General features: G+C 59.2%; 56 protein-coding genes (1 of these 56 only partly in view). 39 read left to right on the plus strand and 17 right to left on the minus strand.

Annotated features, from left to right (window positions below; genetic code table 11):
• Positions 1–407 precede the first annotated feature (407 nt).
• A complete protein-coding gene (locus GIW79_RS18820; protein WP_054922167.1) occupies positions 408–1781 on the plus strand; it encodes an MFS transporter in 1374 nt (457 codons plus the stop codon).
• Positions 1782–1841: 60 nt separating this feature from the next.
• Here the strand turns inward: GIW79_RS18820 and GIW79_RS18825 are convergent, their stop codons facing one another.
• The 4 genes from GIW79_RS18825 to flgA form a co-directional block, all read right to left on the minus strand.
• Complete coding sequence (locus GIW79_RS18825; RefSeq protein ID WP_054922165.1) at positions 1842–2591, minus strand: flagellar brake protein; 750 nt, start codon at positions 2589–2591, stop codon at positions 1842–1844.
• Positions 2592–2687: 96 nt separating this feature from the next.
• Positions 2688–3158 (minus strand): flagella synthesis protein FlgN, encoded by a 471-nt coding sequence (locus tag GIW79_RS18830; protein ID WP_236456247.1) that lies wholly within the window; start codon positions 3156–3158, stop codon positions 2688–2690.
• Positions 3159–3206: 48 nt separating this feature from the next.
• Positions 3207–3530, minus strand: a complete 324-nt coding sequence (gene flgM, locus GIW79_RS18835; protein WP_054922163.1) for a flagellar biosynthesis anti-sigma factor FlgM — start codon at positions 3528–3530, stop codon at positions 3207–3209.
• Positions 3531–3671: 141 nt separating this feature from the next.
• Positions 3672–4436 carry a flagellar basal body P-ring formation chaperone FlgA gene (gene flgA, locus GIW79_RS18840; protein ID WP_054922160.1) on the minus strand — a complete coding sequence of 255 codons (765 nt, stop codon included), beginning with the start codon at positions 4434–4436 and terminating at the stop codon, positions 3672–3674.
• A gap of 74 nt (positions 4437–4510) precedes the next feature.
• Here flgA and GIW79_RS18845 point away from each other — a divergent pair, with 74 nt between their 5' ends.
• The 7 genes from GIW79_RS18845 to GIW79_RS18875 all read left to right on the plus strand — a co-directional run bounded on the left by GIW79_RS18845 (position 4511) and on the right by GIW79_RS18875 (position 10476).
• Complete coding sequence (locus GIW79_RS18845; protein WP_034128456.1) at positions 4511–5443, plus strand: chemotaxis protein CheV; 933 nt, start codon at positions 4511–4513, stop codon at positions 5441–5443.
• A 42-nt stretch (positions 5444–5485) separates the two neighbouring features.
• Complete coding sequence (cheR, locus tag GIW79_RS18850; RefSeq protein WP_014719581.1) at positions 5486–6313, plus strand: protein-glutamate O-methyltransferase CheR; 828 nt, start codon at positions 5486–5488, stop codon at positions 6311–6313.
• Positions 6314–6628: 315 nt separating this feature from the next.
• Positions 6629–7036, plus strand: coding sequence for a flagellar basal body rod protein FlgB (gene flgB / locus GIW79_RS18855; protein WP_034120825.1), 408 nt, complete (start codon positions 6629–6631; stop codon positions 7034–7036).
• Positions 7037–7039: 3 nt separating this feature from the next.
• The gene (gene flgC / locus GIW79_RS18860) at positions 7040–7483 is read left to right on the plus strand and encodes a flagellar basal body rod protein FlgC (RefSeq protein WP_032895649.1); all 444 of its coding nucleotides are present in this window, start codon (positions 7040–7042) and stop codon (positions 7481–7483) included.
• A 16-nt stretch (positions 7484–7499) separates the two neighbouring features.
• Complete coding sequence (gene flgD / locus GIW79_RS18865) at positions 7500–8219, plus strand: flagellar hook assembly protein FlgD (protein WP_034128455.1); 720 nt, start codon at positions 7500–7502, stop codon at positions 8217–8219.
• Between the two features lie 30 nt (positions 8220–8249).
• Positions 8250–9566 carry a flagellar hook protein FlgE gene (gene flgE, locus GIW79_RS18870; protein WP_054922158.1) on the plus strand — a complete coding sequence of 439 codons (1317 nt, stop codon included), beginning with the start codon at positions 8250–8252 and terminating at the stop codon, positions 9564–9566.
• A 583-nt stretch (positions 9567–10149) separates the two neighbouring features.
• On the plus strand, positions 10150–10476 hold the full coding sequence (locus GIW79_RS18875; protein WP_131672227.1) for a hypothetical protein: 327 nt from the start codon (positions 10150–10152) through the stop codon (positions 10474–10476).
• A gap of 22 nt (positions 10477–10498) precedes the next feature.
• Here GIW79_RS18875 and GIW79_RS18880 read toward each other — a convergent pair whose 3' ends face one another.
• The 5 genes from GIW79_RS18880 to GIW79_RS18900 form a co-directional block, all read right to left on the minus strand.
• Positions 10499–10915: a hypothetical protein gene (locus tag GIW79_RS18880; protein ID WP_131672226.1), complete on the minus strand. Its 417-nt coding sequence runs from the start codon at positions 10913–10915 to the stop codon at positions 10499–10501.
• A complete protein-coding gene (locus GIW79_RS18885) occupies positions 10916–13051 on the minus strand; it encodes a hypothetical protein (protein ID WP_131672225.1) in 2136 nt (711 codons plus the stop codon).
• A complete protein-coding gene (locus GIW79_RS18890) occupies positions 13052–14512 on the minus strand; it encodes a site-specific integrase (protein WP_131672224.1) in 1461 nt (486 codons plus the stop codon).
• Complete coding sequence (locus GIW79_RS18895) at positions 14509–15705, minus strand: tyrosine-type recombinase/integrase (protein WP_236454051.1); 1197 nt, start codon at positions 15703–15705, stop codon at positions 14509–14511. The genes GIW79_RS18890 and GIW79_RS18895 overlap by 4 nt, the downstream gene beginning before the upstream one ends.
• A 191-nt stretch (positions 15706–15896) precedes the next feature.
• Positions 15897–18791, minus strand: a complete 2895-nt coding sequence (locus GIW79_RS18900) for a ribonucleoside-diphosphate reductase subunit alpha (RefSeq protein ID WP_032879843.1) — start codon at positions 18789–18791, stop codon at positions 15897–15899.
• An 813-nt stretch (positions 18792–19604) separates the two neighbouring features.
• Here GIW79_RS18900 and GIW79_RS18905 point away from each other — a divergent pair.
• Complete coding sequence (locus GIW79_RS18905) at positions 19605–20330, plus strand: response regulator (protein ID WP_034128451.1); 726 nt, start codon at positions 19605–19607, stop codon at positions 20328–20330.
• A complete protein-coding gene (locus GIW79_RS18910) occupies positions 20327–21937 on the plus strand; it encodes an ATP-binding protein (RefSeq protein ID WP_054922153.1) in 1611 nt (536 codons plus the stop codon). The genes GIW79_RS18905 and GIW79_RS18910 overlap by 4 nt, the downstream gene beginning before the upstream one ends.
• A gap of 104 nt (positions 21938–22041) precedes the next feature.
• Here GIW79_RS18910 and GIW79_RS18915 read toward each other — a convergent pair whose 3' ends face one another.
• Entirely contained in the window at positions 22042–22758 is a 717-nt protein-coding gene (locus GIW79_RS18915) for a 4'-phosphopantetheinyl transferase family protein (RefSeq protein WP_072448791.1), read from the minus strand.
• A gap of 138 nt (positions 22759–22896) precedes the next feature.
• Here GIW79_RS18915 and GIW79_RS18920 point away from each other — a divergent pair, with 138 nt between their 5' ends.
• From GIW79_RS18920 to GIW79_RS18930, 3 genes are read left to right on the plus strand one after another with little or no spacing between them, the layout of a single operon-like run.
• A complete protein-coding gene (locus GIW79_RS18920) occupies positions 22897–23205 on the plus strand; it encodes a hypothetical protein (RefSeq protein WP_003193560.1) in 309 nt (102 codons plus the stop codon).
• An 18-nt stretch (positions 23206–23223) separates the two neighbouring features.
• A complete protein-coding gene (locus GIW79_RS18925; protein ID WP_003193559.1) occupies positions 23224–23901 on the plus strand; it encodes a response regulator in 678 nt (225 codons plus the stop codon).
• Entirely contained in the window at positions 23898–25244 is a 1347-nt protein-coding gene (locus GIW79_RS18930; RefSeq protein WP_019817208.1) for an ATP-binding protein, read from the plus strand. The genes GIW79_RS18925 and GIW79_RS18930 overlap by 4 nt, the downstream gene beginning before the upstream one ends.
• 128 nt (positions 25245–25372) lie before the next feature.
• On the opposite strand, the gene GIW79_RS18935 is transcribed toward GIW79_RS18930, so the two are convergent.
• Positions 25373–26371: an AraC family transcriptional regulator gene (locus tag GIW79_RS18935; RefSeq protein ID WP_054897925.1), complete on the minus strand. Its 999-nt coding sequence runs from the start codon at positions 26369–26371 to the stop codon at positions 25373–25375.
• A 338-nt stretch (positions 26372–26709) separates the two neighbouring features.
• Between GIW79_RS18935 and GIW79_RS18940 the strand changes: the two genes are divergently transcribed.
• The 3 genes from GIW79_RS18940 (at position 26710) to GIW79_RS18950 (ending at position 29742) form a co-directional block, all read left to right on the plus strand.
• Complete coding sequence (locus GIW79_RS18940) at positions 26710–28041, plus strand: dicarboxylate/amino acid:cation symporter (protein WP_003189258.1); 1332 nt, start codon at positions 26710–26712, stop codon at positions 28039–28041.
• A gap of 133 nt (positions 28042–28174) precedes the next feature.
• Positions 28175–29161 (plus strand): XdhC family protein, encoded by a 987-nt coding sequence (locus tag GIW79_RS18945; RefSeq protein WP_072448789.1) that lies wholly within the window; start codon positions 28175–28177, stop codon positions 29159–29161.
• A complete protein-coding gene (locus GIW79_RS18950; protein ID WP_072448787.1) occupies positions 29158–29742 on the plus strand; it encodes a nucleotidyltransferase family protein in 585 nt (194 codons plus the stop codon). Before GIW79_RS18945 ends, GIW79_RS18950 begins: the two co-directional genes overlap by 4 nt.
• A gap of 551 nt (positions 29743–30293) precedes the next feature.
• On the opposite strand, the gene rne is transcribed toward GIW79_RS18950, so the two are convergent.
• Positions 30294–33452: a ribonuclease E gene (gene rne, locus GIW79_RS18955; protein WP_236454048.1), complete on the minus strand. Its 3159-nt coding sequence runs from the start codon at positions 33450–33452 to the stop codon at positions 30294–30296.
• 757 nt (positions 33453–34209) lie between these two features.
• On the opposite strand from rne, the gene rluC reads away from it, so the two are divergent.
• Genes rluC through GIW79_RS18970 form a run of 3 tightly spaced genes read left to right on the plus strand, consistent with a single transcriptional unit; the run spans position 34210 to position 36823 of the window.
• A complete protein-coding gene (gene rluC / locus GIW79_RS18960) occupies positions 34210–35169 on the plus strand; it encodes a 23S rRNA pseudouridine(955/2504/2580) synthase RluC (RefSeq protein ID WP_003189264.1) in 960 nt (319 codons plus the stop codon).
• Positions 35156–35818, plus strand: a complete 663-nt coding sequence (locus tag GIW79_RS18965) for an HAD-IA family hydrolase (RefSeq protein ID WP_034128443.1) — start codon at positions 35156–35158, stop codon at positions 35816–35818. Before rluC ends, GIW79_RS18965 begins: the two co-directional genes overlap by 14 nt.
• Positions 35819–35839: 21 nt before the next feature.
• Positions 35840–36823, plus strand: a complete 984-nt coding sequence (locus GIW79_RS18970) for a S49 family peptidase (protein WP_236454045.1) — start codon at positions 35840–35842, stop codon at positions 36821–36823.
• A gap of 131 nt (positions 36824–36954) precedes the next feature.
• Here GIW79_RS18970 and GIW79_RS18975 read toward each other — a convergent pair whose 3' ends face one another.
• Positions 36955–37533, minus strand: coding sequence for a Maf family protein (locus GIW79_RS18975; protein ID WP_198791664.1), 579 nt, complete (start codon positions 37531–37533; stop codon positions 36955–36957).
• A 105-nt stretch (positions 37534–37638) separates the two neighbouring features.
• Between GIW79_RS18975 and GIW79_RS18980 the strand changes: the two genes are divergently transcribed.
• From GIW79_RS18980 to GIW79_RS19075, 20 genes are all read left to right on the plus strand, one after another.
• A complete protein-coding gene (locus GIW79_RS18980; protein ID WP_003175611.1) occupies positions 37639–38169 on the plus strand; it encodes a YceD family protein in 531 nt (176 codons plus the stop codon).
• Between the two features lie 13 nt (positions 38170–38182).
• A complete protein-coding gene (gene rpmF / locus GIW79_RS18985) occupies positions 38183–38365 on the plus strand; it encodes a 50S ribosomal protein L32 (RefSeq protein WP_003179396.1) in 183 nt (60 codons plus the stop codon).
• A gap of 4 nt (positions 38366–38369) precedes the next feature.
• Complete coding sequence (plsX, locus tag GIW79_RS18990; RefSeq protein ID WP_236454042.1) at positions 38370–39380, plus strand: phosphate acyltransferase PlsX; 1011 nt, start codon at positions 38370–38372, stop codon at positions 39378–39380.
• Positions 39381–39506: 126 nt separating this feature from the next.
• A complete protein-coding gene (gene fabD / locus GIW79_RS18995; protein ID WP_014719563.1) occupies positions 39507–40445 on the plus strand; it encodes an ACP S-malonyltransferase in 939 nt (312 codons plus the stop codon).
• A gap of 24 nt (positions 40446–40469) precedes the next feature.
• On the plus strand, positions 40470–41213 hold the full coding sequence (gene fabG, locus GIW79_RS19000; protein WP_003189275.1) for a 3-oxoacyl-ACP reductase FabG: 744 nt from the start codon (positions 40470–40472) through the stop codon (positions 41211–41213).
• A gap of 191 nt (positions 41214–41404) precedes the next feature.
• The gene (gene acpP, locus GIW79_RS19005; RefSeq protein ID WP_003175607.1) at positions 41405–41641 is read left to right on the plus strand and encodes an acyl carrier protein; all 237 of its coding nucleotides are present in this window, start codon (positions 41405–41407) and stop codon (positions 41639–41641) included.
• A 110-nt stretch (positions 41642–41751) separates the two neighbouring features.
• A complete protein-coding gene (fabF, locus tag GIW79_RS19010; RefSeq protein WP_034128438.1) occupies positions 41752–42996 on the plus strand; it encodes a beta-ketoacyl-ACP synthase II in 1245 nt (414 codons plus the stop codon).
• Positions 42996–43811 (plus strand): aminodeoxychorismate lyase, encoded by an 816-nt coding sequence (gene pabC / locus GIW79_RS19015; RefSeq protein WP_072448776.1) that lies wholly within the window; start codon positions 42996–42998, stop codon positions 43809–43811. Before fabF ends, pabC begins: the two co-directional genes overlap by 1 nt.
• A 1-nt stretch (position 43812) precedes the next feature.
• On the plus strand, positions 43813–44949 hold the full coding sequence (mltG, locus tag GIW79_RS19020) for an endolytic transglycosylase MltG (protein ID WP_054922136.1): 1137 nt from the start codon (positions 43813–43815) through the stop codon (positions 44947–44949).
• 19 nt (positions 44950–44968) lie between these two features.
• The gene (gene tmk, locus GIW79_RS19025; RefSeq protein WP_054897935.1) at positions 44969–45601 is read left to right on the plus strand and encodes a dTMP kinase; all 633 of its coding nucleotides are present in this window, start codon (positions 44969–44971) and stop codon (positions 45599–45601) included.
• Positions 45594–46583: a DNA polymerase III subunit delta' gene (locus tag GIW79_RS19030; RefSeq protein WP_034128434.1), complete on the plus strand. Its 990-nt coding sequence runs from the start codon at positions 45594–45596 to the stop codon at positions 46581–46583. The genes tmk and GIW79_RS19030 overlap by 8 nt, the downstream gene beginning before the upstream one ends.
• Before the next feature lie 62 nt (positions 46584–46645).
• Entirely contained in the window at positions 46646–47431 is a 786-nt protein-coding gene (locus tag GIW79_RS19035) for a TatD family hydrolase (RefSeq protein WP_034128433.1), read from the plus strand.
• Between the two features lie 445 nt (positions 47432–47876).
• Positions 47877–48542 carry a TetR/AcrR family transcriptional regulator gene (locus GIW79_RS19040; protein WP_034128432.1) on the plus strand — a complete coding sequence of 222 codons (666 nt, stop codon included), beginning with the start codon at positions 47877–47879 and terminating at the stop codon, positions 48540–48542.
• A gap of 139 nt (positions 48543–48681) precedes the next feature.
• The gene (locus GIW79_RS19045) at positions 48682–49650 is read left to right on the plus strand and encodes a GTP 3',8-cyclase MoaA (RefSeq protein ID WP_019817203.1); all 969 of its coding nucleotides are present in this window, start codon (positions 48682–48684) and stop codon (positions 49648–49650) included.
• A gap of 111 nt (positions 49651–49761) precedes the next feature.
• On the plus strand, positions 49762–50367 hold the full coding sequence (locus GIW79_RS19050; protein WP_034128431.1) for a DUF4823 domain-containing protein: 606 nt from the start codon (positions 49762–49764) through the stop codon (positions 50365–50367).
• Between the two features lie 16 nt (positions 50368–50383).
• A complete protein-coding gene (locus tag GIW79_RS19055) occupies positions 50384–50944 on the plus strand; it encodes a DUF1285 domain-containing protein (RefSeq protein WP_034128430.1) in 561 nt (186 codons plus the stop codon).
• A gap of 70 nt (positions 50945–51014) precedes the next feature.
• Positions 51015–51728, plus strand: a complete 714-nt coding sequence (locus tag GIW79_RS19060) for a GntR family transcriptional regulator (RefSeq protein ID WP_057976379.1) — start codon at positions 51015–51017, stop codon at positions 51726–51728.
• Positions 51725–52726, plus strand: coding sequence for an ADP-ribosylglycohydrolase family protein (locus GIW79_RS19065; protein ID WP_034128428.1), 1002 nt, complete (start codon positions 51725–51727; stop codon positions 52724–52726). The genes GIW79_RS19060 and GIW79_RS19065 overlap by 4 nt, the downstream gene beginning before the upstream one ends.
• Before the next feature lie 130 nt (positions 52727–52856).
• A complete protein-coding gene (locus tag GIW79_RS19070; RefSeq protein ID WP_034128427.1) occupies positions 52857–54323 on the plus strand; it encodes a purine-cytosine permease family protein in 1467 nt (488 codons plus the stop codon).
• On the plus strand, positions 54316–55227 hold the full coding sequence (locus GIW79_RS19075; RefSeq protein ID WP_034128426.1) for a PfkB family carbohydrate kinase: 912 nt from the start codon (positions 54316–54318) through the stop codon (positions 55225–55227). The genes GIW79_RS19070 and GIW79_RS19075 overlap by 8 nt, the downstream gene beginning before the upstream one ends.
• A 116-nt stretch (positions 55228–55343) precedes the next feature.
• Here the strand turns inward: GIW79_RS19075 and GIW79_RS19080 are convergent, their stop codons facing one another.
• The 4 genes from GIW79_RS19080 to GIW79_RS19095 all read right to left on the minus strand — a co-directional run.
• The gene (locus GIW79_RS19080; protein WP_054897938.1) at positions 55344–55724 is read right to left on the minus strand and encodes a hypothetical protein; all 381 of its coding nucleotides are present in this window, start codon (positions 55722–55724) and stop codon (positions 55344–55346) included.
• Positions 55725–55772: 48 nt separating this feature from the next.
• A complete protein-coding gene (locus tag GIW79_RS19085) occupies positions 55773–56039 on the minus strand; it encodes a hypothetical protein (RefSeq protein WP_032895690.1) in 267 nt (88 codons plus the stop codon).
• Positions 56040–56090: 51 nt separating this feature from the next.
• Positions 56091–56429 carry a hypothetical protein gene (locus GIW79_RS19090; protein WP_034128424.1) on the minus strand — a complete coding sequence of 113 codons (339 nt, stop codon included), beginning with the start codon at positions 56427–56429 and terminating at the stop codon, positions 56091–56093.
• Positions 56430–56514: 85 nt separating this feature from the next.
• Positions 56515–56616, minus strand: the 3' portion of a protein-coding gene (locus tag GIW79_RS19095; RefSeq protein WP_034128423.1) for an MFS transporter. It continues 1095 nt past the right edge of the window; the window shows 102 of its 1197 coding nt (coding positions 1096–1197); the start codon falls outside the window, past its right edge; it ends in the stop codon at positions 56515–56517.

Genomic DNA, 56616 nt, shown 5'->3' on the forward strand with positions numbered 1-56616 from the left:
ACTCAGCAGTGAAACGATGCATCGCCGATGGTAGTGTGGGGTTTCCCCATGTGAGAGTAGGTCATCGTCAAGATTAAATTCCGAAACCCCAATTGCGAAAGCAGTTGGGGTTTTGTTTTGGGCGCTCTAAAAGCACGCCAACTTCCAAAGCCTGCATAGCGTTCCATTGAAACCTTTTGTACAGATACCCGAATACCAGTCGAACCTTGCGTGTTATCAAGGTTCACAGGTGGTGCGCCATGTATTTATCTCCACGGTTATGTACCTCGCAGACACCCACGTAGCGTCTGAGCTGTGAAACAAAATAATCGCCGGGAACAGGCCCTGCTGCCTGTCCGGATCCAACCGCCCCGGACTATCATGCTGATAGCCCTACCCCTCACCGCAAGGAGCCGCTCGGAACGCCGATGCGCCAGATCTGGAAATCTTTTCGAGCCCTTTATTTCGCCTCTTTGATGATGCTGATCGGCTCCGGCCTACTTAGTACTTATCTGGCTTTGCGTCTGGCAGCAGACAATGTCGACAGCCTGTGGGTCGGTGCGCTGATGGCCGCCAACTATTTTGGCTTGGTGCTGGGCGGCAAGCTCGGACACCGCCTCATCGCCCGGGTCGGGCATATTCGCGCCTACGCCACCTGCGCGGGCATCGTCGGTGCAGCGGTGCTGGGGCACGGTTTGATTGATTGGCTGCCAGCCTGGATCGTGCTGCGGATGATCGTGGGCCTGGGGATGATGTGCCAGTACATGGTCATCGAGAGTTGGCTCAACGAGCAGGCGGATGCCAAGCAGCGCGGTGTAGTGTTCAGCGGCTACATGATTGCGTCCTACCTTGGGTTGGTGCTGGGCCAACTGATCCTGGTCATGCATCCCCATCTTGGGCTTGAGCTGTTGATGCTCGTGGCGTTGTGCTTTGCGCTGTGCCTGGTCCCGGTGGCAATGACTCGACGCATTCACCCGGCCCCACTGCACCCGGCCCCGATGGAGCCGCGCTTCTTTATCAAGCGCGTGCCGCAGTCGCTCAGCACCGTGTTGGGCGCTGGGTTGATCGTCGGTTCGTTCTACGGCTTGGCACCGCTGTACGCCTCTCAGCAGGGCCTGACGACCGAGCAAGTCGGCCTGTTCATGGGGAGCTGCATTTTTGCTGGATTGGTCGTGCAGTGGCCACTGGGCTGGTTGTCGGACCGCTATGACCGCGCGCTGCTGATTCGCTGCTTCGCCTTGTGCCTGGCGGTGACGGCCTTGCCGTTGGCAATCATGACGCAGGTTCCGCTGGAAGTGTTGTTCGTGGCGGGCTTCTTCTGTTCGCTGGTGCAGTTCTGCCTTTACCCTTTGGCAGTGGCCTTTTCCAACGACCATGTGGAAGGCGATCGTCGGGTATCGCTGACGGCCATGTTGCTGGTGACCTACGGGATCGGCGCCAGCGTGGGGCCGCTGTTGGCCGGTGTGGTAATGAAGCTATTCGGCAGCCAGATGCTCTATGCGTTTTTCAGCCTGTGTGCATTGATCCTGGTGTGGCGCATTCGCCCCAAGGCGGTGACCAACCTGCATCAGGTCGATGACGCGCCGCTGCATCACGTGGCGATGCCCGACAGCATGTCCAGTTCGCCTTTGGTGGCTGCCCTTGACCCGCGGGTGGATGAGCAGGTGGTACAGGATCAGATGCAAGTCACTGTGCCCGATCCAGAGCCTGCCCCTGAAACCGATGAGCCGACGAGCGAAGAGCCGCACGAGCCACCAGACCCGGACGAACATCCCCATGACTTAAGCAGGGCACGCCCCTGAACGAAAAAACGGGCAGATCCCATCAGGATCTGCCCGTTTTTTTATCTCAGCGTCTAACGCTTAGAGATCGTCGTCTTTATCGAAGCGCCGAGCTTCACGCTGTAATTGGTAGACAAAGCGTTCCACTTGTCGCTGCACCAAGCCACTCATGTTATGAAAGCGCACGCCGGCAAAGGTGGTGTTGATCTTGTCTTCGAAGTGCAGATAGCGCAGTTCCACAGAGGTGGTCATGCTGCCGAAGGGCAGGGCAGCGATAAAGCGATCATAGACCTGGCCTAACTGCAGACGCTCGGAGATGTCGCCTTCAAAGCGCAATTTGCAGCCGGTTGCCGAGATGTCCAACAGCTTACCGCTGACAGGCACCTTGAGCTTCTCGCCACCTAACTGAATATCCACCAATTGCGCGAGTTTCAGTGCGGCGCGGAAGGCATTGCGTCTTTGGTGGTAAACCACTTCGCCGGGCAGGCTGCCGCTGTAGATGCGGTGGCCGCCTTTCTCGCTGATGGTCAAGGTGCCGTTGCTTTCCCAGGCAACCCGCACGCCCTCATGGAAGCCTTCGATACGGAAGGCTTCGCCATTCTCAAGATAGCGTTCACCGTCGCGGGGAATCATTTCGTCCAGTACCAGCGTCTTGCTGTCCCGGTCGATGTCCACTAGGTAGCTCTGGAAGCGCTGGCTACGTTCGTGGAAAGTGATGATCAGCGGGTCATGGCTTTCTTGCAGCATCCGCAACGTGCTGGCGATTTCCAGAGGCGTGGTGAGCACCTTGGGTGGCTGCGGTGCATCTTCCGCATTAAGGGCGTTGAACACGGTTCTTCCATCTCCAGGCAAAATACGACTACACGCAAGAACCGGCATTTTGCCAGTATGTAGCGCGCCTTGAATAGGTCGCGCTGTAAACCGGCGTCAGGCTTGGCTGCGGGTGCTTGGTTTGATCAGGCGTGAGGTGGAGCCTTGGGCGTTATACAGGGCCGGAGGTTCTCCGCCGTGCAGTATGCGCAACTGATTGGTGGTGGTGGCTTGCTGAAGCTGGATCGACTGACCGTTGAGCAGGTTGGCTTCCTGGCACTGGGCGAGCAAATGATTGAGTTCTTTGCTTTGTGCCAGCAGTTGATCGCCGACTGAGGAGTGGCTGGCCAGTTGTGCCAGGCCATCATGATCGGCGGGCAGGCCCAGGCTGATCAGAATCTCGCTGCGTTTCTTGCCGTGCTGTTCGAGCAAGACAATCAGCGACTGTTTGCGCGCCAGGATTTCTTCCAGCAAGGGCATATCCCGGCCGTACAAGGCCAGTGATTCTTCCTTGAGCAGCTCGAGCAATTGTTGCGTCGGCGCCAGATCATCAATGATCAGTTGGAGCAAATGTTCGTCGTGGTGCATGGCTGGCCTTGGGTTTTAAGCGTCCAAAAGCCCTGCGCAGGCTTTTGCCTAGCGCTCGGCTTCGAAGTTGAGCAGCTTGCTGGCTACACGGTTGCTGTCGACTTTATAGCTGCCATCGGCGATAGCCTGTTTCAACTCGGCCACGCGGGCTTTATTGACGACGGGTTGATCGCGCAGCGAGTCAGTAACCTTCTGCAACTGTTGAGCCTCATTGCTCAGGTGTACCGATTCCCCACTCTGGCTGGCGGCGGCCTGTTCTGCTTTGGCAGGCAAGGGCTGCTGCTTGGCCTCTACGCTGTCCTTGGTACCGCCGGTGCGCGTATTGCCGGGCAAAGCCGGGGCGTTATTCAAACGACTGAAATCAATGACCATGTTGAAAAACCTCTGGGTATTTGGACGCTTGCCATGTTTTCGGCCATACCCGGGCAAACTTTAGGCTCGATTGACAATAAACCTGTACGGCTCAATATCCAGCACACAGTGTAGGAAAAGCTGGCATTTGATTCCAGTCATCTATAGCGCCACCTCGACCTGGCCTGGTGCCGTGACCCGCGCCTTGATCACGCGATTGGAGTTGAGGTTCTTGACGCGGATCTGTTCGCTCATGCCGCCATTTGACAGCGCCTCGCCCGGCATCCTGACGTTCAGGCCGCCGCTGCTGGCGGAAATTACCACCTGGTCACCCTTGCGAATCACCTCGGCCTGTTCCAGATGAACCAGCGTGAGGACTTGGTCGGTGACCACTGGCCGCGTGAGTTTCTGCCCGACGGCCTGGTCCAGCGACGTCAGGTAGCCCTGGTTGATCAAGCTGATATCCCGCTCGCGCAACGCCACGTCGTCGTAGCCGATGATGCCCGTGCGCTTCAACGGTCGCGCCACTACCACCACATCGCGATACAGCTTGACCTGAGCTGGTACGAAAACCGTCCAGGGCGAGGCGCCCTCACAGCGTACCTTTACGGTCACACGACCGATGGGCTGGGCGGGGCTTTCCAGAGTGGCTGTCAATTCCTTGTCGCACATTGGCATGCGCAAGCGAGGGTCCAACTGGTTGACCTGAATTTCATAACGCCCCGGCGTCTGGGTAGTCGCCAGATAATCTTCTACAGTGAACTCAAGAAAGCCTTGGGTGACGCCGATAAGTAGATCAGGCAGGGTGACGTTGTCGGCACGGGCCGTGACGCCCAGGCCCGAGACAAGCAGTGCCATCGCGGCGCAGAGCAGTCTACGGTAGCGTGAGCGGCCAGGGTGTCGGGAAACTGTCGTTTTAATATCCATACTCAGTAAATAGCAAAGCTCGTGCCGTTTAGTGTTGGGTACGCGTCGTACCCCTAGGATTTAGGAGTCTGGGCATGGCAGGTGTAATGGATTCAGTAAACCAGCGCACACAGCTGGTAGGGCAGAATCGCCTGGAGTTGTTGCTTTTCCGCCTGGATGGCAAACAGTTGTATGGCATCAACGTGTTTAAAGTGCGTGAAGTGCTGCAATGTCCCAAGTTGACGATCATGCCCAAGTCCAGTCCAGTGGTGTGCGGCGTGGCCAACATCCGTGGCGCGACCATTCCGATTCTTGACCTGGCCATGGCCACGGGGGCCGCGGGTTTGCAAGACCGCCAGAACCCCTTCGTGATCATCACCGAATACAACACCAAGACCCAGGGTTTCCTGGTGCGATCGGTGGAGCGCATCGTCAATATGAACTGGGAAGAAATCCATCCGCCGCCCAAGGGCACGGGGCGCGATCACTACCTGACGGCGGTGACGCGGGTCGATAACCAGTTGGTGGAAATCATCGACGTGGAGAAGATCCTCGCCGAAGTGGCCCCCACCTCGGAAACCATTTCCGTCGGGGTGGTGGATGCCGAAACGGCACACAAGGCGGTTTCGCTGCGTGTGTTGACCGTGGATGACTCTTCTGTAGCGCGCAAGCAGGTCACGCGTTGCCTGCAAACGGTCGGGGTTGAGGTGGTAGCGCTCAATGATGGCCGCCAGGCCTTGGATTACCTGCGCAAGCTGGCAGACGAAGGCAAGAGGCCTGAAGAAGAATTCTTGATGATGATCTCTGACATCGAGATGCCGGAAATGGATGGCTACACGCTCACGGCCGAAATACGTAACGATCCACGCATGCAAAAGTTGCATATCATCCTGCATACTTCGTTGTCGGGGGTATTCAATCAGGCAATGGTCAAGAAGGTCGGTGCGGATGACTTTCTGGCCAAGTTCCGTCCTGATGACCTCGCATCCCGGGTAGTCGACCGGATCAAGGCAGCAGATCACGGCTAGGGGATTTCCCCTGGCGGTCACACGATTTAAGAGGCGGCATCATTGTCTACGGGTAATTTGGATTTCGAACAGTTCCGGGTCTTCCTGGAAAAAGCCTGTGGCATATTGCTCGGTGAAAACAAGCAGTACCTGGTATCCAGCCGTCTCAACAAGCTGATGGAACAGCAGGGCATCAAGTCCCTGGGTGAGTTGGTCCAGCGGATCCAGGGGCAGCCGCGCAGTGGGCTCAAGGAAATGGTGGTCGATGCCATGACTACCAACGAAACCTTGTGGTTTCGCGATACCTATCCCTTTGAAGTGCTCAAGAACAAAGTCTTGCCGGAAGCCATCAAGGCCAGCCCGGGCCAGCGCCTGCGTATCTGGTCGGCGGCCTGTTCCTCGGGGCAGGAGCCGTACTCGATCTCGATGTCCATCGACGAGTTCGAGCGGACCAACATGGGCCAGTTGAAAGCCGGCGCGCAAATTGTGGCCACGGACTTGTCCGGCACTATGCTCACCAACTGCAAGACCGGTGAGTACGACAGCCTGGCGTTGGGCCGAGGCTTGTCCCAGGAGCGCCTTCAACGTTACTTCGATCCCAAAGGGGCGGGGCGTTGGGCGATCAAGGCGCCGATCAAGAATCGCGTCGAATTCCGCTCGTTCAATCTGCTCGACAGCTACGCCAGCCTGGGCAAGTTCGACATGGTGTTCTGCCGCAATGTGCTGATCTATTTCTCCGCTGAAGTGAAGAAAGACATCCTGCTGCGTATCCATGGCACGCTCAAGCGCGGAGGTTATCTGTTCCTCGGTGCTTCCGAGGCGCTCAATGGGCTGCCGGATCACTTCCAAATGGTGCAATGCAGCCCGGGGATCATCTACCAGGCCAAGTAGCCTGGGTGTATGCAATAAAACTGTGGGAGCCGGGCTTGCCCGCGATAGCGTTTTGTCAGTCGACGAATAGGTCGGCAGGCACTCCGCCATCGCAGGCAAGCCAGCTCCCACATTTGTTTTCTCGGCAAGCTGGCGTAAAGCGGCAACTGCCCATTGCCGCTTTACTGGCACTACGCGGAAATCGCTTGCCGCTTTTCTGGCATAGTCGCCGGCAACTCCCTTCGAAACCCTTGATATACGGGGCTCTCGCAAGTTTGGCATACACCTTGCTATAACCCTGCTAACGAACAGCAGGTCAGCCTAAAGGTTTCCGCCATGAGCATCAGCTTCGATAAAGCGCTCGGTATCCACGAACAAGCCCTGGGCTTCCGCGCCCAGCGTGCCGAAGTCCTGGCCAACAACATCGCCAACGCCGACACCCCGAACTACAAAGCTCGGGACCTGGACTTCTCCGCCGTGCTCGCCGCACAACAGGACAAGACCAAGAACGGCACCTTCGCCTTGAACATGACCAATAGCCGTCATATCGAAGCGCAAGGCCTGGGCAATGGTGACGAGTCGCTGCTGTATCGCACGCCGATGCAGCCGTCGATCGACCAGAACACCGTTGACGCCCAGCTGGAGCAATCGAACTACGCCGAAAACTCGGTGAACTTCCAAGCCAGCTTCACCCTGCTCAACAGCAAATTCAAAGGGCTGATGTCAGCCCTGCGCGGAGAGTAAGCCATGTCCCTGTCCAGTGTTTTCAATATTGCCGGCAGTGGCATGAGCGCGCAGACCACGCGTTTGAACACCGTCGCCAGTAACATCGCCAACGCCGAGACCGTCTCCTCGAGCATTGACCAGACCTATCGCGCCCGCCATCCGGTATTCGCCACCATGTTCCAGGGTGGCCAGGCAGGCGGCAGCGAGTCGCTGTTCCAGAATCAGGACGCAGCCGGCTCCGGCGTGCAGGTGTTGGGCGTGGTCGAAGACCAGAGCAACCTGGAGGCCCGTTACGAGCCCAACCATCCTGCCGCGAACGAAAAGGGTTACGTCTACTACCCCAACGTCAACGTGGTCGAGGAAATGGCTGACATGATTTCCGCCAGCCGCTCGTTCCAGACCAACGCGGAAATGATGAACACCGCCAAAACCATGATGCAGAAGGTCCTGACCCTGGGTCAGTGATAAGGGGCGCCAAATAATGGCCATCGTTGATACGTCAAACAACACGGCTGTCCAGGACCTGTTCAACTCCAAGGTCAAGGACGCGTCGAACAATGTCTCGAATGTTTCCAAAGCGGCCACGGGTAACCAGGCGCTGGGCAAGGACGCATTCCTGCAGTTGCTGGTGACCCAGCTGAAAAACCAGAACCCGCTGTCGCCCCAGGACAACGGCGCGTTCGTGGCCCAGCTTGCCCAGTTCAGCAGCCTGGAAGGCATCAACACCCTGAACGACTCGGTGAACAACATCTCCAGCAACTTCAGCTCTTCTCAAGCGCTGCAGGCTTCGTCGCTGGTGGGGCGGTCGATCATTATCCAGACCGACAAAGCCATGGTGGATACCAGCAAGAGCATGAACGGTTCAGTGGCGGTGCCATCGGCGGTGGGCAACGTGTCCGTCAAGATCACCGACAAGGACGGCAACGTCGTACGCACCGTGGATATGGGCGCGCAGAGTGCCGGCAGCCAGAGCTTTATCTGGGACGGCAAGAACGACAAGGGTGAGGTCGCCCCAGCCGGCACCTACACCTTCAATGCCTCCACCAAGAACGACAAAGGTGACGCGGTGGCCCTGACCACCTCGCTACCAGCCACGGTCACCAGCGTGACCCTGAGCAAGACCGGCGGCGAAATGCTGCTCAACCTTGCAGGCGGCATGGGCAGCGTCAAGCTGTCGCAAATTCAGACTATCGGTACATAGAGCCGGCTAAATACGGCAGAGGAGAGAAACATGTCTTTTAACATCGGCCTTAGCGGCCTCTATGCGGCCAACAAACAACTGGACGTGACCGGCAACAACATCGCCAACGTCGCGACCACTGGCTTCAAGTCATCCCGTGCGGAATTCGCGGATATCTACGCGGCCTCCAAGCTGGGCACCGGCCAGAACAGCATCGGCAACGGTGTGAACCTGGCGGCGGTGTCCCAGCAGTTCACCCAGGGCGACGTCAACGGGAGTGGCGGCATCCTCGACATGGCGATCCAGGGTGGTGGCTTCTTCGTGCAGAAGGGCAGCGACGGTTCGCTGGAATACACCCGTAGCGGTGCTTTCCGTGCGGACAAAGACGGCTATATCACCAACAATACCGGCACCTCGCGCCTGCAAGGCTATGCCGCGGACGAGAATGGCAAAATCACCAAAGGCGGCCTGGTTGACCTGCAGCTGAACCTGGCGAACCTGCCGCCGAAGGCGTCTACCAAGGTGGACTCTTCCAGCAACCTGAACTCCTCGTCGCCGGTGATCGATCAGTCCAAGAACCCGTTTGATCCAACCAAGTCCGAAAGCTTCACCACGCAATACAGCACCACCTTGTACGACTCCCAGGGCAATGCGCACCCGATGGTGCAGTACTTGGTCAAAACCGATGCCAACCAGTGGCAGGCCTACACCTTGATCGATGGCCGCAATCCTGATGGTTCGGCTCCTACCGGTACCGGTGCTGACGTGAAGGCGCCTGTGCCGTCGACGTTGAGCTTCGATGGTGCTGGTAACCTCAAGAGCATCGTGACCGGCGGTGTTGCCGGTAACACCTTGACCATCAAGGATTGGGTACCTGGCACGGTGACCGATGGAGTATGGAAAGCTAACGATGCGACGGCTAACAAGGATGGCATCGCCATCAACATGGGCACCGTCACCCAGTACAACTCGGCCAGCTACCGTAACCCGCCGGTCACAGATGGTTACGCCACCGGCCAGATCACCGGCCTGAAGATCGATGGCAGCGGCGTGCTCTTCGCCACCTTCAGTAACCAGCAGAGCAAGGCCATCGGCCAGATTTCCCTGGCCAGCTTCAACAACGAGCAGGGCCTGCAGCCCGCCGGCGGTACGACCTGGAAAGAGACCTTCGCGTCGGGCCAGCCGGGCTACGACGCACCGGAATCTGGCACTCTGGGGTCGATCAAGGCCAGTTCCCTGGAGAACTCCAACGTCAACTTGACCAACGAGCTGGTGGACCTGATCAAGGCCCAGAGCAACTACCAGGCGAACGCCAAGACCATCTCCACCCAAAGCACCATCATGCAGACCATCATTCAGATGACCTGATAGGTTAGCGCTTTAAAATGTGGGAGGGGGCTTGCCCCCGATAGCGGTGAATCAGCCAAGTATCCATTGACTGACACCCTATCGGGAGCAAGCCCCCTCCCACATTTGCATCTGCTTCACGCTGTCCATCCAGGTATTGACCGAACAGCAATACCGCAACAAGGGCTTTATGCCCGCCCAAGAAAAAGCCCCCGATACACCCTAGGTGTATCGGGGGCTTTTCTGCCTCGGGTGGTTAAACCCAGGGCAGGTTCAGCTTACTGACAAAAGCGTTATGTATGGGAGCGTATACATCGGTTTCGCGCCGTACTCATAAGGGTTTTGCAGATTTTTTGCCATTGCTCAATCGTGAAAACGTATACATTTGCAGTTTTTGAGCTGCTTTTGGTGGCGAAAGTATACGCTAAAAAATTCAGATTATGACCTCGAAAATTTTCATCATTCAGGCTGATCTTTCCGAATTCTCTCTTGCCAGCAGAGCCAATCTATCGTTAACCATGGGCATTGGGGGCATTGGGGGGCATTGGGGGCATCTAGGCTTGGGGTAAGCTCACGACGTAAATCAAAGAGTAGCGACGAGACTATGACAACCCAACGCTTTCACCTTGCCTACAAGATCCGACCAGTGGATGGAAGCGAGGCCGCCGTTTCCCTTGCGGCGAGTGTCAGATTGAAGCTCCTTGATCTTTCGGTCGATGGGTGGCGTATGCCCGATCCGACTACCTCATCTTTTTCTGTGAGTTTAGAGGTAAACGGGCAAGACGCTGCGGCCAAGCGTGATGAGATTAAAGCGCACATTCAGGGCGTGTTCAGAAGGGTTCTGGCCGACAACGACGCGTCATTCGACGTCGTCGTCCAAATCAATGCTTCGGTAGAACCGTTAGGGCCCACCATCATTCTAGAGGTGTAGCTCCGACACGCCATCCTGCTGTCTACCGGATTTCTTTTGGCTTGGCATATGGCAACGGGCGGTCGAGGTCATCCAAGGTGAGACCTCCCCTGACAGCGTTGTGGCTCCACCGAACAAACTGCTCCAGAAGAGCATTGTTTTCACGTGTCAGGCGCTCTACGCGGGCCTCTAGAAGCCTGACGCGTTCCAGGGCCTTATCCGTCTCAACCGCGCTTCGAGAAACCCTTACTACGCCGTTGTCATCCTTGGCGTGCTCTTTGGCATGATCCCAGGCAGATTTGATGCGTGGCTGCCGGAGCATCGCAGCCTTGGTGTACTTGTGGCCGATTTCTACCTCTAGCATGGCTAGATAGCGATCCCAAGTAAGTAGCCCGACCCAGCCGTCCAGCAGGCGTACAGCCTTGTCGATCCCGGCGTCATTTAGCTTTGGCGCACCCATTTAGAAAAACCCCATGTCCAGTAGCAACTTCTCGTCGGCGTCCACATCGTCATCGACTTCTGCCTCAGATTTCTTTGGCGCTTTTGCGTCTAGATTAACGATCCTCACGGCTTGGGCCAGCCCAGCCTTTGACTGCGAGTTGTCAGGAGGTGGCAATGTGATAAACGTTCCATCAGCAATGGTTGGATCGTTCAGCTTGGTCAGAACAAGGCGCCATCGTTCGAGTTTAGGCTGGTGAAGCTTCAGCCACCTTGATGCGCCTGGCTCACCACGTTCGTAAGCCGCTTCAGCATCCGCGACAGCTTTTTCGTGGAGCTTGAATTGGAACTCGGCCTCGTCGTGATGGCGTTTGTCGCCCTTCACAAACGTGTGCTCTCCACAGCTCACGCAGTCCTTATCCTTGGGGCATGGGGTGAGTGCGTGATCATGACGGCAAATGCCGTAGCGGGTGCGGTGAGTCGCTCCTAGCTCCAGCTTAAGCGCCTGCTCTCGGGTGAGGCCGTGAGCAATTGCAATCGAATTCACTTTGGCTTCCAGATGCCCCTCGACCTGGAGTGGCCGCTGTTTGGCCCCAAGCTTCAGATAGGCCTCAATGAAGGCCTCTTGAGGCAGGTGGTCGTACCATTCGTTCTGTTTTACGTTTTTGCGACCAGACCAAAAAGCAATGAGAGACTCACTGAGGTGCTTGCTTTGGGCGAGGGTATTCAGCAAGTGGCGGAAGTCGTGCGTGGTAATGCTGATAGTGCTCCCGTCGGGGTTCACCTTGTTATTCCGACTGAACGTCGTAACGCCGCCAGGATTGGCTCCTAGCTGATTATTGAACTGATTGGTCGACAACGATGAGGGGACGTACAGCAGCGGCTCAGCGTTTGGCCTGAGGATGTTCTCTGGAAACATGAATAGTGCTTCGTGCCACTTTAGCCCGGTATGCCCATCAAGGATCGGAAAGGCGGCAGGGAGCTTTCCGAGCGCAAACTTTTCCAACGATTTGAACTCGTAGAGTGGTGCACTTCCAGATTTGAGTCCTTCTTCCAATCGCGACTGGTCATGGGTTATCTCGCCCGTCTTTATGAGTCCATAATTCTTTGCCTTGCTGCTATGGATAGCCGTTTCTTTTCCGAGGATTTTTGCTGCCTCAAGTAATGTTATCGGCAGCCCACGAAGGTGCTCTAGGTCAGGCGGAAGGTAGATGTCGTTAGGGTTTTTTGCATACCAGGCTGCGGCGGTGCGTGCTGGAGCTCCAAGTTCAATCAAGTATCTGACGGTCTCTTTCACCACAGCCTCAAACTCATCGGAGGCAGCGAACTTGGTCATCGCCCCTGCGCCTTTTGCTGGAGCCCATGCAATGCCCATAATAGGGCCGTCTTTTGTATCTGCTGAACGGAGACAGTCTACTGGAAGGCTTAAAATTTCAGCTGACCGGCTCGGGGCATACATGGCAAGAGACACAAAAGCAGTTGTCAGCTTATCTGACACGTTGGTGCTGGTGTGATGGATTTCTGCCAGTGCCAGGATCGATTCTAGAGACGGAAGTCTTGCCACAGCTTTATCGGATTCTTTGGTAGCAATCCTGTCGTTTCTGACCGGGGCCTTGTATTGGATCGGGCTTCGCCACTCCAATAGACTTGGTGTAAGTCGTGCGGGGTTAACCACCTCTGTCACGATCCTTTCCAGAACCCTTGCCGTAGTCCAAGAGTCAGTGAACCTAGCTGTCAATAAATCACAGGCCTTATCAAGTACGAAAGGAGTTAGCTGGGTAACGCATGGTCTGAGTTTGGAGTCAATCAGTGCCTGTTCAATGGCTTGGAGCGCGTATAGGTGCCGTTTGAATTCAGCGAGACGCAATCGGCGCATCACCTCACTGAATGTCGCCTTTGCAAAGCACAGGAAGTCCTTTTCAAAAGGAACTTGAACGATTGACCGGCTTCTAGATTCGTCTCGCATTGACTTGAAGTGCGCAACTTTCTTCAGTTTTCCCTGCGCTCTCCCAATGTTAAAAGTAGTGATGTCCCAGCTATTACTTTCCCAATCGATATTAGTAAAAGGAAAGTTTGCTTTGGCGTGCGAAATGAATAGCTCCAGATTCTCTCGGGAACTCAGTGCGTCTCTGCCAACAAAATGTACGATTTCGCCCATTTAAATTACTTCTTCTGATGTGTCGCGGATCGTGATGATTTGTTGAATCGCAGACATTGCACTGTGATTGATCTGGCGGATCCTCGGCTCCGTTTCGACCTCTTGATCCGCTACCAGAGATGACATCAAGGTTTCCCAGGGTGCACTCAGCAAAGGCTCGAAATGGGCGCACCCAGCTAGGCAGGCGACGGGAGCGTTCTGGTGGCATTCGGCGCGGGTTCCACATGCACCAACAGGCATTCCCATCAGCCTCATGAAGTCCGTGATAACGGCGTCAGGATCCCCGGCCCTGGTCGCTTCGTGCAGCCCTGAAATAGGCTTGCCTTGAAATGCCCGTGCGAAGTATCCCATTTCTTTGCCCAGCGCCTCTCGGATAGGCATTTGGAGCTCAGGCATGGATGCCCGGTAGTATTGGATACATGAGGTACTTCGGTGGGTGAGCAAACGCGCCACTTCATAGTCCGAAGCCCCTTGGGCCAGAGCCCTGGTGGCAAGGGTGTACCTAAAGCGATATGGGGTGATTGCGATCTTGGTTCCGAGGCGCTCTGAGTATGTATCCAGCTTTCGAATAACTGAGCTCATACGATGCCCCAGAGCTTGAGAGGAAAGCTCATCGAATAACGGATCGTCAATGCCAGCCAGGTTCGCTGGCGGATGCTTGTCTAGGTAGCTAATCAAACACTCCGCGAGCACCGTAGGTGCTCGACGCAACCAATGTTCTAGAGACGCAGTCATTTCTCCTTTGGCTAATGGAACCTTTAGTGTCACCTCCATACCGCTCTTGCTGTGGATGATGACATCTTTCTTGTTCATCCTATGGGCTTGAGACGGCCTAACGCCTGTTCCAATAAAGAACCAACAAATGGTGTAGTCGGCTTGACTGATTGTCCCGTTTGAATACGCCCGATTGAGCTCATGATGAACGTTGTGAATTTCCTGCTCGGTAAGCGCACCCTTTTCGGGGTCATTGGTAATTAAACCAAAGTAGGCGCCGGTGCTCTTTTCTTCCCACTTATATGGATGTTCAAGAAAGTCGAGAACCGAATCTGACAATCCTGGCAAGCTAAGATCTGAAATACGGCGAAGCAAAGGTATTACAAAGGCCCTATAACTTAATGGGACTTTGTTTAGAGAATTTATTTCTGAGATATCAATATAATCTTTGGAAGCCATTTCTGGCAGTTCGAACCAATTTCTAATGGCATACAGGATCGTTCTATTGTAAGAAAGGCTATGAGTAGATAAGGTCGTTTTAATTGAGGCATATATGCTTTCGTGCAATATGTTGCCGGGCCTTAAACTGTCAAGGCGCATAGGATTCGAGTTGCCGTCGCGGTCATTGATTCGCAGGATTTGGCCCATTTGAATTTCAATTATACGACCGTCCAATAGAACGACTCTGCCATTTTTTGCACTTGGCGATGCTGGTTGATTATTAATGGCGTTGTTTGCGTAGGTCATTTAGAGGAATCTTCTTTCTTTTTATTCAGATCGTTAGCCAAGTCTTCGGCAATTTTGTCCGCTTTTTCACGGATGTGCCTTCGGGCATAACGCTCTTCCATTTTGGACTTTTTCGACCAGCCATTGAGGCGGTTCCTGACCTGTTTTTCTTCTTCTGGCTTCATCCGCTCTTCAGGAGGAAGGCTGTCAATCTTTCTGCTCAGACGATCATTCCAAGTCCGGCGTAATGCATGTGGAGCAATACTTGTGGGCAAGCTGTTTTTGCGGCGGAGCTCTCTGAACGCCAAGTTAATTGCTTCTACAGAAAGGTGATCGCCTTTGCTGGTCGTGAAGAGGTAGCCATGTTTTCGCGCTTTCGCCGGGATTTTCGCCCAGTGGTTCATGACGAATTGATGGAATTCGTATGCTGTCTGCTCGGTTATTGGCAGCGTTCTCGCAATGGTTTTTGATACCCGCACTTTCACGCGGCGGGTAGCATGGTTGATGTCTTCCACCCTGATGTACCGAAGCTCACTGCGTCTGATCGCCGTATCGTTGAAGATTCGGTATATCAGGTGATTTCGGTATTGGTGAAAGTCCGACTGAAAGGGGTTGGTCTCGGATCCCGGCTCGAAGGCGGCATCGATGGCATCCATAAGCTCTTCCAAAAGCCCTTCCGGAGCGTCTCCCTCGTCTGATGGCACAGCCCTTGGCTCTTGAGCTCGCAACGCGGCAATGGCCCTTTCTCGTGCTTTTGAAAGGTCTTTCCTTGGCTTCTCGGATGCCTTTGGGTTAATGCGCTCATGATTGAACTCCAGAAAGTTCGCCACTGTGCGGATTCTGTATCCACCCTCCACTGCGGAAATCAATGTTCTGGGTGCGTTCGGGGCACCCCCGCTGCGTACCTGTTCCAGTCGCACAATTTTACGAGGCCGAGTTTGCAGAGACTCTGCTACCAGTTGGTCTTGCGCGCCCCGATCCATACGAAGGAAGAAAGCTAGATCTTCGCATTGCTCGACCGAGAGGAACGTTTCTGAGCGCAACGCTGCGTCAAGGTCAAGTTTCCAGGTAGTCGCCCACAGGTACGCCATGCCCAGGGTACGGAGCACTTTTTCAATGGTGGTTACGGCGAAGCCCACATCTCGATATCGGAGAGTGGCATACACATTTGGAAGGAAGGGAGGACGACCTTCGTGGTCAACGAGCACTGCCATGGGTAGGTCGTCTGACGCGGTGAAAGATCTGAGGGAATAGCTGACCAAAGTATACGCTTCCGACCTGTGAGCTAGTTTGGCCGGGGAGTATAGGTAGCGGTATACGACAAGTAAACCCTCTAACCCCTTAGTTCCATTGGGGTTAGAGGGATATAACTTCTAGAATGTATACGTTTTAAAACTTATGAACCCTATTGGCAAGCTTCGCAATCCGGCTCGTCAATGGCGCAGGCCTTTGGCACCGGCGCCGGGCCGGCTGGCGCTGCGAGTACCGAGTCATCACCGTGGTTGCCGCTGGACACTGCGTTCAGCTTGCCGGTGTTGATGGTCGACTTCTCGGTGCTGGTGGCGGCCAGGGCACGGAGGTAGTAAGTGGTTTTCAGGCCACGGTACCACGCCATGCGGTAGGTCACGTCCAGCTTCTTGCCCGAAGCGCCGGCGATGTACAGGTTCAGGGACTGGGCCTGGTCGATCCACTTCTGACGACGGCTGGCGGCGTCAACGATCCACTTGGTGTCCACTTCGAAGGCGGTCGCGTAGAGCTCTTTGAGTTCTTGCGGGATGCGCTCGATCTGCTGCACGGAACCGTCGTAGTACTTCAGGTCGTTGATCATGACCGAGTCCCACAGGCCACGGGCCTTCAGATCGCGAACCAGGTACGGGTTGATCACGGTGAATTCGCCCGACAGGTTCGATTTCACATACAGGTTCTGGTAGGTCGGTTCGATCGACTGCGACACGCCAGTGATGTTGGCGATGGTGGCGGTCGGTGCGATGGCCATGATGTTGGAGTTACGAATACCCTTCTGCACACGGGCACGTACCGGGGCCCAGTCCAGGGTTTCGTTCAGGTCGACGTCGATGTACTTCTGGCCACGGGCTTCGATCAGGATCTGTTGCGAATCCAGCGGCAGGATGCCCTTGGACCACAGCGAACCCTGGAACGTCTCGTAGGCGCCGCGCTCGTCGGCCAGGTCGCAGGAAGCCTGGATCGCGTAGTAGCTGACCGCTTCCATGGACTTGTCGGCGAACTCGACCGCTGCATCGGAACCGTAAGGGATGTGCTGCAGGTACAACGCGTCCTGGAAGCCCATGATCCCCAGGCCAACCGGACGGTGCTTGAAGTTGGAGTTCTGCGCCTGTGGCACCGAGTAGTAGTTGATGTCGATGACGTTATCGAGCATGCGTACGGCGGTGTTGACGGTACGCTCCAGCTTGGCGGTGTCCAGCTTGCCGTTGACGATGTGGTTCGGCAGGTTGATCGAGCCCAGGTTGCAAACGGCGATCTCGTCCTTGTTGGTGTTCAAGGTGATCTCGGTGCACAGGTTCGAGCTGTGGACCACGCCCACGTGCTGCTGCGGGCTGCGCAGGTTGCATGGGTCCTTGAAGGTCAACCATGGGTGGCCGGTTTCGAACAGCATGGACAGCATTTTGCGCCACAGGTCTTTGGCCTGGATGGTCTTGAACAGCTTGACCTTGCCTGGGTACTCGGTGAGGGCTTCGTAGTACTCGTAGCGCTCTTCGAAGGCCTTGCCGGTCAGGTCGTGCAGGTCCGGCACTTCGGATGGCGAGAACAGGGTCCACTTGCCGTCATCGAAGACGCGCTTCATGAACAGGTCAGGGATCCAGTTGGCGGTGTTCATGTCGTGGGTACGACGACGGTCATCACCGGTGTTCTTGCGCAGCTCGATGAACTCTTCAATGTCCATGTGCCAGGTTTCCAGGTAGGCACATACAGCGCCTTTGCGCTTGCCACCCTGGTTCACGGCAACGGCGGTGTCGTTCACCACTTTCAGGAACGGTACGACGCCCTGGGACTTGCCGTTGGTGCCCTTGATGTACGAGCCCAGTGCACGCACTGGGGTCCAGTCGTTGCCCAGGCCACCGGCGAATTTGGACAACATGGCGTTGTCGTGGATCGCGTGGTAGATGCCCGACAGGTCATCCGGCACGGTGGTCAGGTAGCAGCTCGACAGCTGTGGACGCAGGGTGCCGGCGTTGAACAGGGTCGGGGTCGACGACATGTAGTCGAAGGACGACAGCAGGTTGTAGAACTCGATCGCACGGTCTTCTTTGTTCTTCTCTTCGATCGCCAGGCCCATGGCCACGCGCATGAAGAACACTTGCGGCAGTTCGAAGCGGATGCCGTCCTTGTGGATGAAGTAACGGTCGTACAGGGTTTGCAGGCCCAGGTAGGTGAACTGCTGGTCACGCTCGTGGTTGATCGCCTTGCCGAGTTTTTCCAGGTCGAAGGTGGCCAGGATCGGGTTCAGCAATTCGAATTCGATACCTTTGGCGATGTAGGCCGGCAGGGCCTTGGCGTACAGGTCGGCCATCTCGTGGTGAGTGGCGCTGTCGGCGACTTTCAGGAAGCCCAGGCCTTCGGCACGCAGGGTGTCCATCAGCAGGCGGGCGGTCACGAACGAGTAGTTCGGCTCACGCTCGACCAGGGTACGGGCGGTCATCACCAGGGCGGTGTTGACGTCGGTCAGGGCCACGCCGTCGTACAGGTTCTTCAGGGTTTCGCGCTGGATCAGGTCACCATCGACTTCTTCCAGGCCTTCGCAGGCCTCGGTGATGATGGTGTTCAGGCGGCCCAGGTCCAGCGGTGCGAAGCTGCCGTCGGCCAGGGTGATGCGGATCGACGGGTGCGCTTGTACGGCGGCTTCTTCGGCCGGAGAACGTACTGCACGCTCCTTGGCGCGCGAGTCACGGTAGATCACGTAGTCGCGGGCCACTTTTTGCTCGCCGGCACGCATCAGGGCCAGTTCTACCTGGTCCTGGATTTCTTCGATATGGATAGTGCCGCCCGATGGCATGCGACGCTTGAAGGTCGCGGTGACCTGTTCGGTCAGGCGTGCAACGGTGTCGTGGATGCGTGACGAAGCGGCAGCGGTGCCGCCTTCAACTGCAAGAAACGCTTTGGTGATGGCGACGGTGATTTTGTCATCGGTATAAGGAACGACAGTGCCGTTACGCTTGATCACGCGCAGTTGGCCAGGTGCAGTGGCGGACAGATCCAGGTTCGAATCAGCGGCCTGCGGCACGGAGCCCTGCGGGTTCTCGCGAGTTGTGTCGGTTTGCATGAGGGGGTGTCTCCACATTCTATATTTATTTGGGCACCATCACGGTGCCCACCGTTCCGTCCTGAAGCACTTACAGCAGGCCTGGGCCTGGCATAACAACTTCGGGACAGGAGGAAGGGAGCTCATCGCGCCGCTTCCATGCCGAAGTCTTTGGTTCGGGGCCGGGGAGCCCTTCGCCGTATTCCTGGTGGGTGACAGTGGCCCCATTCAAGCCCTGCAACACCCGTACCGTTTTCTGCCAATCGGGTTGGAAAACGGCCGCCATCCGCGTGCGCGGTTTGGGCTTTCAAAAAATGCTTTGGTTCAACCAAACGCGAGCAAGAAAGCGCTTGAGTTTCTTGTCTGATCTGTGTTTGGTCTTTTCGCTGAAAACCCTACATGTAGGGTTTTTTTAGCGCCGAGGTACAAGATAATGCGTTTTTGGGGGCTTAGCAACGCACTACCTGTGGATAACGCTGTGGGTAAAATGTGTATGAATCATGGAACACCCGTGTAGGCCGCATTACTACTGGATTACACCGTTTGTCACCGAATATTCCCGGGTAGAAACTGCCGGCGGGAATTTTGAGGGCGCGAACCCTACCACAAAAAATCGCCATGACCGAATGGATTTCCCGGCTTGTGTTCAAGGGCCGGTGCATGGCTACAATCGGCCTTGATCTGGGCGATAGCGTGCTTGCTCCATATGACAACTGTAGGAGCGAGCTCGCTCGCGAAAATCGTCAACGATAATGCGGTAAACCCGGATAACCGCGGTGCCCTTGCGTTCTTCGCGAGCAAGCTCGCTCCTACAATAGAGAACCGAGGTAGCGCATGGAGCAAGAAGCCTGGCAGATACTGATCGTCGAGGACGACGAGCGACTCGCCGAGTTGACCCGTGAGTACCTGGAAAGCAACGGCCTGCGTGTGTCGGTGGAAGGCGATGGTGCCAAGGCCGCGGCGCGCATCATCGCCGAGCAGCCGGACCTGGTGATCCTCGACCTGATGCTGCCCGGCGAAGACGGCCTGAGCATCTGCCGTAAAGTGCGCGAGCGCTATGACGGCGTGATCCTGATGCTTACCGCGCGCACCGACGACATGGACCAGGTGCTGGGCCTCGACATGGGCGCCGACGACTACGTGTGCAAACCCGTGCGCCCGCGGTTGTTGCTGGCGCGTATCCAGGCGCTGCTACGCCGCAGCGAGCCGGTGTTGCCGCCCGCAATGGAACATCAACGCCGCCTGCAGTTTGGCCCACTGGTGGTGGACAATGCCTTGCGCGAAGCCTGGTTGCATGAGAGCAGCATCGAACTGACCAGCGCTGAATTCGACTTGCTGTGGCTGCTGGTTGCGAACGCCGGGCGCATCCTGTCCCGCGAAGAAATCTTCATAGCGCTGCGTGGTATCGGCTATGACGGCCAGGATCGCTCCATTGACGTGCGTATCTCGCGCATTCGGCCAAAGATCGGCGACGATCCGCTCCACCCACGCCTGATCAAGACCATCCGCAGCAAAGGCTACCTGTTCGTCCCCGAAGCCGCTGCCGATATGCCGCTGTGAACTCGATCTTCCTGCGCATCTACGGCGGCATGTGCGCGGCGCTGATCCTGGTGGCGTTGCTCGGCGCTCTGGCACTGCACCTGCTTAATGACGTGCGCAGCGGCCAGTACCGTGAGCGCCTGGCCCACGGCACCTTTGCGTTGATGGGCGATAACCTGCAACCCATGAGCACCATTGAACGGCAGCGCGCCTTGGCGGTGTGGGAGCGCTTGCTGGGCATCCCGCTAGAGCTGCGCACGTTCACCGATGCGCAATTGGACCTGGGCCAGCGCAACCGCCTGCAACGCGGCCAGGTCCTGGTTGAGCAGACCGGGCCTCATGCGGCGCGAGTGCTGCGGTTAGTCAGCGAGCAAGAGCAATTGGTGCTCACGGGCGAAGTGCAGCAGATCAGCGAGCAATTGGCCCGTGCGACTATTTACCTGCTGGCCGACGAACTGGTGCGTTTCCCGGTGGCCGAACAGCCCCAGCGCCTGGCCGACATCAAACACGCCAAGGGTTTTGGTTTTGAAATGCACCTGATGGCCCTTGACCAGGCCGACATGGACGACGACCAGCGTCGTCGCGTGGCGGAGGGCGATACGGTGATGGCGCTGGGCAAGGGCGGCGATTCGATTCGCGTGTTTGCCGGCATGGTCGGCACCCCGTGGGTACTGGAGATCGGCCCGCTGTACCAGATGAACCCGTACCCGGCGCAATGGCTGATCCTGATCACCTTGATCGGCCTGACCCTGATCGGCTTGATCGTCTATCTGCTGGTGCGTCAACTTGAGCGTCGGCTCAAAGGCCTTGAGGCGGCGGCTACGCGTATCGCCAAGGGCAACCTGGAAGTGCGCGTACCCGCGCGCGGTGCAGACTCGGTCGGGCGGCTGGCGGCAGCTTTCAATGGCATGGCCGAGCACCTGCAGCAATTGCTGGCGATTCAGCGTGAGCTGGTGCGCGCGGTCTCCCACGAGTTGCGCACACCCGTCGCGCGCCTGCGTTTTGGCCTGGAGATGATCGGTGACGCCGCCACGCCCGAGGCGCGGCGCAAATACCTGGAAGGCATGGATGGCGATATCCAGGACCTCGATGGCCTGGTGGACGAGATGCTCACTTATGCGCGCTTGGAACAGGGTGCGCCGGAGCTGAATTTCCAGCGCGTAGACCTTGATGCATTGCTCGATCAGGTGATTGGCGAATTATCGCCATTGCGCCCGCAGGTCACCGTCACTCGGGGTATTTGCCTGTCTTCGGCACATTGGGATGACGCCTGGGTCGACGCTGAACCGCGCTACTTGCACCGTGCCCTGCAAAATCTGGTGAGTAACGCCATGCGCCACGCCAGAGGCCAGGTGTTGATCAGTTATCAGGTGGGGCAGGTGCGCTGTCGCATCGATGTGGAAGACGACGGCCCTGGTGTGCCGGAAAGCGCCTGGGAGCGGATCTTCACGCCGTTCCTGCGCTTGGATGACAGCCGTACCCGCGCTTCTGGCGGGCATGGCCTGGGCTTGTCGATCGTGCGGCGGATTATCTATTGGCACGGCGGGCGGGCGCTGATCAGCAAGAGCAATAACCTGGGTGGGGCGTGTTTCAGCCTGAGCTGGCCCAGGGATCAAGATAAACCCTGAAAACCTAACTGTAGGAGCGAGCTTGCTCGCGAAAAACCTCAACGATAACGCGTGCTGCCTGAATAAACGCGGCGCCTGTGAGTTTTTCGCGAGCAAGCTCGCTCCTACATTGCGATAGCCACCAAGCTCAACAACTGCTCCCCTTGCACCACAAACTGCCCTTCCAGCTCTTTGCCATGCTTCCATTCTTGCGAAAGATCGGTCAGCAACCGCAGGCGCACCTTCCCAGCCGCTGACCACTCCAACACCTCGGCATGCTCGAAATAAAAGCGCTTGTGCACGATCGGATAGAGCGCCTTGAACAAGCTTTCCTTCACCGAAAACGTCAGCGTCACCAGCAAGGCGTGTTGCTCACGGGGCAGGGCGGCCATGCGCTGGAGCTCATCGGCCGTCAGAATTTCCCCGGCCAGGCGTTCGGCCCGTTCCACCGTCAGCAGATGCTCCAGGTCCATGCCCAGCCCGCGCCATTGCGCCTTGTGCCCGACAATCGCCGCAGCGTGCCCGGTGCTGTGGGTGATGGAACCACTGATATGCCCTGGCCAGACCGGGGCACGGTCTTCGCCGATGGCCGGGATGCAGTGCAGATGATCGAGTCGTTGCAGCGCTTCGCGCGCGCACAGGCGGCCGGCGAGAAATTCCGCCTGGCGCTTGGCGACCGAGCGTTGGATGCTCGCGGGCGGCGGCACATCGCAGCGCTGAAAATCGCCGTGGCTCAATAAAGCCGGGTCGAATCGCGTGCTCAAAAACACCGTGCCCGGCAAAGAAACCGGCAACGGCCAATGATCATCGAGTGGGGTGCAGCAAGCGGGTAGGGGCGTCATGCGCGGTATTTTGCCGAGTTGGTGCGCCAGTGGATAGCCCGATGCGGTTCAGCTGCGGTTCAGAGCCTGTTCAGGGGGAGTTCAGGGGCGCCTGCGTAGTCTGGGCCCCACAGCTTAAATGCGTATGAGGTAACCACCATGACTGCGATCAAAAAGCTGATGTTGGCCTTGACCATGCTCGGCGCCACTGCCGGCGTGCAGGCGTCCGATGGCGCCTTTGCGGCCTTTGGCAGCGAGAAAACCAAGAAATCCAGCAACCTGATCCATCGTGTCAGCTTCGAAGACGCCGGCACCCAGGCCGCGCCGTGGGGCCAGGCCCTGGGCGCTACCCCTGCGCAACCCGACTATCGCAGCGGCTACGCGCACCTGACTGGCCACTACAATGGCATAAAACTGCGCCCCCAAGAGCTGCAGGGCCGCTATGATATCCCCCTGTCGGCTAGTTGAATTGCAGTGGAGAACCTTATGAAATTGCTGGTGGTGGAAGATGAGGCGCTGCTGCGTCATCACCTGTTTACCCGCCTGACCGACAGCGGGCATGTGGTCGAAGCCGTGGCCAATGCCGAAGAAGCCCTGTACCAGACCGGCCAATTCAACCATGACCTGGCGATCATCGACCTTGGCCTGCCCGGCATGGGCGGCCTGGACCTGATTCGCCAGTTGCGCACCCAGACCAAGACCTTCCCGATCCTGATCCTCACCGCCCGCGGCAACTGGCAGGACAAGGTTGAAGGCTTGGCGGCCGGGGCCGACGACTACGTGGTCAAGCCGTTCCAGTTCGAAGAGCTGGAGGCACGCATGAACGCCTTGCTGCGCCGCTCCAGCGGTTTTACCCAGTCGACTATCGTTGCCGGGCCGCTGCTGCTGGACCTCAACCGCAAGCAAGCCTCCCTGGACGAGCAACCCTTGGCGCTGACCGCCTACGAGTATCGGATCCTCGAATACTTGATGCGTCATCATCAACAAGTGGTCGCCAAAGACCGTTTGATGGAGCAACTGTACCCGGATGACGACGAGCGCGATCCAAACGTGATCGAAGTGCTGGTCGGCCGCCTGCGCCGCAAGCTGGAAGGCCCGGCCGGGTTCAAGCCGATCGACACCGTGCGTGGCCTGGGCTACCTGTTCAATGAGCGCTGCCGTTGATTCGTTCGCTACGTGTGCGCCTGATGCTGGCGGCCGCCACCCTGGCCGTGCTGTTTATGCTCGGCCTGTTGCCGGCCATGCAAGGCGCGTTCAGCCTGGCGTTGCAGGATTCCATCGAACAGCGCCTGGCGTCGGATGTGACCACCCTGATATCTGCGGCGCGGGTCGACAATAACCGCCTGCTGATGCCGGCGCAGCTGCCCGATGAGCGTTTCAACCTCACCGACAGTCGGCTGCTGGGTTATATCTACGACCGTGAAGGCCATCTGGTATGGCGCTCGCGGGCGACCCAGGAAGAAAACATCAACTACAAACCGCGCTACGACGGGCGCGGCAACGAGTTTGCGCGCATTCGCGAGGCCAATGGCCAGGAATTTTTCGTGTATGACGTCGAGGTCCGGCTGCTGGGAGGCAAGAGCGCGGCGTTCAGCATTGTCGCCCTGCAGCCGGTACGCGAATACCAACTGACCCTCGAAGGCCTGCGCGAGAACCTCTACCTCGGGTTCGGCGCGGCCTTGCTGGTGTTGTTGACGCTGTTGTGGCTGGGCCTGACCTGGGGCCTGCAAGCCCTGCGACGCCTGAGCCATGAACTCGACCAGATCGAAGGCGGCACCCGCGAAAGCCTCAGCGAAGAACACCCCCGCGAACTGCTGCGCCTGACCGGCTCCCTGAACCGCTTGCTGCACAGCGAGCGCGAACAGCGTGCGCGCTACCGCGACTCCCTCGATGACTTGGCTCACAGCCTGAAAACGCCACTGGCGGTGTTGCAGGGCGTGAGCGAAGACATGGCCCAGCGCCCCGAAGAACGTAGCCAGGCGTGGGTGCTGCAATCGCAGATCGAACGCATGAGCCAGCAGATCGGTTACCAACTGCAGCGTGCCAGCCTGCGTAAAAGTGGCCTGGTGCGCCACCAGGTCCGCCTGGAACCGGTGGTGCAAAGCCTGTGCGATACATTGGAAAAAGTTTACCGCGACAAGCGGGTCACCGTGACCTTCGATTTACCGCAGGCCTGCGAAGTGCCCATCGAGAAGGGCGCGTTGCTCGAAATGCTCGGCAACCTGCTGGAAAACGCCTACCGCCTGTGCCTCAAGCAAGTGCGTATCAGCCTGGTGGAAAACCTCGATGGCATTGAGCTGTGTATCGAAGACGACGGCCCCGGCGTACCACCGGACCAGCGTGCACGGATCCTGCAGCGCGGCGAACGGCTAGATCGCCAGCACCCGGGGCAGGGGATCGGGCTGGCGGTGGTCAAGGACATCATCGAAAGCTATCACGCGCGGTTGACGTTGGGGGATTCAGCGTTGGGTGGGGCGGCGTTCAGGATTCACTTTCCTGCCTTGTGATCTGCACTGGCCTCATCGCAGGCACGCCAGCTTCCACAGTTGATCGGGTTTACAAATTTTGATGTGTGAATACATTCAAGTGTGGGAGCTGGCTTGCCTGCGATGAGGCCCTCCCAGCCAATACACCGCTAACTCTCCTGCGCTCTATAGGCCCCCGGCGTCAGCCCTGTCCACTTCTTGAACGCCCGATGAAACGCCGACGGTTCGGAAAACCCCAACTGCTCGGCGATCTCCTGCAAAGACAAATCCGCCCGCCCCAGGTGGTAAATGGCGATATCCCGGCGTAACTCATCTTTCAATGCTTGAAAGCTCGTGCCTTCTTCGCGCAGGTGCCGACGCAGGGTCTGTGGGCTGATGTGCAAGTGCTGGGCGACGGCTTCCAGGTCTGGCCAGGGCGTGCGGTCGCGGCTCAGCAGGCGGCGCAACTGGCTGCTCAGGCTGTCACCTTCATCCGGCCGGGACAACAAGTCGGCAGGGGAGCGCTGCAAGAAGTGCTTGAGGGTGCGTTCATCCTGCAACAGCGGCAGGCTCAGGTAGCGGCTGGGAAACACTAGGCTGCTGGTCGGCGCGCCGAACACCTGGGGGCAGGGGAACAGCAGGTCATATTCACCGGCATGGGCCGGCATCGGGTAACTGAAGGTGGCCTGCTGCAGCCGGATACGCTGGCCGATCAACCAACTGCCCAGGCGATGCCAGATCACCAGCAGGCATTCACTGAGGAAGTGGTCCGGGTCCCATAGCTGTGAGTCGTCCAGGCTCAGGCGCGCCATGTCGCCTTCTTTGGTCAGTTGCCAGCGTGGGCCTTGGGGGAACAGGCTATAAAACAATAAGCCGCGCTCCAGCGCCTTCTCCAGCGTGCGGCAATGGATCAGCGCGTGGCACATCATGGCGAAAGTGCCGCGTTTGCTCGGCCCTTCGGCAAACCCCAGGTATTCGTCATCCAACCCCAGCCAGAGCATTTGCAGCAAGCGGGCAAATTGCTCTGGAGCGATGCGGGCGCGGGGTTCGGTCAGCAGTTCCGGGGTGATGCCCACCTGCTGCAACACCCCCGAGTAGTCGAAACCGGCTCGGCGCGCACCGCCGAGGGCCGCTCGGGCGTAATGGCTGGCGATGGTACGTTCACGCATGCAACGGCCTCATCCATGGAGTGGCGGATGGTAGCCATCACCCAGTGGCGCGACAAGGCGGATATCCGCCAAATTGTAGGACGAGACAGGATGAGTGGGCGGAAATCCGCCACTGTGTTGCACTCTCCGGAGTCGCCCGTGAACCCAAAGCCCTGATGTCTAAAGGCCTTCAGCGTGTTTAAGCAAAGTGGCACGCTGTTTGCGATAAGGATTACAGCGCAGGCTTGCTCCTACAGGCTTCGCAAACAACAAATCCCTCCAGTGCAGGAGGGTTCGCAATTCAAGTGCCGTGGGCAATGGCGGATATTTGCCACACGGGACGATTGAGGAACTTTGCAATGACGACTCGTCAGCCAATCTACAAATCCCTGTATTTCCAGGTGATCGTTGCAATCGTTATCGGTATTTTGCTCGGCCACTTCTACCCGCAGACCGGCGTGGCCCTCAAGCCACTGGGTGACGGCTTTATCAAGCTGATCAAAATGGTCATCGCCCCGATCATCTTCTGTACCGTGGTCAGCGGCATCGCTGGCATGCAAAGCATGAAGTCGGTGGGCAAGACCGGCGGCTACGCGCTGCTGTACTTCGAAATCGTTTCCACCATCGCCCTGCTGATTGGCCTGGTCGTGGTCAACGTGGTGCAGCCGGGCGCCGGCATGCACATCGACGTCGCGACCCTGGATGCTTCCAAAGTGGCGGCCTACGTCACCGCCGGTAAAGACCAGAGCATCGTCGGCTTTATCCTCAACGTCATCCCGAACACCATCGTCGGCGCCTTCGCCAACGGCGACATCCTGCAAGTGCTGATGTTCTCGGTGATCTTCGGTTTCGCCCTGCACCGCCTGGGTGCCTACGGCAAGCCGGTGCTGGACTTCATCGATCGCTTCGCCCATGTGATGTTCAACATCATCAACATGATCATGAAGCTCGCGCCAATCGGTGCCCTGGGTGCCATGGCGTTCACCATCGGCGCCTACGGTGTCGGTTCCCTGGTGCAGTTGGGCCAGTTGATGATCTGCTTCTACATCACCTGCATTCTGTTCGTGGTGCTGGTGCTGGGCGCTATCTGCCGCGCTCACGGTTTCAGCGTGTTGAAGCTGATCCGCTACATCCGTGAAGAACTGCTGATCGTACTGGGCACCTCGTCGTCGGAATCCGCACTGCCGCGTATGCTGATCAAGATGGAACGCCTGGGCGCGAAGAAGTCCGTGGTCGGCCTGGTGATTCCAACCGGTTACTCCTTCAACCTCGACGGTACGTCGATCTACCTGACCATGGCGGCTGTGTTCATCGCTCAGGCGACCGACACCCACATGGACATCACTCACCAGATCACCCTGCTGCTGGTGCTGCTGCTGTCGTCCAAAGGCGCTGCTGGCGTGACCGGTTCGGGCTTCATCGTACTGGCCGCCACCCTGTCGGCCGTTGGTCACCTGCCGGTTGCCGGCTTGGCGCTGATCCTGGGTATCGACCGTTTCATGTCCGAAGCCCGTGCGCTGACCAACCTGGTGGGTAACGCAGTTGCCACCATCGTTGTGGCCAAGTGGGTCAAGGAACTGGACACCGACAAGCTGCAAAGCGAGCTGGCGTCTGGCGGTACCGGTATCTCCGAAACCCGCGAGCTCGATGACCTGGGCGTGGCTGAAGGCCCGGCGCCTGTCGTCAAGTAAGTGGCTGCGGGCGTGAACTGACGCCAGCGCTATCCGTAAACGCCCCGACTGGTTCGGGGCGTTTGCGTTTCTGGCGGGATACAACCGATATTTTTGGTTTACAGTGAGCGCGACAGTACTTACCGGAGGCCTGATGGACAGTGTGGATCTGAACGTCCTGCGCAGCGTGCTGCAATGGCGCCGCGCCGGGCAGCGCGTGATGTTGTACAGCGTGGTGCAAACCTGGGGCAGCGCGCCGCGCCCGCCGGGGGCGATGCTGGCCCTGCGCGGTGATGGCGTGGTGATTGGCTCGGTGTCGGGCGGTTGCATCGAGGATGACTTGATCGCGCGCCTGCAGGACGGCCGCTTACCCGCTGACGGCCCGCCCGTGCAGTTGGTGACCTACGGCGTCACCCGCGACGAGGCGGCGCGTTTTGGCCTGCCCTGCGGCGGCACCCTGCGGCTCACCGAGGAGCGCGTGGAAGAGTGGGGTTGGGTCGAAACGCTGCTGGCGCGTTGTGAAGATCATCAGATTATCGCTCGCGAGCTGAACCTGGCCACCGGCGAAGTGACCTTGAGCGCCGCCAGCAAGACCGACGTGGTGAGCTTCGACGGCGAACGCTTGCGCGCCATCTATGGCCCGCGCTGGCGCCTGCTGTTGATCGGCGCCGGGCAGCTGTCGCGCTACGTAGCGGAAATGGCACGTCTGCTGGATTTCGAAGTGCTGATCTGCGACCCCCGCGAAGAGTTCGTCTACGGCTGGGAGGACCAGCATGGACGCTTTGTGCCGGGCATGCCCGACGAGGCGGTGTTGAACATCCATACCGATGAACGCACGGCCATTGTCTGCCTGACCCACGATCCACGTTTGGATGACATGGCGTTGCTGACGGCGCTGAACTCCACGGCCTTCTATATCGGCGCCCTGGGTTCGCGGGTCAATACCCAAAAGCGTCGGGAGAACCTGGCCGCGCTGGGCCTGTCGGCGGAGGCCATTGCGCGTTTGCACGGGCCGATCGGCCTGCACATCGGCAGCCATACGCCGGCGGAAATTGCGCTGTCGCTGATGGCGGAAATTGTTGCGATCAAAAACGGGGTGGCACCGATGCAGAAAAAACCGATGGCAGTGGTGGCCGAGTGACGGTGACGGCGATTGTGCTGGCGGCGGGGCAGGGCAGTCGTTTTCGTGCCGAAGCTGGAGCTGATCAAGACAAATTGCTCGCCGCGTGTGTGGGGCTGGATGGCGTTAGCCGGCCGGTCATCGAGCAGGTGTTGCGCAACTTGCCTGAGCGTGTGGTAACGCGCTGGCTGGTGACGTCGCCGGAGCGCGGGGAGGTTATCCGCCTGGCAGAGGCTTATGGCTGTCAGGTTGTACTGCTGGATTCGAGCGGTATGGGCGACAGCATTGCGGCGGCGGTCAAGGCCAGCGGTGCAGCGGATGGGTGGCTGGTGGTGTTGGGGGATATGCCGTTTATTCGGTCATCGAGTATCGAACGGGTGATTGCCTGCGTGGAGGGCGTCACTGTACCGGTATCTGCCGGGCAGTACGGGCACCCGGTGGCTTTCCATCACAGGTTTGGGCCGGCGCTGATGGCTCTGAGTGGGGATCGTGGGGCCAGGCCGTTGTTTGCACAAACTCAGGTGCGAGAAGTGCAGGTAGATGATCCTGGTGTGCATTGGGATGTGGATGTGCCGCAACGGTTGAGTTTTACTGCAGGTTAAGTGTGGCAGCTGGCTTGCCTACGATAGCCATAGGTATCTACTTAGAGCCGACGTTGGACCTGTGGCGAGGGAGCTTGCTCCCGTAACGGCCTGATAGCCGGCGCTTATCTACCTGACGCACCACCGTCCAATGTGGGAGCTGGCTTGCCTGCGATAGCGGCCTGACAGTCAACACAGTTGGATTGTGTACATATCCATTCCTGCGGTAACGGCCACTTAAGGTTCCGCCCTGACGGCGGCTAAATCGCTGCCGGTTCACCCCCAAAATCCCTGTCGAATACCGGCCGGCGTGGTTTGACGGGGCGCCTAAGATCAAAAGCAGATCAAGAGCGACTCGCTTCGCATCGTGGTTACCGTCTGCCGTTACAGCCCACAAAGTTGTGTAGATACCTCTGCTGCGATAGCGGTGTGTCAGTCACCGCCACGCTGGCTGAATCGACGCTATCGCAGGCAAGCCAGCTCCCACAGTGATCGCATTCCAGGTCGAGATAATCAGCCATAAAAAAGCCCCGCCTGATCACTCAGGCGGGGCTTTTTAGTGGCTTATGGAATCAGACGAGGGGTTTAGGCTCGTGCTCTGCTTCCTGGGCCTCGTGCTCTAACGCCTTGGCTGCGGCTGCAGCAGCTTCGGCTTCCTTGCGGCGACGACGCACTTCACGCGGGTCGTTCGGCGCACGGCCGTTTTCGGTGAGGGCGCTTGCAGGTGCAGCTTCAACCACCGGGGCGGCCACTTCGGCAACCACCGGGGCTTCAACTTCAACCACGGGCGCAGGCTCCGCAACCGGCGTCGGCTCAACCACTGGGGCTGGCTCGGCGACGACTTCAGCAACCGGTGCCGGTGCTTCTTCTACCACTGGGGCAGGCGCTGGCGCTTCAACCGGTGCAGCCGGTTCGGCGGTCCACTGGAAGGCGGTCTGTTCTTCGCGAACTTCACGCACAGCCGGGGCAGCTTCTTCGACCACCGGAGCTTCTGCAGCCGCTTCGACTACTGGCTGCGGCTCAACCGATGGAGCTGGCTCAACGGCAACCACGTCGGTTTCTGGCTGTGCATCGCGAACCGGGGCAACTTCCACTTCCGGAACCACTGGGGCTTCGACAGGGGTCGTGGCTTCAACGACTGGCGCTTCAACAACCGGCGCTTCAACCGCTGGGGTTTCGGCGGCTGGCGCTTCTACGGCAACAGTGTCTTCGATGGCAGCGGTAGCACGTTCGGCTTGCTCGTGAGCCTGGGCTTCAGCAGGTGCGCTGATGACTGAGCTGGCAACGGCAGCGGTAACGGCCAAACCGGCAGCCAGTTCGGCGCCTGTTGGCTCGTTGTTGGCAGCTTCTGCGTTCTCGCCGGTTTCTTCCGAACCTTCGATTACGTTGCCGTTGGCATCACGCTGACGCTCACGACGGTTGCTGCGACGACGCTGGCCGCGGGAGCGGCGGCGTGGACGATCGCCTTCGGCGTTGTCCTGGCCGTCTTCCTGCAACTGCTCTTCGCCGGTCAGTACTTCTTCTTCGGTGGCAGCAGCGGCTTGCTCGGCGCGTGGTTGACGCTCTTCACGTGGCGGGCGCGGTTGGCGCTCTTCGCGTGGTGCGCGTTCTTCACGCGGCTGGCGGGCCGGGCGTTCTTCGGTGCTAACGGCTGCGGCAGCGGCAACGGCAGGTGCCGCGTCCAGAGGCTCGCGCAGTTCACGCACGCGTTCTTCACGCTCGCCACGTGGCTTGCGGTCTTCACGTGGAGCGCGTGGGGTACGTGGGGCGCGCTCTTCACGCGGTGCACGTTCTTCACGGGCGACGGTCGGGGTTTCTTCGCGGGCTTCGCGAGGCGCACGCTCTTCACGTGGTGCGCGTTCTTCACGCGGGGCACGTTCTTCGCGAGGCTTGCGCTCTTCGTCACGGCGGCCGTTGCGGTTACGGCTCTGCTGGCGACCGTTGCGACGCTCTTCGTTGCGCGCCGGGCGCTCGGTGGCAGGTTTTTCAACCACAACCGGGGCAGCAGGCTCTTCCTTGGTGGCGAACAGGCTGACCAGCGTCTTCACCAGGCCCTTGAACAGGCTTGGCTCAGGCAGCGCGGCCGGCGCGGCAACCGGGGCGGCAGCTTCGGTCGGTACCGGTGCGTTGGCACGGGCCGGTGCAGTCTTCACCGCGGCTTCCTGGCGAACCAGGGTGCGGGTCGCAGCGGCTGGCTGGACTTCTTCGACTTCGGCGGCAGCCGCGGCGATTTCATAGCTGGACTGCCCGCTATGGGCTTCCGGGCTGTCGTCACGCAGGCGCTGTACTTCGAAGTGCGGCGTCTCGAGGTGATCGTTCGGGAGGATGACGATACGGGCACGGGTGCGCAGTTCGATCTTGGTGATCGAGTTGCGTTTTTCATTGAGCAGGAAGGCGGCAACCGGAATCGGCACTTGCGCGCGAACTTCGGCGGTGCGGTCTTTCAGGGCTTCTTCTTCGATCAGGCGCAGGATCGCCAGGGACAGCGATTCAACGTCACGGATGATGCCGGTGCCGTTGCAACGCGGGCAGACGATGCCGCTGCTCTCGCCCAGGGATGGACGCAGGCGCTGACGGGACATTTCCAGCAGGCCGAAGCGCGAGATACGGCCCACTTGTACGCGGGCGCGGTCAGCTTCCAGGCATTCGCGGACTTTCTCTTCCACGGCGCGCTGGTTCTTGGCAGGGGTCATGTCGATGAAGTCGATCACGATCAGGCCGCCGATGTCACGCAGACGCAGTTGGCGGGCGATTTCTTCAGCCGCTTCCAGGTTGGTCTGCAGGGCGGTTTCTTCGATGTCGCTGCCTTTGGTCGCACGTGCCGAGTTGATGTCGATGGACACCAGAGCTTCGGTCGGGTCGATCACGATGGAGCCGCCGGAAGGCAGTTCGACCACGCGCTGGAAAGCGGTCTCGATCTGGCTTTCGATCTGGAAACGGTTGAACAGCGGAACGCTGTCTTCGTACAGCTTGATCTTGCTGGCGTACTGCGGCATTACCTGGCGGATGAAGGTCAGGGCTTCGTCCTGAGCTTCAACGCTGTCGATCAGCACTTCGCCGATGTCCTGGCGCAGGTAATCGCGGATGGCGCGGATGATTACGTTGCTTTCCTGGTAGATCAGGAACGGCGCGGAACGATCCAGGGACGCCTCTTTGATAGCGGTCCACAGTTGCAGCAGGTAGTCGAGGTCCCACTGCATTTCTTCGCTGCTGCGCCCCAGGCCGGCAGTGCGCACGATCAGGCCCATGTCGGCCGGTGCGATCAGGCCGTTCAGCGCTTCACGCAGTTCGTTGCGCTCTTCGCCTTCGATGCGACGGGAAATACCGCCTGCACGTGGGTTGTTCGGCATCAGCACCAGGTAACGACCGGCGAGGCTGATGAAGGTGGTCAGGGCTGCGCCCTTGTTGCCACGTTCTTCTTTTTCGACCTGGACGATGACTTCCTGGCCTTCGCTCAGGACGTCCTTGATGTTCACGCGGCCTTCAGGGGCTTTCTTGAAGTATTCGCGGGAGATTTCTTTGAGGGGCAGGAAGCCGTGGCGCTCGGAGCCGAAATCGACAAAGGCAGCCTCAAGGCTTGGTTCGATGCGAGTGATACGGCCTTTATAGATGTTGGCCTTTTTCTGCTCGCGTGCACCGGATTCGATGTCCAGGTCGTAGAGGCGTTGGCCATCTACCAGTGCAACACGCAACTCTTCGGGTTGAGTTGCGTTAATCAGCATTCTTTTCATGTTGTACCGTCGGTTTCCGGGCTGCCGGAAACGGCGTTCGGCACACACGACTTCTCACGGTCGGTGTCAGGTGCGTCAAGAGTGGTTGGCCACTCCAGTGTCCAGCAAAATCGGCCAATTGGGCCAATATCGCGACGGACGCGTCCTGCTCGTTAGCGGTGGTGACAAAGGCACCACTTCAACAAAAGCTAAGGTCAGGAGGAGGAATCAACCGGCGACTGTGGACGAGATGAAGCGTCTAAAACAAGCCTAGTGCTACACAGTCCGACGGTTGTGCATCTCCACCCTACACGTATCCCTGATAATTCGGGTGCTGCCGCGCGCAGAATCCGCAGCGGGTTGGCATTTACCGTGTTCTCCAATGGGGAGTCCACGCTCATGGCTAAACAAGACTAGGTGTGGGCGGTTGCGCTCTCACTCAGCTCTTAACAGGCGTTGTTTCCGAAGCATTCGCCATGGTCTGGCTCAAAACTGACTGCACTTTGTGAACTGGCCGTAAATATCGGCGCAAAAGGCGAGTATTCACTCTGCTTTCTGCACTCGCTTCAGGCCTCATGTCACCTGCGCTTGTTACAATCTTGAGCCTTCCTGGGTGGCGAAAGCCCCGTAGGACGGCCTCGCGTCCTGATGAATTGCGATGGTCAGGGCCGGCAGTTTGCCGCATGTCCTCTGTCCAGGCCGCTTTTGGCGGCGTTCGCGACTATAGCAGTAATGATTAAGTGCTTCAATTCCATAAAAAATTGTTATCATCGCCGCCATGACGACTACCGCCCCCCCGACCCCCAGCGTCCAGCTGCTTGAGGTCTCGCCGGAATATGCCGGCCAACGCATCGACAATTTTCTCCTGGCCAGGCTCAAAGGCGTGCCCAAGACCTTGATTTACCGCATCTTGCGTAAAGGCGAAGTGCGCGTGAACAAGGGGCGCATCAAGCCTGAATACAAGCTGCAGGCGGGCGATATCGTCCGTGTGCCGCCCGTGCGCGTGCCTGAGCGCGACGAGCCGGTACCGCTGGCCCAAGGCCTCTTGCAGCGCCTGGAAGCGTCGATTGTGTTCGAAGACAACAAGCTGATCGTGATCAACAAGCCCTGTGGCATTGCGGTTCACGGTGGCAGTGGCTTGAACTTCGGCGTGATCGAAGCCTTTCGTCAGTTGCGCCCCGATTGCAAGGAGCTGGAGTTGGTTCATCGCCTGGACCGCGACACGTCTGGCCTGCTGATGATCGCCAAGAAGCGCAGCATGTTGCGCCATCTACACACCGCCCTGCGTGGCGATGGCGTGGACAAACGCTACATGGCGCTGGTGCGCGGCAACTGGGCCAGCTCGATCAAGAGCGTGCGTGCGCCGTTGCAAAAGAGCAACCTGCGCTCCGGCGAGCGCATGGTCGAAGTGGATGAGGAGGGCAAAGAAGCCCTGACCCTGTTCAAGGTGCTGCGCCGCTTCGGGGACTTTGCCACCATGGTCGAGGCCAAGCCGGTGACCGGGCGCACCCACCAGATTCGGGTGCACACCCTGCATGCAGGTCACTGCATCGCCGGTGACACCAAGTACGGCGACGAGGATTTCTCCAAGGAAATTCGCGATCTGGGCGGCAAGCGCCTGTTCCTGCACGCCTACATGCTCACCGTGCCGCTGCCCGATGGCGGCGAGCTGAAACTGCAGGCGCCGGTCGATGAAATGTGGGCCAAGACCGTGGAGCGTTTGAGTGTCGCACCTTGACTACAAGCTGCTGATCTTCGATTGGGACGGGACGCTGGCCAATTCCATTGGCCGCATCGTCGAGTCCATGCACATGGCCTCGACCCGCTCGGGCTTTGAGTTGTGCACGGACCTGGCGGTCAAGGGCATTATCGGCCTGGGTTTGCCTGAAGCCATTCGCACCTTGTACCCCGACATCAGCGACGCCGAGTTGGTAGCGTTTCGCGAGCACTACGCCGACCACTACATTGCGCTGGAAGCTACGCCTTCGCCGCTGTTTGAAGGTGTGGTGCAATCGCTGCAAGCGTTTCGTGCCGAGGGATATCACCTGGCGGTCGCCACCGGCAAGGCTCGTCGCGGCCTGGACCGTGTGCTCAAGGCTCACGGCTGGGAAGATTACTTTGATATCACCCGCGCTGCGGATGAAACCGCCAGCAAGCCTCATCCCTTGATGCTGGAGCAGATCCTTGCGCACTGTGGTGTTACGCCACGCGAGGCATTGATGGTGGGTGATGCGTCTTTCGACCTGATGATGGCGCGCAATGCAGGCATGGATAGTGTCGCCGTCAGCTACGGCGCCCAGTCTGCCGAGGCGTTGCAGCAGTACGAGCCGAGGCTGACGATTGATCATTTTTCCGAACTGCAGGTCTGGCTCAGCCGGGCCCGATAAGTCTTTGCTGGGGTTGATGGCATGAGTGACGAGTGGAAGGCGCCTGAAAAGGCCGAGAGCAGTGATGATAAAAGCTGGAAGCTTTTGGAGAAGACCCTCCTGGCCAGCGTCCAGGAACAGCGGCGTTCGCGGCGCTGGGGGATTTTTTTCAAGCTGCTGACCTTTGTGTACCTGCTTGGGATGCTGGCGCTGTTCAGTCCGCTGATGGACATGGAAAAGAGCGCCACCCGTGGCAGTCACTACACCGCCTTGATCGAAGTGCGCGGCGTGATTGCCGACAAGGAGCCCGCCAGTGCCGACAATATTGTCACCAGCCTGCGCGCGGCTTTTGAGGATGCCAAGGTCAAGGGCGTTATCCTGCGCATCAACAGCCCAGGTGGCAGCCCAGTGCAGTCGGGTTATGTGTATGACGAGATTCGTCGTCTGCGCGCCTTGCATCCGGATACCAAGCTCTATGCCGTGATCTCCGACCTGGGGGCCTCGGGTGCCTATTACATTGCCAGCGCTGCGGACCAGATCTATGCCGACAAGGCCAGCCTGGTGGGTTCTATCGGTGTGACGGCGGCCGGTTACGGTTTTGTCGGTGCCATGGAGAAACTGGGGGTCGAGCGTCGCACCTATACCTCGGGTGAGCACAAGTCGTTCCTCGATCCTTTCCAGCCGCAGAAGGCGGATGAAATCGCGTTCTGGCAGGGCGTGCTCGACACTACCCATCGTCAGTTCATCGCCAGCGTCAAGCAGGGGCGTGGGGATCGCTTGAAAGATAAAGAGCATCCGGAGCTGTTCTCCGGCCTTGTCTGGTCGGGCGAGCAGGCATTGCCGCTGGGCTTGATTGACGGCTTGGGCAGCGCCAGCTCGGTGGCGCGGGATGTAGTGGGTGAGAAGGAGTTGGTGGATTTTACGGTCGAGGAATCGCCGTTTGATCGCTTCTCCAAGAAACTCGGTGCCAGTGTGGCGGAGAAGTTGGCGCTGTACATGGGCTTCCAGGGGCCGTCCCTGCGCTGAAATTCCAAGCTAGGTGTAGATCAACTGTGGGAGCGGGCTTGCCCGCGATAGCGATGGATCAGTCGATATAAGTGTTGCATGGTACATCGCTATCGCAGGCAAGCCAGCTCCCACATTGCTTTACGAAGGTTTCAAGGGATCTGTACGCTTTCGGTCAGCAGCATGTCCACCAGTCGAATCAGTGGCAGCCCAACCAGGCTGGTCGCATCCGGTCCCTCGGTGCTCCGGAACAAGCTCACACCGAGCCCTTCTGCTTTGAAGCTGCCCGCACAGTCATAAGGCTGCTCGATCCGCAGATAGCGCTCAATACGCTCTGCATCCAGTTCGCGCATGTGTACGGTAAACGGCACGCAGTCCACCTGGCAGCGCCCGGTCTCGCTGTTGAGCAGTGCCAGCCCGGTAAGAAAGCTCACACGCTTGCCGCTGGCAGCCAGTAATTGCTCGCGGGCATTTTCGAAGGTGTGCGGCTTGCCGATGATCCGGCCTTCCAGTGCGGCGACCTGATCCGAGCCAATGATTAAATGCCCAGGATGGCTGGCGGCGAGGGCGCGGGCCTTTTGTTCGGCCAGGCGCTTGACCAGTTCGATGGCGGATTCATCCGGGCGGTGGCTTTCGTCGATATCCGGCGAGCTGCAGGTGAACGGCAGGTGCAGGCGACTCAGTAATTCCCGGCGATAAACCGAGCTGGACGCGAGTAATAAAGGCAGCATATACGTCTCCTCAAGGCAGTCGCCGATTCTAGCGACGTGACCGGCTGACGCACAGGGCTGAATTTCCTTTGACATGGCCGGGTGCATCCCTATAATGCTGCGCCTATGTTGAATGACCCGATTCCACCTCACGTTGACCCGCGCAAATTGGCTGATCGTGGCACCACCCTTCAAGGTGAAGTGCTGCTGGCCGATTTGGAGAGACTCTGCGACCCGCTTTCCGACACTGTCGGTACGGTGCAGGCGAAATTCGTTTTTGAACGAGATGAACGTAAATCTGTGGTAATCCACAGCGTTATCGACACCGAAGTCAAAATGGTTTGCCAGCGTTGTCTTGAGCTGGTCACCCTGCCGATCCACAGCGAATGCAGTTATGCTGTGGTGAAAGAGGGTGCGAATACCCAGTCGTTGCCGAAAGGTTATGACGTGCTGGAACTGGGCGAAGATCCATTGGATCTGCATGCACTGATCGAGGAGGAGCTTTTGCTCGCCTTGCCCATTGTGCCTGCTCATCATCCGGAAGAATGCCAGCAGCCGGAGGGTCTCGATGACGAGGCCGAGCCGAGCGAGGACGAGGTAACGCGGTCCAACCCGTTCAGTGTATTGGCGCAGTTAAAGCGTGACCCAAACGTTTAGGAGTTAATCAATTATGGCTGTTCAGCAGAACAAAAAATCCCGCTCCGCCCGTGACATGCGCCGTTCGCACGACGCTCTCGAGGCTAGCACCCTGTCCGTGGAAAAGACCACTGGTGAAGTTCACCTGCGTCACCACGTATCGCCAGAAGGCGTATACCGTGGCCGTAAAGTGATCGACAAGGGCGCTGACGAGTAATCACTTGTCTGCTCAAGTCATCGCGATTGACGCAATGGGCGGGGACTTCGGTCCCCGCAGCATTGTTCAGGCCTGCATTGCTAGCCTGTCTGCCACGCCCTCGCTGCACCTGACCCTCGTCGGTCAACCCTCCCTACTTGAAGAACTGATTGCCAGCCATCCGGCGGTGGATCGCGCGCGCCTGACGATTACGCCAGCCAGCGAAACCATCAGCATGGATGAAAAGCCGGCGGTTGCCCTGCGTGGCAAGCCCGATTCTTCTATGCGGGTGGCCCTTGAGTTGTTGCGTGATGGCAAGGTGCAAGCCTGTGTCAGCGCCGGCAACACGGGCGCGTTGATGGCCTTGTCACGGCATGTGCTCAAAACCTTGCCAGGTATTGATCGGCCGGCGATGGTGGCGGCGATCCCTACGCAGAAAGGCTATTGCCAGTTGCTGGACCTGGGCGCCAATGTTGATTGCAGCGCCGAGCACCTGCTGCAGTTCGCCGTAATGGGCTCGGTGGCCGCCGAAGCGCTGGGCGTGGCCCGGCCCAGGGTTGCCCTGCTGAATATCGGTACCGAGGACATCAAGGGCAACCAGCAAGTCAAGCTTGCCGCCACCTTGCTACAAAGCGCGCGGGGCTTGAACTACATCGGCTTTGTTGAGGGTGATGGTTTGTACCGTGGTGAAGCTGATGTGGTGGTGTGCGACGGCTTTGTCGGTAATATCCTGCTCAAATCCAGCGAAGGCCTGGCAACCATGATTGCTACGCGTATCGAAGCTTTGTTCAAGCGCAACCTGGCGTCACGTATAGTGGGGGCCTTGGCGCTGCCCCTGATGCGACGCTTGCAGGCTGACCTGGCGCCAGCACGGCACAACGGTGCAAGCTTTCTTGGCTTGCAGGGCATTGTGGTAAAAAGCCATGGCTCGGCCGGTGTGCTGGGCTTTCAAAGTGCAATTGCACGGGCCTTGATCGAGATTCAAGAGAACCTGCCGCAACGCTTGCACGGCCGTCTCGAGGATCTGTTGCCTTAGGCGAATTGGCCCGGGAGTGCTTAAATGTGACCGGCCAGTTCAATTGACCATCCAATCTGTCAGTTTCGTTCGCGCCCACCGTAGGCGCGAGCATTTTTGACGACCAGATCATTAGGGGCTTGTTACATGTCTACATCCCTCGCATTCGTCTTTCCAGGGCAGGGTTCGCAGTCCCTCGGCATGTTGGCCGAGCTGGGCGCGCAATACCCGCTGATCCTGGACACCTTCAAGGAAGCTTCTGACGCCCTGGGTTACGACCTGTGGGCACTGACCCAGCAAGGGCCGGAAGCGCTGCTCAACCAAACCGATAAAACCCAGCCGGCCATCCTGACCGCCTCGATCGCCCTGTGGCGCTTGTGGTTGGCAGAAGGCGGCGCGCGCCCTGCGTTCGTCGCGGGGCACAGCCTGGGCGAATACAGCGCCCTGGTGGCCGCGGGCAGCCTGACCTTGGCTGAAGCGGTCAAGCTGGTCGAGCGTCGTGGTCAACTGATGCAAGAAGCCGTTCCGGCCGGGCAGGGCGGCATGGCCGCTATCCTGGGCCTGGACGACGCGGTGGTGATCGAGGCCTGCGCCGAAGCGGCGCAAGGCGAAGTGGTCAGCGCGGTGAACTTCAACTCCCCAGGCCAGGTGGTGATCGCCGGCGCCAAGGCAGCTGTCGAGCGTGCCATCGAGGGTTGCAAGGCCCGTGGCGCCAAGCGTGCCCTGCCATTGCCGGTGAGCGTACCGTCCCACTGTGAGCTGATGCGCCCGGCGGCAGAGCGGTTTGCCGAGTCTATCGCTGCCATCAACTGGCAAGCGCCGCAGATCCCGCTGGTGCAGAACGTCAGTGCGGCCGTGGCTGCCGACCTCGACACCCTCAAGCGCGACCTGCTGGAGCAACTGTACAAGCCAGTGCGCTGGGTTGAATCGGTCCAGACCCTGGCCGCCAACGGTGCCACCGAGCTGGTCGAGTGCGGCCCGGGTAAAGTCCTGGCCGGCTTGAACAAGCGCTGCGCCGACGGTGTGTCGACCGCCAACCTCAATACCCCAGAAGCCTTCGCTGCCGCTCGCGCGGCACTGGCCTGAATCCCGTACTTAGGAGAAGCCTGCATGAGTCTGCAAGGTAAAGTTGCACTGGTTACCGGCGCAAGCCGTGGCATTGGCCAGGCGATCGCCCTGGAGCTGGGCCGTCAGGGCGCCGTTGTGATCGGCACCGCCACCTCCGCCTCGGGCGCCGAGCGTATCGCCGCGACCCTGAAGGAAAACGGCGTGCAAGGTACCGGTCTTGAACTGAATGTGACCAGCGATGAGTCCGTGGCTGCCGTACTGGCCCAGATCACTGCTCAGTTCGGTGCACCGGCTATCCTGGTGAACAACGCCGGGATCACCCGTGACAACCTGATGATGCGCATGAAAGACGACGAGTGGTACGACGTGGTCGATACCAACCTGAACAGTCTGTTTCGCCTGTCCAAGGGCGTTTTGCGCGGCATGACCAAGGCGCGTTGGGGCCGAATTATCAATATTGGCTCCGTAGTGGGTGCCATGGGCAACGCAGGCCAAGTAAACTACGCCTCTGCCAAGGCCGGCCTGGAAGGTTTCAGCCGCGCACTGGCGCGTGAAGTCGGCTCGCGGTCGATTACGGTCAACTCGGTGGCCCCTGGGTTCATCGACACCGATATGACCCGCGAACTGCCGGAAGCACAGCGCGAAGCCTTGCTGACGCAGATTCCGCTGGGCCGTCTGGGCCAGGCCCAAGAGATCGCGAATGTGGTCACTTTCCTGGCATCTGACGGTGCGGCATACGTGACTGGGGCTACAATCCCGGTTAACGGCGGGATGTACATGAGTTAAATTGTGACGGATCGCTTCAAAAAAATGTCATACGAGCTGTCTAAAATCCGTTATAAAGCTGCAACTTAATTTATAGGCAGGTGGCCGACCGGGTACAGGGTGAAGCTTTCAGTTGAAAAGCTGAAATGGCTTTCTATACACTTACCCACTGGCCAGCTGCCTGAATTTGTCCATTAGGAGTTAAACAAGGTATGAGCACCATCGAAGAGCGCGTCAAGAAAATCGTCGCCGAGCAACTGGGCGTTAAGGAAGAAGAAGTGGTCAACACTGCTTCCTTCGTAGAAGACCTGGGTGCCGATTCCCTTGACACCGTTGAGCTGGTGATGGCTCTGGAAGAGGAATTCGAGACCGAAATCCCGGACGAAGAAGCTGAAAAAATCACTACTGTTCAAGCTGCCATCGACTACGTTACTAGCCACCAGGCGTAATAGTTTGTAGTCGTCGCTTGCTGTCAGGGAAAAACCGCACTGCTGTAAAGGCGTGCGGTTTTTTCTTTAGCGGCGATGAAAAGTGTCGTCATTAGAAAAAGGAGAGTGCTGTGTCGCGTAGACGCGTCGTAGTCACCGGTATGGGTATGTTGTCGCCACTGGGTACGGATGTGCCGAGCAGTTGGCAGGGCATTCTGGCTGGCCGCAGTGGTATTGGTCTGATCGAACACACGGACCTTTCTGCCTATTCCACCCGTTTTGGCGGCTCGGTAAAGGGCTTCAATGTCGAGGAATATCTCTCGATCAAAGAATCCCGCAAGCTCGACCTGTTCATTCAGTACGGCCTGGCTGCCGGGTTTCAGGCTGTGCGTAACGCCGGCCTGGAAGTCACCGACGCCAACCGTGACCGCATCGGCGTGGCCATGGGTTCAGGTATTGGCGGTCTGACCAATATCGAAGAAACCAGCCGCACCTTGCATGAGACTGGCCCACGTCGAATTTCACCGTTCTTCGTACCGGGCTCGATCATCAATATGATTTCCGGCTTCCTGTCCATTCATCTGGGTGCACAGGGACCGAACTACGCAATCGCCACGGCGTGTACCACAGGTACCCACTGCATTGGCATGGCGGCACGCAACATTGCCTACGACGAAGCCGACGTGATGATCGCCGGCGGCGCCGAAATGGCCGCGTGCGGCCTGGGCATGGGCGGCTTCGGCGCGTCCCGTGCGCTGTCGACCCGCAACGACGAGCCGACCCGTGCCAGTCGTCCGTGGGACAAGGGCCGTGACGGCTTTGTGCTCTCCGACGGTGCCGGTGCGCTGGTGCTCGAAGAGCTGGAGCACGCCAAGGCGCGTGGTGCCACTATCTACGCCGAATTGATCGGGTTTGGCATGAGCGGCGACGCTTACCACATGACTTCACCGCCGTCCGACGGAGCGGGTGCTGCGCGTTGCATCACCAATGCCCTGCGCGATGCGAAGGTCAACCCCAACCAGGTGCAGTACATCAACGCCCATGGCACTTCGACCCCGACCGGCGACCTGGCGGAAGCAGAGGCCATCAAGTCGGTGTTCGGCGAGCACGCCTATAAGCTGGCGGTCAGCTCCACCAAGTCCATGACCGGCCACCTGTTGGGTGCGGCGGGCGCGGTCGAGGCGATCTTCAGTGTGATGGCAATCAGGGATCAGGTCGCTCCGCCGACTATCAACCTTGATGAGCCGGACGAAGGCTGCGACCTGAACTTCGTGCCCCACGAAGCGCAGCCCATGCCGATCGACGTGGCGATTTCCAACTCGTTCGGTTTCGGTGGCACCAACGGTTCCCTGGTGTTCCGCCGGTTCGCCGAGTGATGCACAGCTGGGTCGACGGTCAGCCAGCGGACAGCGTGCCCCTGAAAGATCGCGGCCTGGCCTATGGCGATGGGGTGTTCGAGACCATCGCCGTCAAGGCCGGGCAGCCGTTGCTGCTCGACCGTCACCTGCAACGCCTGGAAGAGGGTTGCAGGCGTTTGGCATTGGTGGTGGATCACGGGTTGATTCGCCACGAAGTGCTGAGCTTCGCCGCCGCCCTTGGCGACGGTATTCTCAAATTGATCCTCACCCGTGGCGACAGCTTGCGCGGTTACGGGATCAACCCTGGCGCCCCGGTGCGCCGCATCTTGCAGGGCAGCGCGCCCGCTGTTTACCCGCCCACCCATGAAGTCGAAGGCGTGCGCCTGTTCGCGTGTGCCACGCGCTTGGCGCAGCAGCCGTTGCTGGCCGGTATCAAGCACCTCAATCGCCTGGAGCAGGTGATCGCGCGTGCCGAATGGCAAGATACCGAACATGCCGAAGGCCTGATGCTGGATATGTCTGGCCGGGTGATCGAAGGCATATTCAGCAATCTTTTCCTGGTGAGCAACGGCTTGTTACTAACCGCTGATCTGAGCCGTTGTGGCGTTGCGGGCGTAATGCGCGCCGAAGTGCTGGCCCAGGCACAAGCGCTGGGCGTCCCGGTGGCCGTGGCCGACATCAGTGTGGAGCAGTTGCAACAGGCCGATGAAGTCTTCGTCTGCAACAGCGTTTATGGCATTTGGCCGGTGCGAGGCTGCGCTGCGATGAGCTGGCCGGTTGGGCCGCTCACCCGTAAACTGCAGGGCATTGTTCGCGCGCTATTGGATATTTGAGTTGATACGAAAACTGGTGTTACTGCTGCAGATCAGCCTGATCTCGGCGGCTTTGCTCGTGGGCTTTTCTGCCTGGAAACTCGACTCTGCCCTCAAGCAGCCCCTGAAGCTGCCTCAGGAGCAGTTGCTCGACGTACCCGCTGGCGCTACGCCGACGGGCACCTTCAATCGTCTGGAAGCCGACGGCGTGCTCGACGATGCATTCTGGTTGCGCCTGTACTGGCGCTTCAACCTCGAAGGCCAGCCACTGCACAGCGGCGAGTACCGCATGAGCCCGGGCCTTACCGCCGAGGGTTTGATCGGCCTGTGGCAGCGCGGCGAAGTGGTGCAGTACAGCCTGACCTTGGTGGAGGGCTGGAATTTCCGTCAGGTGCGCACCGCCCTGGCCAAGCATGAAAAGATCGTGCAGACCCTCGCGGGCCTGACTGACAGCGAAGTGATGGATAAGCTCGGCCACCCAGGTGTGTTTCCTGAAGGGCGATTCTTCCCCGACACCTACCGTTTTGTCCGCGGCATGACGGATGTCGAGTTCCTGAAAAAAGCCTACAACCGCCTGGACGATGTACTCGCCCAGGAGTGGAGCAAGCGTGCCGCCGACGCGCCCTACACCGACCCTTACCAAGCACTGATAATGGCGTCGCTGGTAGAAAAGGAGACCGGTGTGCCTCAGGAGCGCGGGCAGATTGCCGGTGTGTTTGTGCGTCGCCTGAAGATCGGCATGCTGCTGCAGACCGACCCCACCGTGATCTACGGCCTGGGTGAGCGCTACAACGGTAAATTGACCCGCGCCCACCTCAAGGAAGCCAACCCCTACAACACCTACATGGTTGCTGGCCTGCCGCCCACGCCCATCGCGATGGTCGGTCGCGAGGCGATCCATGCAGCACTGAACCCGGTACCGGGCAGCAGCCTGTATTTCGTCGCCCGTGGCGATGGTAGCCATATATTCTCGGATAACCTGGATGCGCATAATGCCGCCGTGCGTGAGTTCCAACTCAAGCGCCGTGCCGATTACCGTTCCAGCCCGGCACCGGTGGTGAAACCGCCTGAAGATTCGGCACCTTCCAGCGATGCGCCTACCCCCGACGCTCCGATCGAGCCCGCGCCGGACACTACCGCGCCGCAAAGCCCGCAATGACTCTGACTAAGGACTGCCTGTGACTGGCTTGTTTATTACCCTGGAAGGCCCGGAAGGCGCCGGCAAAAGCACTAACCGTGACTACCTGGCCGAGCGCCTGCGTGCGCAGGGCATCGAGGTGGTGCTGACCCGTGAGCCGGGTGGTACGCCGTTGGCCGAGCGCATTCGCGACGTCCTGCTGACCCCGGGTGACGAGCCGATGAATCCGGACACCGAGTTGCTCCTGGTGTTTGCCGCCCGTGCCCAGCACCTGGCCGAAGTGATTCGCCCGGCCCTGGCGCGGGGTGCCGTGGTGATCTGCGACCGGTTTACCGATTCCACCTACGCCTACCAGGGTGGGGGCCGGGGGTTGTCCATGGAGCGCATCACCACCCTGGAAACCTTCGTGCAAGGCGATCTGCGCCCCGACCTGACCCTGTTGTTCGACCTGCCGGTGGAAGTGGGCATGGCCCGCGCCAGTGCGCGAGGTCGTCTGGATCGCTTCGAGTTGGAAGGCCAGGCCTTCTTTGATGCAGTGCGCAGCGCTTTCCTGCAGCGCGCCAAGGCTGAGCCCACACGTTATTACCTATTGGACGCCGCCCAGCCGCTGAGTCAGGTGCAACAGGCTATCGACGCGCTGCTGCCCACCCTGTTGGAGCGTAGCCGTGGCTGAGTCCTACCCGTGGCAGGACGGCCTCTGGCAGCAACTGGCAGGGCGCGCCCAGCACGCCCACGCCTATCTGCTGCATGGGCCGGTGGGCATCGGTAAACGCCACCTCGCCGAACGCCTGATGGGCAGCCTGTTGTGCCAACGCCCGGTTAATCTGGAGGCATGTGGCGAGTGCAAGTCCTGCCTGTTGCTCAAGGCTGGCAGTCACCCGGACAACTATGTGCTGGAGCCCGAGGAAGCGGACAAGGCCATCAAGGTCGACCAAGTGCGCGACTTGGTGAGCTTCGTGGTGCAGACCGCGCAGATGGGCGGGCGCAAAGTGGTGCTGATTGAGCCGGTTGAGGCGATGAACATCAACGCGGCCAACGCCTTGCTCAAAAGCCTTGAAGAGCCGTCCGGCGATACCGTGCTGTTGCTGGTGAGCCACCAGTCCAGCCGCTTGTTGCCGACCATTCGCAGCCGTTGCGTGCAGCAGGCTTGCCCGTTGCCCAGCGAAGCCATGAGCCTGCAATGGCTGGCGCAGGCGTTGCCGGAATGCAGCGCAGAAGAACGAGGCGAGTTGCTGACCCTGGCGGCTGGCTCGCCTTTGGCGGCAGTGAAGCTGCAGGCTCAGGGCGTGCGCGAACAGCGTGCACTGGTCGTGGATGGCGTGAAGAAACTGCTCAAGCAGGAATTGTCCGCCACGCAACTGGCCGAAAGCGCCTGGAAGGATATTCCGCTGTTGCTGTTGTTCGACTGGTTCTGCGACTGGTCCAGCCTGATCCTGCGCTACCAGCTCACCCAGGATGAGAACGGCCTGGGCTTGGCGGATATGCGCAAGGTCGTGCAATACCTGGCGCAAAAAAGTGCCCAGGACAAAGTGCTGAACATCCAGGACTGGATCCTCGCCCAGCGCCAGAAAGTCCTCGGCAAGGCCAACCTCAACCGCGTGCTGTTGCTCGAGGCGTTGCTGGTGCAGTGGGTCGGCCTGCTCGGGCGCCGTTAAATTCCGTGGCTGACGGGTGTATCGTTGGCCCTACCTCTTTTGTGACTTAAGCTCAGATTCCTATGCTCGTAGATTCCCATTGCCACCTTGATCGCCTCGACCTTGCCCAGCACGGCGGTTCCCTCGACGTCGCCCTTGAAGCTGCCCGCCAGCGTGGGGTAGGGCACTTCCTGTGCATTGGCGTCAGCGCCGACAACGCCGCCGACGTCAAAGCCCTGGCTGATCGCTACGCCGACGTCGATTGCTCGGTGGGCATTCACCCGCTTGACCTCAAGCCAGGCGAAGCGCCGGCTCTGGACTGGCTACTGGGCGAACTCAACCATCCGCGAGTGGTGGCCATTGGCGAAACCGGCCTGGACTATCACTACGAGCCTGAAGCTGCCGAGTTGCAGCAGGCCTCGTTCCGCCTGCACCTGCAAGCCGCCCAGCAGACGGGCAAGCCGGTGATCGTGCACACCCGAGGCGCCCGTGCCGATACCCTGGCTTTGCTGCGTGAAGCCGCGTTGTCGCAGGCTGGCGTGTTGCACTGCTTTACCGAAGACTGGGATATGGCCAAGGCGGCCCTGGACCTGGGGTTCTATATTTCCCTGTCGGGCATCGTCACTTTCCGCAATGCCGACGCGCTGCGCGATGTGGCCCGCCAGGTGCCCGCCGACCGCCTGCTGGTGGAAACCGACTCTCCGTACCTGGCGCCCATCCCCCATCGCGGCAAACCGAACTTGCCCGAATATGTACGTGACGTGGCTGATTACCTGGCGATGCTGCGCGGTGAGTCGTACGAGCGCTTTGCCGAGCAGACTACCGAGAACTTCAAGCGCCTGTTCCCGCTGGCCCACGTGGCCGGTTAGGGCGGTCGAATCCCAGGCAAAAAAAACCCGGGTTCTGGGGGGTGAATCCGGGCTAAGACCATTAGGAGTAAAACAAGGGCACGCAGTCCGTCGGTACCCAGGTCGACGCGTCACTTGGGGGAGATGTCGCGCCGACAGTTGAAGTATTGACCACTATCCCATTCAGTCCAGTCGTGATTGATCGTTTTTTAAACAGATTTGGAATACGCGGCCTTCGCTTGAGTTCTCATTGCGCTGATGGGCAGGTTCAGGTGTTGCGTATTATTTCTGACTGATAACGGCGAAATCGTTGGTGCATTGAAAGTTATGTGCCTGACGGGTTCACATAGACATTGCCCAACGACCGTTCAGTCGGGATAATCCCTCGCACCGGGTAAATCGTATCGCCACGTATCCATGGCCCTGCGCAACCCTCCCTATTTCCGACCTTTGCAGACTCTTCCTCATGCACAAAGAACCCCGTAAGGTCCGTGAATTTCGCCGCCGTGAGCAGGAAATTCTCGACACCGCGCTCAAGCTGTTCCTCGAACAAGGTGAAGACAGCGTCACCGTCGAGATGATTGCGGATGCCGTGGGTATCGGCAAAGGCACGATCTACAAACACTTCAAGTCCAAGGCCGAAATCTACCTGCGCCTGATGCTCGACTACGAGCGTGATTTGAACGAGTTGCTGCACTCGGCGGATGTCGACAAAGACAAGGAAGCCCTGTCCCGCGCTTACTTCGAGTTCCGCATGCGTGACCCACAGCGCTACCGCCTGTTCGACCGCCTGGAAGAGAAGGTGGTCAAAGGTCACCAGGTGCCGGAGATGGTCGAGGAGCTGCACAAGATCCGCGCCTCGAACTTCGAACGCCTGACCCTGCTGATCAAGGGCCGTATCAGCGAAGGCAAGCTTGAAGACGTGCCACCGTATTTCCATTACTGCGCCGCCTGGGCCTTGGTGCATGGCGCTGTGGCGCTGTACCACTCGCCGTTCTGGAGCAATGTGCTGGAAGACCAGGAAGGTTTCTTCCAATTCCTGATGGACATCGGCGTGCGCATGGGCAACAAGCGCAAGCACAGCCCGGAACTGCCGGGCGCCGAGAAGAGCGGCGACACCCCTGCCACGTAAGTCATTCGCCACAGTGATGGCGCAACGATTTACTGCCAGGCGCAGTAAGCCAGGAATATACTCAGGCAAGGACCTTGCTAAAAGCTGAGTTATGAGTCAGCTTTTAGCGCGCCCGAATTATCCTCTGCCGGAGTGATCCATGATCGTTGATCGTCAAGGCAGGCGTTTTCGCAATTTGCGGATCAGCCTGACTTCAGCCTGCAATTATGCGTGTACCTATTGCGTGCCTGACGGCAAGCGGCTGGTGGCTGCCCAGGATGAACTGTCGGCCGAGGCCATGGCCCGAGGCGTGGCTTACCTGATCGAAGCGGCGGGTATCGAGCGCTTGCGCATTACCGGCGGTGAGCCGTTGGTCAGCCCCAAGTTGGAAGCCTTCATGGGGGCGGTAGGGCAGATGGGCCTGAGCGACATCAGCCTGACCACCAACGGCCAACTGCTGGCGCGTAAACTGCCGTTGCTGGTGGCAGCCGGTATTCGGCGCATCAATGTCTCCCTCGACACGCTGGATGCCGACGCTTTCCGCAGCATCGCCCGTGGCGGCGACCTGGCCACCGTGCTCGATGGCATGGACCAGGCCAGTGCTGCCGGAATCAAGATCAAGGTCAACATGGTGCCGTTGCGCGGCCAGAACCTGGACCAGGTGATGCCGTTGCTCGATTACTGCCTGGCGCGTGGCTACGAGCTGCGCTTTATCGAACTGATGCGCATGGGGCACCTGGCCAAAGACTCCAACGCGTTCCTGCAACAGTTCGTCAGCTTGCAACAGCTGCTCAGCTTGATCGGCGAGCAACATGAATACCTGCAAGCCAACGCACCCGTCGATGCGACGGCGGTACGCTACGAAGTGCCGGGCAAAGGCTTCTTTGGTGTGATCGCCAACGAGAGCGTACCGTTCTGCCGTACCTGTTCGCGGTTGCGGTTGTCCTCCACCGGTTGGCTGCATGGGTGCCTGTCGTCCAGCAATCGCCATTATGTCGGTGACTTGCTCGATCAACCGCGTCACCAGGCGTTGCCGGCGTTGCAGGGCTTGTTGATGAAGGCCTTGGCTGACAAGCAGGAAGTGGCGTTCTCCGGCGGTGCCACGATCATGAAGATCATTGGTGGCTAAGCTAGATATTGCGGGTTCACACATTTGATTTGTAGCGCAGCTGAATGGCGCGGATTCTGCATCCCACGCCCCATTCGCCGGTTTCCTGTCACCGGCCTCTGGAGGATTAGAATGCGTAGTCTGGTTTTGCTGCTGGCGTCATTGGCCCTGGGCGGTTGCATGACCGTCAGTGATATGGCCGAAGGCACCCGCTATCAGATGAGCGATGCCGGGCTGCTCGATCACAGCGATACGCGCCGTACCGCCTCGGTGCGCATACAGCCGGATTCCTTTGTATTTATCGCCCAAGGCGCCTTCGTGCCGCCGGGCAGCGCCTACCCGCGGCCCAATGTGGTGGCCGAGGAAGCATTCAATGGCTTCGTTGAATATTTCCCCATGGTGCGTCGCGCCCGCCAGCCCGAAGGTCTTGAACAGGCCATGGCCGAAGCCCGTGCCGTCGGTGCTCACTACCTGCTGTATTGCCGTTTTGCGGCAGCCGATGACCGTATCGGCAACGCCGACGAGTGGACCGACCAGCAAGCCCTGGACCGCCTTGGCCTGGACAGCGGGGTGATCCAAGTCATGTTGATCGAGACCAGCACCCAGTATTTGATTGATACTGCACGTATTCGCAGTCGTGGCGGTTTACTGACGTTCCACGACACATCGCCACAAGATTTGATCGCTCGCCCCCTGGCGCAATATGCCCGCGGTTTGCTGGGTATGAGTGATCAGTAAGACAGAGGAGCCCGCCATGACCGATTCCGCCAAGGCCAATGATCTATTGGCCCAACTGCCCAAGGGCAAGGGGCCGGCACCGGTGCATTTGTGGAACCCGGATTTCTGCGGCAACATCGACATGCGCATCGCCCGCGATGGCACCTGGTTCTACCAGGGCACACCTATCGGGCGAAAGCCGATGGTCAAGTTGTTCTCCAACATCATCCGCCGCGACGGCGATGATTATTTCCTGGTGACGCCCGTGGAGAAGGTCGGCATCCGTGTCGATGACGCACCCTTTGTTGCAGTGACACTGGAAGTGCAAGGGCAGGGCGAAAGCCAGGTATTACGCTTTACCACCAACGTCGACGAACAGGTCGAGGCAGGTCTCGAGCACCCGCTGCGAGTGGTGACCGACCCTATCACCCAGGAACCCGCCCCCTATGTGCGCGTTCGCACCAACCTCGAAGCCCTAGTGCATAGAAACGTTTTTTACCAGTTGGTGGAGCTGGCGGTGAGCCGTCCGATCAACGGTCAGAACTGGCTTGGCGTCTGGAGCAGCGGGGAGTTTTTCCCCATCGGCCTGGAGCCCTGAGGCGGTTTTTGTCTTCAGCCTGAAATAATCCTCTTGCGGTAAACGCGCGCTTTCGGTTATCAATTTGTACATGATTAGACATGTTCGATTTGATAAGAAAAAACGCGTCGTCGATGAGCTCATCCGCCGTATCGAAGGTGGAGTCATGGCCGACGGCTTTCTGTTGCCGGGCGAGCACCAACTGGCCGAGGAGTTTGCGGTCAGCCGCGGCACGCTGCGCGAGGCGCTGGCCGAGCTCAAGCGTCGCAACTACATCGCCACCCAGAGCGGCGTCGGTTCGATTGTCACCTTTGACGGCATGGTGTTGGACCAACGCAGCGGTTGGGCCCAGGCCCTGGCCGATACGGGCGCCCAAGTAAGCACCGACGTCCTGCGTTTCGAAGCCGTGACGCGCCCGGATCTGTTCAGCCGTTTCGGCACCGACCAGTTCATTACCCTTGACCGCCTCCGGCGCACGGCTGACGGTACAGCGGTGTCGCTGGAACGCTCGTTGATGCCGGCCGTTGGCGATCTGGAAAACCTGCCCCACATTGGGCTGATCGATAATTCCCTGACCATCACTCTGGCCGCCTACGGCTACGTCGGGGCCGACGGTGACCAGTGGATCGGTGCTGAACCCCTGAGCGATGAAGACGCCGAATTACTCGGGCGCCCCAGCGGTACGGTATTTCTCAAGGCGTCGCGCACCACCTATGATCGTCGCGAGCGTTTCATGGAGCATGTCGAAAGCCTGCTTGACCCGTTGCACTTTCGCCTGCATCTGCAGTTTGGAGCGTCGAAATGAGCCGAGAAAATCGCGCACTTGGCGCCTTTTATGGCCTGGCCCTGGGCGATGCCTTGGGCATGCCCACCCAATCCTTGAGCCGCGAGCAGGTACAAAAGCGCTTCGGTGCTATCACCGCCTTGGAAGATGCCGACGCGGACCAGCCCATTGCGCCCAACATGCCTGCCGGTTCCATCACCGATGACACCGAACAAGCCATCCTGGTTGCCGAGTTACTGGTGCAAGGCCAGGGCAAGATCGAGCCCACCGTGCTTGCCCAGCGCCTGATCGACTGGGAAGCGGGGATGCGCGCCAAGGGTTCCCAGGACTTGCTCGGGCCGTCCACCAAACGCGCAATCGACATGATCCTCGCCGGTCATACTCCGGAGGAATCCGGGCGCTACGGCACCACCAATGGTGCGGCCATGCGCATCACCCCGGTGGGCATCGCCGTCGATGTCAGCGACCCGGCGCGGTTTATCCAGGCGGTGATCCAGGCATGCCAGGTCACCCATAACACCAACCTGGGTATTTCCAGCGCTGCGGCCGTGGCGGCGGTGGTCTCGGCTGGCATCAATGGCGTGGACCTGGGGGAAGCCCTGAATATCGGGACCCAGATTGCCCGACAGGCCGAAAGCCATGGTCACTGGATCGCGGGCGGACGCATTTCTACCCGCATCAGTTGGGCTCGCACCCTGAGCGTCGGCAGCGGCGACAAAGCGTTGTTTGCCGACCTGCTTTACGAGTTGATTGGTACTTCGGTGGCTTCTCAGGAATCGGTGGTGGTCTCGTTTGCCTTGGCCCAGCAAGTGGCGTCGGGTGATATGAACGCCTTCGAAGCCCTGTGCCTGGCGGCCAGCCTGGGCGGCGACACCGACACCATTGCCGCGATCCTCGGCGCCATGCTGGGGGCGTGCCTGGGTATGCAGTGCTGGCCTGAGGCGTTGGTTGAACAGGTCAAGCGGGTCAATGGCCTGGACTTGCAGCCGCTGGCCCAAGGGTTATTGGCCTTGCGATAAACACGGAACCAAATGTGGGAACTGGCAAGCCAGCTCCCACATTCAAAAGCGTTGGGTCAGGAAGACTGGATAAAGATTCGACTCGCTGCCACAACCACAACAACAATACAGGCATCAGGAGCCCCCCTTAATGAGCAGCCCCTCTTCCGGCCAAACCGCCGGGCAACTGGAAACACGCGGCATTGAGCCGGTCCCGGAAGGCGAGTGCAACGGTCATCCGCTGCAACTGTTCTGGGTGTGGTTCGCGGCCAATATCAGCATCCTCGGTTTGCCCCTTGGTGCAACGCTGGTGGCGTTTCGTGGCCTGGCCATCTGGCAGGCGATCATCGTCGCGATTCTTGGCGCCGCGGGCTCCTTTGCCGTAGTGGGCATCATCTCCATCGCCGGTCGCCGTGGTCGTGCGCCCAGCTTGACCTTGTCCCGCGCCATTTTCGGTGTGCGCGGCAATATCGGCCCGACATTGGTGTCGCTGATGTCCCGCCTGGGTTGGGAAACCGTCAACACCACCACCGCAGCCTTCGTATTGTTGTCGTTGAGCTCCATCCTGTTCGGCTCGGCAGTGGAGGCCAAGAGCGCGCCGGTGCTCACCCTGATCTTCATTGCCATCTTCGTGCTGTTGACCCTGGCCGTATCGGGCCTGGGCCACGCCACGTTGCTGGTGATCCAGAAGTGGGCCACCTACGTATTCGGCGGCCTGAACATTCTGGTGGGCGGCTTTCTGTGTGCCACCATCGACTGGAGCGCGGTGTTCAACGCCACCCCGGCGCCGTTGAGCGCGATGATCATTGGCGTAGGCACCATGGCTGCGGGTACCGGTATCGGCTGGGCCAACGCCGGTGCAGACATGTCGCGTTACCAGCACCGCAGCGTCAAGGCCGTGCGCCTGGTGGCCTCCGCCGCGTTTGGTGCAGGTATCCCGCTGGTGCTACTGATCACCCTGGGTGGCCTGTTGTCGGTGGGTAACAATGACCTGGCATCGGCCACCGACCCCATCATCGCGATCCGCGACATGCTGCCGACCTGGATGGCCGTGCCGTACCTGATCACCGCGTTCGGCGGCCTGTTGCTGTCGAACAACCTGTCGGTGTACTCGGCCGGCCTCACTACCCTGACCCTGGGCTTGAAGGTCAAGCGCGTGCATGCAGTGATCGTTGATATCGTGGCGATTTTTGCCGGCTCCATCTATTTCATGCTGATCGCCGATAGCTTCTATGGCCCGTTCATTACCTTCATTTCGCTGCTGGCGGTGCCGATCACGGCGTGGGTTGGGATTTTCGTGGTCGACCTGATTCACCGTCATTACTACAGCCCCACCGACCTGCTGGACGTCAGCGCCAGCAGTGCCTACTGGTATCGCGGTGGCGTGGAGTGGCGTGCATTTGGCGCCTGGGCCGTGGCCATTGTGCTGGGGTTCAGCTTCACCACCATCGGCACCACCGCCGAAAACATCTGGTTTGCCGGGCCGCTGTCCGACTCCTGGCTGGGCCACAACGGGCTCGGCTGGATCGTGACCTTCGTGGTGGCTGGCGGAATATATGCAGTCTTGGGCGGAGCGTCTGACCGTCGTCCGGGTTTAGCAGAGAGCGCCAATGTCTAGATTGCTGCACACCGGCCAGGTCATTGTCGACCTGGTCATGGGCCTCGACACCCTGCCGGCAAGCGGCGGTGACGTGCTGGCCAACTCCGCCAGTTTCCAAGTCGGTGGCGGTTTCAACGTAATGGCTGCGGCACGGCGCAATGGGTTGCCGGTGGTTTATCTGGGCCGCCATGGCGATGGGCGCTTTGGCGAGCTGGCGCGTGCCGCGATGCAGGCCGAAGGTGTTGAAATGGCCTTGGCGGCCAGCGCTGGCAAAGATACCGGGTTGTGCGTGTCGCTGACTGAAGCGAGCACCGAACGCACCTTCATCTCCCATCTCGGCGCCGAGGGGGAGCTGAGTGCCGACGACTTGGCTCAGATCGTCCCGCGTATCGATGATTATGTGTACGTCAGTGGCTACAGCTTGCTGCTTGAAGGTAAGGCGCAGCCGTTGCTTGACTGGCTGCTGGCGCTTCCGCGAGAGATCGTGGTGGTATTCGACCCGGGCCCGCTGGTCAAGGCGCCGGACTCGGCGTTGATGCGTGCCTTGTTGCCGCGTATCGACATCTGGACCAGCAATGGCCCTGAAGCCCTCGCGTTTACCGGGGCGGCGGATATGAGTCAGGCGCTGCCCATGCTGAATCAGCACTTGCAGGCACTGCTGGTTGTGCGTGATGGACCAAATGGTTGCTGGGTAGGGCGCGGGGTAGAGACTGAGCATGTACCTGGCTTCAAGGTGCAGGCGGTAGACAGCAATGGTGCGGGGGATGCGCATGCAGGGGTATTTATCGCCGGGTTGGCGCAGGGCTTGAAACCCGTTGAGGCGGCGCGTCGAGCGAACGCAGCGGCGGCGTTGGCGGTGACGCGTTGGGGGCCGGCCACTTCACCTGGCGTCACCGAAGTCGACGCATTGCTGGCTGAATAAATACGCACAACCCTAGGGGAGCGGGCTTGCTCGCGAAGGAGGTGTATCAGTTAAAGCATGTGCTGACTGACACACCTCATTCGCGAGCAAGCCCGCTCCCACAACGGGTTCTGCGTTTAACCTGCTTTTTTCAGCGCTTGAACCAACTCATCTTTGCGCATGGTTGAGCGCCCAGGAATATCCTTGGCCCTCGCCTCTTTCATCAAACTTTCCTTAGTCTGCGTACCCAGCGAAGCCCCACTGCTGCGCGGGTGGCCTTCACGGCTGGCAGCGGCACGCTTGGCCGATTCCTGCCGGTCCTGGGTTTTCTTGGCCGGTGCTTTGCGCCTGCCTGATCCGCCGGCTTTTTCACCACCGCCGGACTGTTTGTTGACGGTCGCCCAGGCGCGGGCTTCGGCTTCGTCCTTGGGCAACCCCTTATGCTCATAACTGTCTTCGATATGAGCGGCCTTGCGTTTCTGTTCGTCGGTGTATTTGGCTTTGCTTCCACGAGGCATCGCTAAAACTCCCTCTGGCCCCAGTCGCGGGGCCAGGCCAGAAATGGATTACTGAGTACTTTGAGCGTCGAGCTTGCGCGCCTCATCCACACCAGAAGCGGTGAGCTTGATCGGCAGGTTCAACGCGTATTCGCCGGCGTCGTCGGTGGTCACATGCCCATCCTTGATCAGCCCGCGGTCCTGCAGGAACGCCAAGACACTGGCGACCTCTTTTTCACCGCGGTAATTGTCCAGCACCTCCTTGCCCAAGCCTTGCGGATGGGCGTGCAGCAGGCGGGTGAGGACTTCTTTTTCAAGGTTTCTATCGACGTTCATGCGTACCTCTTCACTGGGAAATGGTCGGGTGTTGGTCGTACCAAGGGTGCATCAAGGCGCTGGTTGTTTCTGCGCGCCGGGGATGTTCGAGTCGTCGCCCTTGTTGATCTTCGGCTCATTGTTGCTCGTGCCAGGGCCCATCTTGCCGTTGCCTACGGCAGGCGGTGCCTGGCGCTGGGTGTCGTTGCCTTTGGTGCGTGGGTCGGCGCTGTTGTCGATGATCGCGCCACCGTTGGTATCCAGGCCGGTGCCCATGGATTTTTGCGACTCGGTAGTGGCGTCCGGCGTTGGATCGGTGGGGCCAGTGGTCGAGCTAGCCGCAAAGGCGCTCAAGGACGCGGCAGACAACAGGCCGGTGAGGGCGAGGGCAGCAAATTTGGAATTTTTCATCAGGGTGTCTCCATATGATTAATGTCCTTACCCTGTATTGGTCTGCCCGCGTTTGCCGATCGTGCCGGGATGGCGACGAACGGTATCAGCTCACATGTATCACTTTATGTGCCGATAGTCGGCGCGCTACCAAGCGCGCCACTGTGATCGTCCAGTTGAGTGCGGCGATCACCAGTACGCTCAGCAT

It is taken from the genome of Pseudomonas sp. PA-7-1E, assembly GCF_021605325.1.
In the GTDB taxonomy this organism is placed as follows: Bacteria; Pseudomonadota; Gammaproteobacteria; order Pseudomonadales; family Pseudomonadaceae; genus Aquipseudomonas; species Aquipseudomonas fluorescens_BV.

Coding starts and splice junctions, on each gene's coding strand:
- GIW79_RS18890 (WP_131672224.1), bottom strand. CDS start 14,512: ATGACCTACGCAAACAACGCCATTAATAATCAACCAGCATCGCCAAGT.
- rne (WP_236454048.1), bottom strand. CDS start 33,452: ATGAAAAGAATGCTGATTAACGCAACTCAACCCGAAGAGTTGCGTGTT.
- GIW79_RS18880 (WP_131672226.1), bottom strand. CDS start 10,915: ATGGGTGCGCCAAAGCTAAATGACGCCGGGATCGACAAGGCTGTACGC.
- fabD (WP_014719563.1), top strand. CDS start 39,507: ATGTCTACATCCCTCGCATTCGTCTTTCCAGGGCAGGGTTCGCAGTCC.
- flgC (WP_032895649.1), top strand. CDS start 7,040: ATGTCCCTGTCCAGTGTTTTCAATATTGCCGGCAGTGGCATGAGCGCG.
- acpP (WP_003175607.1), top strand. CDS start 41,405: ATGAGCACCATCGAAGAGCGCGTCAAGAAAATCGTCGCCGAGCAACTG.
- GIW79_RS18970 (WP_236454045.1), top strand. CDS start 35,840: ATGAGTGACGAGTGGAAGGCGCCTGAAAAGGCCGAGAGCAGTGATGAT.
- GIW79_RS18940 (WP_003189258.1), top strand. CDS start 26,710: ATGACGACTCGTCAGCCAATCTACAAATCCCTGTATTTCCAGGTGATC.
- GIW79_RS18935 (WP_054897925.1), bottom strand. CDS start 26,371: ATGCGTGAACGTACCATCGCCAGCCATTACGCCCGAGCGGCCCTCGGC.
- GIW79_RS18830 (WP_236456247.1), bottom strand. CDS start 3,158: ATGCACCACGACGAACATTTGCTCCAACTGATCATTGATGATCTGGCG.
- GIW79_RS18845 (WP_034128456.1), top strand. CDS start 4,511: ATGGCAGGTGTAATGGATTCAGTAAACCAGCGCACACAGCTGGTAGGG.
- GIW79_RS18895 (WP_236454051.1), bottom strand. CDS start 15,705: ATGGCAGTGCTCGTTGACCACGAAGGTCGTCCTCCCTTCCTTCCAAAT.
- GIW79_RS18905 (WP_034128451.1), top strand. CDS start 19,605: ATGGAGCAAGAAGCCTGGCAGATACTGATCGTCGAGGACGACGAGCGA.
- flgB (WP_034120825.1), top strand. CDS start 6,629: ATGAGCATCAGCTTCGATAAAGCGCTCGGTATCCACGAACAAGCCCTG.
- flgD (WP_034128455.1), top strand. CDS start 7,500: ATGGCCATCGTTGATACGTCAAACAACACGGCTGTCCAGGACCTGTTC.
- GIW79_RS19080 (WP_054897938.1), bottom strand. CDS start 55,724: ATGCCTCGTGGAAGCAAAGCCAAATACACCGACGAACAGAAACGCAAG.
- GIW79_RS19055 (WP_034128430.1), top strand. CDS start 50,384: ATGACCGATTCCGCCAAGGCCAATGATCTATTGGCCCAACTGCCCAAG.
- GIW79_RS18980 (WP_003175611.1), top strand. CDS start 37,639: ATGTTGAATGACCCGATTCCACCTCACGTTGACCCGCGCAAATTGGCT.
- GIW79_RS18885 (WP_131672225.1), bottom strand. CDS start 13,051: ATGGGCGAAATCGTACATTTTGTTGGCAGAGACGCACTGAGTTCCCGA.
- rpmF (WP_003179396.1), top strand. CDS start 38,183: ATGGCTGTTCAGCAGAACAAAAAATCCCGCTCCGCCCGTGACATGCGC.
- GIW79_RS19090 (WP_034128424.1), bottom strand. CDS start 56,429: ATGAAAAATTCCAAATTTGCTGCCCTCGCCCTCACCGGCCTGTTGTCT.
- pabC (WP_072448776.1), top strand. CDS start 42,996: ATGCACAGCTGGGTCGACGGTCAGCCAGCGGACAGCGTGCCCCTGAAA.
- flgE (WP_054922158.1), top strand. CDS start 8,250: ATGTCTTTTAACATCGGCCTTAGCGGCCTCTATGCGGCCAACAAACAA.
- GIW79_RS18915 (WP_072448791.1), bottom strand. CDS start 22,758: ATGACGCCCCTACCCGCTTGCTGCACCCCACTCGATGATCATTGGCCG.
- GIW79_RS19070 (WP_034128427.1), top strand. CDS start 52,857: ATGAGCAGCCCCTCTTCCGGCCAAACCGCCGGGCAACTGGAAACACGC.
- GIW79_RS19040 (WP_034128432.1), top strand. CDS start 47,877: ATGCACAAAGAACCCCGTAAGGTCCGTGAATTTCGCCGCCGTGAGCAG.
- GIW79_RS18945 (WP_072448789.1), top strand. CDS start 28,175: ATGGACAGTGTGGATCTGAACGTCCTGCGCAGCGTGCTGCAATGGCGC.
- GIW79_RS19065 (WP_034128428.1), top strand. CDS start 51,725: ATGAGCCGAGAAAATCGCGCACTTGGCGCCTTTTATGGCCTGGCCCTG.
- GIW79_RS18925 (WP_003193559.1), top strand. CDS start 23,224: ATGAAATTGCTGGTGGTGGAAGATGAGGCGCTGCTGCGTCATCACCTG.
- GIW79_RS18875 (WP_131672227.1), top strand. CDS start 10,150: ATGACAACCCAACGCTTTCACCTTGCCTACAAGATCCGACCAGTGGAT.
- GIW79_RS19075 (WP_034128426.1), top strand. CDS start 54,316: ATGTCTAGATTGCTGCACACCGGCCAGGTCATTGTCGACCTGGTCATG.
- GIW79_RS18975 (WP_198791664.1), bottom strand. CDS start 37,533: ATGCTGCCTTTATTACTCGCGTCCAGCTCGGTTTATCGCCGGGAATTA.
- GIW79_RS19085 (WP_032895690.1), bottom strand. CDS start 56,039: ATGAACGTCGATAGAAACCTTGAAAAAGAAGTCCTCACCCGCCTGCTG.
- GIW79_RS19045 (WP_019817203.1), top strand. CDS start 48,682: ATGATCGTTGATCGTCAAGGCAGGCGTTTTCGCAATTTGCGGATCAGC.
- flgA (WP_054922160.1), bottom strand. CDS start 4,436: ATGGATATTAAAACGACAGTTTCCCGACACCCTGGCCGCTCACGCTAC.
- GIW79_RS19050 (WP_034128431.1), top strand. CDS start 49,762: ATGCGTAGTCTGGTTTTGCTGCTGGCGTCATTGGCCCTGGGCGGTTGC.
- GIW79_RS19060 (WP_057976379.1), top strand. CDS start 51,015: ATGATTAGACATGTTCGATTTGATAAGAAAAAACGCGTCGTCGATGAG.
- fabG (WP_003189275.1), top strand. CDS start 40,470: ATGAGTCTGCAAGGTAAAGTTGCACTGGTTACCGGCGCAAGCCGTGGC.
- GIW79_RS18900 (WP_032879843.1), bottom strand. CDS start 18,791: ATGCAAACCGACACAACTCGCGAGAACCCGCAGGGCTCCGTGCCGCAG.
- flgM (WP_054922163.1), bottom strand. CDS start 3,530: ATGGTCATTGATTTCAGTCGTTTGAATAACGCCCCGGCTTTGCCCGGC.
- GIW79_RS18920 (WP_003193560.1), top strand. CDS start 22,897: ATGACTGCGATCAAAAAGCTGATGTTGGCCTTGACCATGCTCGGCGCC.
- rluC (WP_003189264.1), top strand. CDS start 34,210: ATGACGACTACCGCCCCCCCGACCCCCAGCGTCCAGCTGCTTGAGGTC.
- GIW79_RS19035 (WP_034128433.1), top strand. CDS start 46,646: ATGCTCGTAGATTCCCATTGCCACCTTGATCGCCTCGACCTTGCCCAG.
- GIW79_RS18820 (WP_054922167.1), top strand. CDS start 408: ATGCGCCAGATCTGGAAATCTTTTCGAGCCCTTTATTTCGCCTCTTTG.